Consider the following 57256-nt stretch of genomic DNA (forward strand, 5'->3'; position numbering starts at 1 on the left):
CGGCGCCCCCGCCTGGGCGTACCTCCTGCCGTTCGGCGCGATGCTGAGCCTCGTCGCCGCCACCCTCGTCGAGCGCCGCGCCCGCCCGGCCGTCGGCGTGATGGAGGCGCTGACCGTCCAGGCCGCGGTGAGCGCCGTCCTGTTCTCGGGCCTCGCGGCGGCCGAAGGCGCGCTCGTCCCGCCCGCCGAGCCGGGCTTCTGGGCCGCCATCGCCGTGCTGGTGGTGCTCGCGATGTTCGGCGGCTACGGCCTGTACTGGGTCAACGTCCGCCGGACGGGCGTGGCGCGGGTGTCGGCACTGCTCTACCTGACGCCGCCCACCACGATGATCGGCGGCTGGGCGCTGTTCGGCAGCACGCTGCCGCCGCTCTCGCTGCTCGGCGTCCTGGTGTGCGCCGCCGCCGTGGCGGTGGCGCTCCGCCCGCCCCGGGAGACGGCGGGTCAGGCGCGCAACCGCAGGCCCTTCGGCGTCGGGTGGAAACCCGCCGACTCCAGCGCGGCGGCGAGCGGCGACCCGGCGATCGCGGCGCCGTCCGCCCGCTCCACGGTGAGCTTGCCGAGCGCGCCCTCCCGGACGGCGAGCGCCAGCGCGTCCACCGCCGGTTGCAGGACCGCGGCGTCGTCGTCCCAGGTCAGCAGCGTGCGCCCGCCGCGCTCCACGTAGAGGACCAGCCGGCCCTCGACCAGCACGACCAGCGCCCCGGCCTTGCGGCCCGGCTTGTGCCCGCTGATCGCCTCGTCGTCGCGCGGCGGCCACGGCAGCGCGGCGCCGTACGGGTTGGCGGGATCGGCGGCGGCCAGGACGAGCGCCCGGTCGGCCCGCTCCCGCCGGGCACCCGGAGGCGGGGCGGGCGTCTCCCACAGCGCGGACAGGTCGTCCGGCGCGGCGGGGGCGGCGGGGCGCAGCGCGCGGAGCCGGTCGACGGCGCCCGGCAGCGCGAACTGCGCGGCGCCGAGCCCCTCCACGAAGTAGCCCCGGCGGCACCGCCCGCTCTCCTCGAACGCGCGCAGCACCGGGTAGACGCCGGCGAACCCGCCGGGCGTCCGCTCCGCCGCCACCGCGCCCCGGATGACGATGCCGTACCGCTCCAGCAGCGCCTCCGCCAGCGCGGTCGACCGCAGCGTCGCGGCGCCCTCCCGCTCCGGCAGCGGCCACCAGCGGCCCGCGACCGCCGGCGGGCCGGTCCGCGACGGGAGCACCGGACGGCCCCGCCGCGACGGCCGCGACCGGTGCGTCGGCCGCCCCGACCCGAGCGCGGCGCGCAGCGGGGCCAGCGTGTCGTTGGTGAGGACCCCCGCCCACACGAGGTCCCAGACGGCGGTGACCAGGTCGGCGTCGGCGGCGGTGACGTCCCGGTTCACGCGGTCGGACAGCGTGCGGAAGAACAGCGCGCCGCCGTCGCCGAGCGCCGCCAGCACCGCCTCGTGCACCGGCGTGACGGTGATCTCGGCCGGCTCCGGCATGAGCAGCGGCGCCGTGTCGGCCAGGTACAGCGCGATCCAGCCGTCCCCGCCGGGCAGGCCGCCCTGCCCGGCCCAGACGACCTCGCCCGCCGACGTCAGCTCGTCCAGCATGGCGGGGGAGTAGCCGGGCACCCGCGACGGCAGGACCAGCGTCTCCAGCGCGGACGCCGGGACGGCCGCGCCCTGCAGCTGCTCGATCGCCTGGACGAGCGCGTCGACGCCGCGCAGCCGCGACCCGCCGGTCACGCCGTGCCACGCGGGCAGGAACCTCCCGAGCGCCTCGGGCGGGGACGGCTCGACCTCCGCGCGCAGCCGCGCGAGGGAGCGGCGCCGCAGCGTCCGCAGCACCCCGGCGTCGCACCACTCGTTCGTCAGCGGCCCCGACACCGCCTCGACCGGCAGGAACTCGCCCTCCGCGACGCGGCCGGCGGCGGCGAGCCGCCGCAGCGTCTCCACGACCACGGCCGGGCCGAGCCCGAACCGCGTCGCGGCGTCGGCCGCCCGGAACGGGCCGTGCGTCCGCGCGTACCGGGAGACCAGGTCGCCGAGGGGGTCGTCCACCGGCTCCAGGAACGCCTCCGGGAGCCCGACGGGCAGCGGCGCGCCGAGCGCGTCGCGGAGCCGCCCGGCGTCCTCGATCGCGGCCCAGTGCTCGGCCCCCGCGACGCGCACCCGGATCGCCCGCCGGGTCGCCTCCAGCTCCGCGAGCCAGTGCGCCGACTCCGTCCCGAGGGAGCGGTCGGCGACCTCGGCCGTCGTCAGCGGGCCGAGCGCGCGCAGCAGGTCGGCGACGCCCTCCAGGTCGCGGGCGCGCCGGTCCTCGGCGAGGCGCTGCAGCTCGCGTTCGGTGTCGGCGACGACCTCCGGGTCGAGCAGCTCGCGCAGGTCGGCCTGGCCGAGCAGCTCCGCCAGCAGCGAGGTGTCGAGCGCGAGCGCCTGCGCGCGGCGCTCCGCGAGCGGCGAGTCGCCCTCGTACATGAACGCGCCGACGTAGTGGAAGAGGAGCGAGCGCGCGTACGGGGACGGCTGCGGCGTCTCGACCTCCACGAGCCGGACCCGCCGCCCCGACACGTCCCGCATGAGCTGGACGAACCCCGGGACGTCGAACACGTCCTGCAGGCACTCCCGCATCGTCTCCAGCACGATCGGGAACGACGGGTACTTGCTCGCGACCGACAGCAGCTGCGCCGCCCGCTGCCGCTGCTGCCACAGCGGCATCCGCTTGCCCGGCCGGTTGCGGGGCAGCAGCAGCGAGCGCGCCGCGCACTCCCGGAACCGGGCCGCGAACAGCGCCGACCCGCCCAGCTCGTCGACGACGATCCGCTCGACGTCGTCGGGGTCGAACACGGCGACGTCCAGGCCGGGCGGGTCCTCCATGTCGGGGACGCGGATGACGATGCCGTCGTCGGCGTGCATGGCCTGCGCGTCGACCCCGTACCGCTCGCGCAGCCGCCCCGCGATGGCGAGGGCCCACGGCGCGTGGACGCGCGCGCCCAGCGGCGAGTGCACCACCATCCGCCAGTCGCCCAGCTCGTCGCGGAACCGCTCCACGACCATCGTCCGGTCGTCGGGCACGTGGCCGGTCGACTCCCGCTGCTCCGCGAGGTACGACACGAGGTTCGCGGCGGCGAACCCGTCCAGCCCGGCGGCCGTCACCCGCCCGCGCGCGTCGTCCTCGGCCAGCCCGGACAGCTCGCGGGTGAACGAGCCGAGCGCGCGGCCCAGCTCGGCGGGACGGCCGAGCGCGTCGCCGTGCCAGAACGGCAGCTTGCCCGGCTGCCCCGGCGCGGGCGACACCAGCACCCGGTCGGGCGTGATGTCCTCGATGCGCCACGAGCTGGCGCCGAGCACGAACACGTCGCCGACGCGCGACTCGTACACCATCTCCTCGTCCAGCTCCCCGACCCGCGACGCCTTCTCGCCGACGAGGAACACGCCGAACAGGCCGCGGTCGGGGATCGTCCCGCCGCTGGTCACCGCGAGCCGCTGCGCGCCGGGACGGGCGTTGAGGGTGCCGTTCACCCGGTCCCACACGAGGCGGGGGCGCAGCTCGCCGAACTCGTCGCCCGGGTAGCGGCCCGCGAGCATGTCGAGGGTCGCCTCGAGCGCCGAGCGCGGCAGCGTCGCGTACGGCGCGGCCCGCTTGACCAGCGCCTCCAGGTCGTCGACCGGCCACTCGTCCATCGCCGTCATCGCGACGATCTGCTGCGCCAGGACGTCCAGGGGGTTGCGCGGGTACCGCAGCTCCTCGATCTCGCCGCCGCGCATCCGCTCGGCGACCACGGCCGTCTGCACCAGGTCGCCCCGGTACTTCGGGAAGATCACGCCCTTGGAGACCGCGCCGACCTGGTGCCCGGCCCGCCCGACGCGCTGCAGCCCGTTCGCCACCGACGGCGGCGACTCGACCTGGACGACCAGGTCGACCGCGCCCATGTCGATGCCCAGCTCCAGGCTGGACGTCGCCACGACCGCGGGCAGCCGCCCCTCCTTCAGCGCGTTCTCGATCGCGGCCCGCTCCTCCTTGGACACCGACCCGTGGTGCGCGCGGGCGATCTCGCCGGGCGCGCCCTTCGCGGCCCCGGCCTGCGCCATCGCCTCGGCGGGGGAGTGGTTCTCGGGGAGCGCCTCGCCGGTCGCGCGCTCGTACGCCAGCTCGTTGAGCCGCCCGCAGAGCCGTTCGGCGAGCCGCCGCGAGTTGGCGAAGACGAGCGTCGAGCGGTGCGCCTCGATCAGGTCGAGGAGGCGATCCTCCACGTGCGGCCAGATGCTCCGCTGCCGCGGGTCGGCGGCGCCCGAGTCGTCCACGAACTGCCCGACCTCGCCCATGTCCTCCACGGGGACGACGATGTCGAGGTCGAAGACCTTGTCGGACGGGGGCTGCACGACCCGCGCGGGCCGCGTCCCGCCGAGGAACGCCGCGATCTCGTCGGTGGGGCGGACGGTCGCCGACAGCCCGATCCGCTGCGCGGGCCGCTCCAGCAGCGCGTCCAGGCGTTCCAGGGACAGCGCCAGGTGCGCGCCGCGCTTGGTGCCCGCCACCGCGTGCACCTCGTCCACGATGACCGTCTCGACGCCGCGCAGCGACTCGCGCGCCTGCGAGGTGAGCAGCAGGAACAGCGACTCGGGCGTGGTGATCAGGATGTCGGGCGGCTTGGCGGCCAGCCGCCGCCGCTCGTCGGCCGGGGTGTCTCCCGACCGCATCCCGACCCGGACGTCCGGTTCGGGGAGGCCGAGGCGGCGCGCGGCGTGCCGGATGCCGGTCAGCGGCGCGCGCAGGTTGCGCTCGACGTCCACGGCCAGGGCCTTCAGCGGCGACACGTACAGCACGCGGCAGCGGCGCAGCGGGTCGGCGCCCGGTGGGGGACCGGCGGTGAGCCGGTCGAGCGACCACAGGAACGCGGCGAGCGTCTTGCCGGACCCGGTCGGCGCCACGACGAGCGTGTTGTCGCCGCCGGAGACGGAGTCCCACGCGCCGGCCTGGGCGGCGGTGGGCGCGGCGAACGCCCCCGCGAACCACTCGCGCGTCGCCGGGGAAAAGCGTTCGAGCACGTCACCGCCCATGGCGCCATCTTGCCTCGCGGGTCCGACAGAACGGGACGCGGGTGGCGCGCGTCACATTGTAAGCAAGCGCTTGTCAGGGCAGTCTGGGCGGCGACCGTCCTCAGGGAGCCGCCATGCCCTTCGCCCTTTTGGCCCTCGGGATCCTGTTCGCCCTGCTCGCCGTCAACGCGCACCGGCCCGGCAAGAACCCCGTGCTGCTCGCGCCGAGCTTCTTCGCAGGCTGGTGGACGATCGAGCTCGCGCCCCACCTGCTCGCCGCCGAGGCCGCCGCGCTCGTCCTCGCGGCGTGGAACGGCGGACTGGACGGCTGGGCCGGCTGGACGGGCCTCGCCCTCGGCACCGCCGGGGCCGCCGGCCTCGCCGGGACCATCGCCGCCGCCCGCCGGACCACCGTCACCCTGCGGGAATGCGGCGTCCCGTTCAAGCTCGACCCCGCGCCCGCGCCGCGCTACCCGCGCTCCCACCTGATCGTCCCGCCGCTGTGCCTCGTCCCGCGCAGGGGAGTGCGGGTGCAACGCAACATCACCTTCCACGAGGACGGACGGCTCCGCCTGAAGCTCGACGTGTACCGGCCGGCCGCCGAACCGGCCCGGGGGGAGGCGGGAGACGAGGGGGCATTGCGCCCGGGGCTCATGCAGATCCACGGCGGAGGATGGATCATCGGCGACAAGCGCGAGCAAGGTCTGCCCCTGCTCAACCACATGGCCGTCCAAGGCTGGGTGGGATTCAACGTCAACTACCGGCTCAGCCCCCGCGCCACCTGGCCCGACCACCTCGTCGACCTGAAGCGGTTCCTCGCCTGGTACCGCGAGCACGCGGCGGACTACGGCGCCGATCCCGACTTCCTCTGCGTGACCGGCGGTTCCGCCGGGGGCCACCTCGCCGCGATGGTCGCGCTCACCGCGAACGACCCCGACTTCCAGCCCGGCTTCGAGGACGCGGACACGTCCGTCCAGGGCGCCGTCCCCTTCTACGGCGTGTACGACTTCTGCGAGCCCGGCCCCTGGCCCGTCCCCTTCGGCTCCACCAGGCTCGTGGAACGGTGGATCGTGAAGCTGCCGTTCGCGGAGAACCGCGACGCGTACGCCAAGGCGTCACCGGTCACCCACATACGCGAGGACGCGCCGCCCTTCTTCGTCGTCCACGGCAGCCACGACTCGCTCGTCCCCGTTCCCGAGGCCCGCCGGTTCGTCGAACGGCTCCGCGCCGTCTCCCGCGCGCCCGTCCTGTACGCGGAGATGCGGGGCGGCCAGCACGCGTTCGACGTGTTCCCCTCCTACCGGACCGCCCGCGTCGTCGAAGGCGTCGAGCGGTACCTCACCGGCCTGCACCGCCAGTACCGGCAGGGCACGGGACCGGCCGTCCCCGGCGAGGTCGCCGACTCCCTGGACGGGGCATCACCGGACGGGGCGTCACCGGACGGGGCATCACCGGACGGCGCCGTCGGATAGCGTGGGAGGCGTGCGGCTCACGGTTTTCTGGGAACGGATGAACGAACAGTTCGGCAAGGGCTACGCCGAGAGCGTCGCCAAGGATTACGTCATCGCCGACCTGGGCGGCCGCACCATCGAGCAGGCGCTCGCCGACGGCGAGTCCGCCAAGCGGGTCTGGCAGGCCGTCGTCGCCACGTTCGACGTCCCCTCGCGACTCCGGTAGGCCACGGGTTCGGCACGTCACCTCTTCAGGAGGGACGTCCTCTCCTTCACCGGCGACGTCTTCGCCGGGGCCACGACCCGGTGCGGGACGAACGACGACGTGTCGTCGGTGATGAGCCCCGACGTCTCCCGGATGCCGATCCCGGCCGCCCCGTCGTGCACGACCCACGCGCCCAGCACCGGGTGCTCGCCGTCGAAGTCCGGCAGCGCGCAGAACTCCTGGAACACGAACCCCTCCGCGCCGTACTCGCCCTGCGTGCGCTGCTCGCCGCCGTCCGGCGTCACGATCCGCATGCTCGCGCCCTCCCGGCCCAGCAGCGGCTTCTGCACGTACGACGTCAGGTTCGACGGGGTGTTCAGATACGTCGGCAGCAGGTTCGGGTGATCGGGGAACAGCTCCCACAGCAGCACCAGCAGCGCCTTGTTCGACAGCACCATCTTCCAGATGGGCTCGATCCAGGACGTGGACCCGAACCGGATGTTGCGGCCGAACGGCTCCGCGACGATCCACTCCCACGGGTACAGCTTGCAGAGCGTCCGGATCTCCCGCTCCTCCAGATCGACGAACCGGCGGCGCGCCGCGTCCCAGCCGACGTCCTCCATGGCGATCGCCGTGCCCGCAAGCCCCGCCTCCTCGGCGGTCTCCTGCATGTAGGCGATCGTCATGACCTCCTCGCCGCTCTCGTCGTCCGTCGTCCACGCGAAGTGCGCCAGGTCCCCGTCGAGGCTCGGCGCGATGTCCTTCCAGCGCGCGACGAGACGCTCGTGGATCGAGTTCCACTGGTCGTCGTCCGGATAGACGTCCTGGAGCCAGAACCACTGGACGACCGAGCTCTCGACGAGCGCCGTCGGGGTGTCGGCGTTGTACTCCAGCAGCTTCGCGGGGCCCCGCCCGTCGTAACGCAGGTCGAACCGCCCGTACAGGTGCGGGTCGCCGCGCCGCCACGACGCCTCGATCAGCGGCGCGACCCACTCGGGGATGCCCAGCACGTGGTAGCGGCCGGTGGACACCACGTGGTCCACCACCTGCAGGCACATGCCGTGCAGTTCCTCGACGACCCGCTCCAGCTCGAGGATCTCGTCCAGGTCGAAGACGTAGTGCACCGACTCGTCCCAGTAGGGACGGCTCAGGTGCTCGGGGTGCGCGGTCCGGTGGAAGGCCAGCCCGTGCGACTCGACCTTCTCCGCCCAGCCGTCCCGCGGCGTCGAACGCATGCGGCGCATCGGATCAGCCCCCGCCCCCGCCGCCGCGGCCGCCGAACCCGCCCCGGCTCAGCGTCGTCCCGTTCCTGGACTTGATCGTGCCCTTCGGCCGGACCGTCGAGCCGCCCGACGCGTAGCCGTTCCGGACGCTGCCGCCGTAGTACCAGTAGTACGAGCCGTACGAGCCGCCGTCGTCGATGTCGTCCCGGTCGCAGTACGAGTCGGACACCACCTTGCGGCCGCCCGGATCGTCGCGGTCGACGCAGCGGGCGACCGTCGACTTCGACCCGCAGGCGACCAGGGTCACCGAGAGCGCGCTCACCATCCCGACCTTCACGGCACGGGACCTGAGCCGGCGGGCGGGCTCCTGAGGTGGCATGGAGAGCACATCCCTTCGGCGTGACGGAGGTTTTGAAGGAATGAGACGCGGCGAAACGGAGCCCGGTTCCCGCTGGAACGGAACAAAGGACTAATCGGGCACCGGGAGGTGGGCGAACAGGTCCATCGCGTCCACCGTGGAGGGCAGGTCGCTGACCTGGCCGTCGCCGACCTCCACCACCCGCCACCGGCCGTCCGACCGGCGCGCCAGGTCGGTGGTGATGAACCGGCAGCCGAGCGCCCGCACGGCGGGCGCCACGTCCGCGACGTCCGGGACGGGCTCCACGTCGGGGCTGTCGGGATGCGGCCCCGTCAGCACCGGCTCGCCGTCCACCCACCACACGCGGGCCTCGCCCGCGCCGACGAACTCCTCGAACTCCCGCACGACCAGCCCGCCCGCGAGGAAGTCGCCGCGCAGGGCGATCATCTTCACGGCGACGTCGCGGAGCCGGGCGGCGTTGTGCACGTCGGGCACGAAGCACGCCTCGTCCCACTCGTGCTTGCACGACTTCACGTAGTCCTTCACGATGCCGGGGCCGGGGCCCAGCGGCCGCACCAGCTCCGCCAGCTCGGCCGCCCCGCCCGGGTCGCCGCCCGGCGGCAGCGGCCGCCACACGCTGTGCGGCGTCAGCCCGGCGAACGTGTCGTGCCACCCCGGCAGCTCGTGGGCGCGCCGGTAGTCGTCCGGGTGCGTCAGCAGCGCCGCCCCGCGCGCCTTCAGCGCGGCCGCCAGCGCCGCGTACTCGCCGGCCGACAGCATCCAGCCCCGGTACCAGACGGCGCCCAGGCCCTCCGGCACCCGGCGCACCGCCTCGGCGGCGTCGCCGCGCCGCACGGCGTCGTGGTCGATGAGGGCGATCTCGCCGTAGTGGTCCCGCACGGCCGCGGCCTCGCGGGTGAAGTGGGGGTCAACGCGCCGGGGGTGCAGCGGATCGACGCAGAAGAGGACGGTCAGCGTCATGATGGGATACCCCTCCGTGGACGCAGCCAGCGTACGGGGACGCGGCCCGGACGCGCACGGAGATTCCGACCGAAACGGCGCACCGGACGATGATCGAACGAGTGTTCGGTAAGCTGGTCCCCGCCCGCGCCGTCGTCCACAGTCGCGCCGGGCGGTCGAAAATGTCGGTGGCCCGCCGTAACGTCGCCCTCGACATCGCAAACAGCGGCCAGAGAGCCGACAGTCACGACGAATAAGGACATCTCATGGCAGCGAACGACAGGGAGAAGGCTCTCGAGACCGCCCTCGCGCAGATCGAGCGGCAGTTCGGCAAGGGCTCGGTCATGCGGATGGGCGAGGAGGCCCGGGCGCCGGTCGAGGTGATCCCGACCGGCGCGATCTCCCTCGACATCGCGCTCGGCATCGGCGGGCTGCCCCGCGGCCGCGTCGTCGAGGTCTACGGGCCGGAGGGCTCCGGCAAGACCTCGATCGCGCTGCACGCCGTGGCCAGCGTCCAGAAGAAGGGCGGCATCGCCGCGTTCGTGGACGCCGAGCACGCCCTCGACCCCGAGTACGCCAAGAATCTCGGCGTCGACATCGACGCCCTGCTGGTCTCCCAGCCCGACACCGGCGAGCAGGCCCTCGAGATCACCGACATGCTGATCCGCTCCGGCGCGATCGACATCGTCGTCATCGACTCCGTCGCGGCGCTCGTCCCGCGCGCCGAGATCGAGGGCGAGATGGGCGACAGCCACGTCGGTCTCCAGGCCCGCCTGATGTCGCAGGCGCTGCGCAAGCTCACCGGCGCGATCAACCAGACCAAGACCACCGCGATCTTCATCAACCAGCTCCGCGAGAAGGTCGGCGTCATGTTCGGCTCCCCGGAGACCACGACCGGCGGCCGGGCGCTGAAGTTCTACGCGTCCGTCCGGCTGGACGTGCGCCGCATCGAGACGCTCAAGGACGGCACCGAGGCCGTCGGCAACCGCGTCCGGGTCAAGGTCGTCAAGAACAAGATGGCCCCGCCCTTCCGGGTCGCCGACTTCGACCTGCTGTACGGCCAGGGCATCAGCCGCGAGGGCGGCCTGATCGACCTCGGCGTCGAGCACGGGTTCGTCCGCAAGTCCGGCGCCTGGTACACCTACGACGGCGACCAGCTGGGCCAGGGCAAGGAGAACGCCCGCAACTTCCTCAAGGCCAACCCGGACATGGCCGACGGGATCGAGAAGAAGATCAAGGAGAAGCTCGGCATCGGCCCGAAGGTCGACAAGGAGGCCGAGCCCGTCCCGGCGGACGCCGCCGCGGCGCCCCCGGCCCCCGCCGCCGCGCCCGTCAAGGCGCCGCCCGCCAAGAAGACCGCCAAGGCCAAGGCCGGTGATTCCTGACGGTGAATCCCGCGATATGGGTGACTCCTGACGAAGAGTAGGCGATGATCTCGTATGTAGGGCGGCGGCGCCTGACCCGGCACCGGCGCGCCGGTGCCCGGACCTTCCCCGGTGGCGCCGCCGCTCCCGCGGCATGAACGGCGACCCGAACGACGACGCCCCGTCGCGTCCGGCGGCCGAGGCGCGGGACCCGGAGGCCCGGGCCCGCGACATCTGCCTGCGGCTGCTCACCGGCTCCCCGCGGACCCGCGCGCAACTCGCCGACGCCCTCCGCCGCAAGGACGTCCCGGACGACGTCGCCGAGCGCGTCCTGTCCCGGTTCACCGACGTCGGGCTCATCGACGACGAGGCGTTCGCGCAGGCGTGGGTGCAGTCCCGGCACGCCGGCCGGGGCCTCGCCAAACGCGCCCTCGCCGCCGAACTGCGCCGCCGCGGCGTCGCCGACGAGACCGTCAACGACGCCGTCGAGACCCTCGACCCCGCCCGCGAGGAGGAGACCGCCCGCGCCCTCGTCGCCCGCCGCCTCCCCGCCACCCGCGGCGTCGACCCCGCCAAGCGGATGCGCCGCCTCGTCGGCATGCTCGCCCGCAAGGGCTACCCGCCCGGCCTCGCCTACCGCGTCGTCAAGGAGGCCCTCGCCGCCGAAGGCACCGACCTCGACGACCCCGATGCCCCTCCGGAAGACCTCCCCCTCGACTGACCCCGCCGCCCGCCCCTCGGGTGTTCGGGCGGGGTTTCGGACGTGGGGGAGGGGAGTCGGTGGGACCGTAAAGGTGGGGTGGCGGGGGAATCCGAGGGGCGTTCGGTTTCCGTTGGGGGTGGTCCTCGGGCGGTTGGGCGGCAGGGGTGGGGGCGCTGCCTGCGGTGATGCGGGACACGGGCCGGTAAGGAAGGCATCACGTTCGCGCGCGGTTAGTCCGGAATGCCCTGTGTTTGCTTGCTCATTACCTCCATGCCGCTTACCGTTACGGCAGTGAGGAGTTACTCCGCCTAGTGCGGATTGCCATAGGACCGAACACGTTCGAGCAGCTGAGAGGCATCAGGGACACGTTCGCCGATCTGGACTCGGCCGGATCTCCGGGACGCGCGTGGCGCGGCCCGGTGATGGCGTCGCCGTGTCCCCGGCCGTCCGCAGGGCGCGAGTAAATCCTCGCTAGGCAGGGGTTTCGAACTCCGTACGGGACCCGACGGCGAGGAAGGATCTGCCTCATGGAGAGCGTCCTGCTGGGTGCAGCGCTGCTGGTGACCCTGGTCGCTCTCGTCATCGTGATCCTGTGGCGCCCCGGCGTGTCGGGGAAGGCGGCGGCCGAGCTGGCGCTCGCGCGGAGCGAGGCCGACGAGGTCCGGACGAACGCCGAGCGGCAGGGCCGCGAGCTCCTGGACCGGGCCGAGGGCGAGGCGCGGCGGCTCGAGTCGGAGTCCCGCGCGGCGACCGAGCGGGAGGCCACGGCCGTCCGGGACGAGCTGCGCGCCCTCCGTGAGGACCTCGAGCGCCGGGAGGCGCGGCTGGCCGAGCGGGAGCGGCGGCTGGACGGCGAGGCGCGGCGGCTGGAGACGTGGTCGGGCCGGCTCACCGTCACCGAGCGGGCCCTCGAGGAGCGCGGGCGGGAGCTGGACGGCGTCGAGGAGGCGCGGCGGCTGGTCCTGGAGCGGGCGGCGGGGCTCACCGCCGAGCAGGCGAAGGCCGAGCTGGTCGCGTCCATCGAGAACCAGGCCAAGCGCGAGGCCATCCCCATCACCCGGGAGATCGAGAACACGGCGCGGCAGGAGGGCGAGAAGCGCGCCCGCAAGATCGTCACGCTGGCGATCCAGCGGATCGCGAGCGAGCAGACCGCCGAGTCGGTCGTGTCGGTCCTGCACCTGCCCGGCGACGAGATGAAGGGCCGCATCATCGGCCGCGAGGGCCGCAACATCCGGGCGTTCGAGACGACCACCGGCGTGAACCTCATCATCGACGACACCCCCGAGGCCGTCCTGCTGAGCTGCTTCGACCCCGTGCGCCGCGAGGTCGGGCGGCTGACGCTGGAGAAGCTCGTCCTGGACGGGCGGATCCACCCGCAGCGCATCGAGGAGGTCTACGAGCGCAGCAAGCGGGACGTCGAGCAGCTGTGCGTGCGGGCCGGCGAGGACGCCCTCGTCGACGTGGGCATCGCCGACATGCACCCGGAGCTGATCGCGCTGCTCGGCCGGCTGCGGTACCGGACGTCCTACGGCCAGAACGTCCTCAAGCACCTGATCGAGTCGGCGCACATCGCCGGGATCATGGCGGGCGAGCTGCGGCTGCCGGTGGACATCGCCAAGCGCGGCACGCTGCTGCACGACATCGGCAAGGCGCTCACCCACGAGGTCGAGGGCAGCCACGCGCTGATCGGCGCGGAGATCGCCCGCCGGTACGGCGAGCCCGAGGACGTGGTGCACGCGATCGAGGCGCACCACAACGAGGTCGAGGTGCGGACGGTGGAGGCGGTGCTCACGCAGGCCGCGGACGCCGTCAGCGGCAGCCGTCCGGGCGCGCGGCGGGAGTCGCTGGAGGCGTACGTCAAGCGGCTGGAGCGGCTCGAGGAGATCGCCCGGGACAAGCACGAGGGCGTGGAGAAGGTGTTCGCGATGCAGGCGGGCCGCGAGGTCCGGGTGATGGTGAAGCCGGACTCGGTCGACGACATCCAGGCGCAGGTGATCGCCCGCGACATCGCCAAGCAGGTCGAGGACGAGCTGACCTACCCGGGGCAGATCCGCGTCACCGTGGTGCGGGAGTCGCGTGCCACCGAGTTCGCCCGCTGACCCGGACGGCCGCTTTTTGGGCAAAAGTTCAGACGCAAGACGAACGTCCGAAATCTGGTGCCATGATCATCGCAGGGTCGGCTCACCGGAAGGACATGCGTGAACAGGGTCTCCATGCTCGCGGGCGGCGGCGTGCTCGCCGCCGCGCTCGCCGTCACCGGGATCGCCCAGGCGGCCCCCGACCGCCCCGGCGCCGGCGCGCGGACGGACGCGCTGATCCTCGGCCATCGCGGCTCGCCGGGCCAGGCGCCGGAGGAGACGCTCGCCTCCTACCGCAACGCGCTCCGCGAGGGCACGGACGTCCTGGAGGGCGACGTCCAGCTCACCGCGGACCGCGAGCTCGTGCTCCTGCACGACGACACGCTCGTCCGGACCACGGACGTGGAGGAGGTCTACCCCGACCGGGCGCCGTGGAAGGTGGGCCAGTTCACGCTCGCCGAGATCAAGAGGCTGGACGCCGGGTCGTGGTTCGACCCGCGGTACGCGGGCCAGCGCGTGCCGACCGTCCGGGAACTGCTGGACGTCGCGGACCGGCGGACCGGCCTCACGCTGGAGCTGAAGTCGCCCGCGAACAGCCCGGGTGTGGCGACGCTGCTCGCCCGGGAGCTGACCGCGGCCGGCCTCGCCGACGGCGCGACGCTGCGGTCGGGGGCGTACCGGGTGCACGTCCACTCGCGGGACAAGGCGGCGCTCGCGGAGTTCCACGCGGCCGCGCCCAAGGTGCAGCTCTCCTACCTGACCGGCGGGAAGATGCCGCCGGACGCCGAACTGGCGGAGCTGTCGGGCTGGACCGTCGGGGTCTACGCGCACCCGCGGGCGACCAGCGCGTCCGACGTCGCGCGGGCGCACGACGCGGGGTTGAAGGTGATCAGCGACCCGGTGGACTCCCCGGCCGAGGTGTCCATGGCCGAGAACCAGGGGTACGACTGGGTCACGTCGAACTTCCCCGGCACGGCCCGCCGCGTCCTGGAGGGCGCGAAGCGGACATTCCCCCGGGCGAACGGCGTCGTGGTGGACAGCGTCTTCCCGAACCCGAGCGGCGACGACGTCCAGCCCGGCAACAGTGAGCACGTGGTCCTGCGCAACACCACGTCACGGCCCGTGGACGTCGGCGGCGGCAGCCTGCGCGACCAGGCCGGCAACCTGCTCCGGATCGGCCCCGGGTACGTGATCCCGCCCGGCAGCCTGCTGCGCGTCCACGTCGGCCCGGGCACCGACCGGGCCGACGCCTACTACAACGGCCTGACCACCGGGTTCCTGAACAACACCGGCGGTGACACGGTGTCGTTCTTCGGGCCCGACCACGCGCTACTCGACATCGCCTCCTACATCGTCCCCTGACCCGGCGGCGTCCCCCGGTCCGTCGCCCGGTTCCGCCTGCGTCGCCGGTGCGGCGCCCATCGTCAGCTCGATCGGCGTCACGCCGTGCGGCTCGAAGCCGAGGACCTGGCCGTAGAAGGCCAGCTCCGACTCCAGGCACGTGACGATCGTGGCGCTCCGGCGGAAGCCGTGCGCCTCGCCCTCGAACGTCAGGTACGCGTGCGGCGTCTCGCCGGCGCCCAGCGCCATCGCGAACCGCTCGGACTGGTCCGGCGGGACGATCGGGTCGTCCAGCCCCTGCAGCAGCAGGACGGGGCACGCGGCCTCGTGGGCCCGGTTCAGCGGCGAGCGCTCCTCGTAGGCGCGCTCGAAGCCGGGCAGCGGCCCGATCAGGCCGAACAGGTAGCGCGACTCGAAGTCGTGGGTGCCCTCGGCGAAGCTCTGCAGGTCGGTGACGCCGAAGTAGGACGTGGCGGCGCTGAACACCCGCGTCCGCGTGACGGCCGCGAGCGTCGTCCAGCCGCCCGCGGAGCCGCCGCGGATGGCGAGCCGCTCGGGGTCGGCGACGCCGCGCTCCACGAGCGCCTGGGCGGCCGCCACGGCGTCCTCCACGTCGACGACCCCCCACTGGCGGCTGAGCCGCTCGCGGTAGGTGCGGCCGTACCCGGTGGACCCGCCGTAGTTGACGTCGACGACGCCGATGCCGCGGCTGGTGAAGTACGCCCGCTCCAGGTCGAGCGCCGTGGAGACGCGGCTGGTCGGGCCGCCGTGGACGAACACGACGTACGGGGGCAGCTCGTCCGCGGGCCCGCCCGCCAGCGGGTTCGCGGGCGGGAAGACGTACGCGTGGACGGGCCGCCCGAACGGGCCCTCGAGCCGCTCGGCGCGGGGCGCCGGCAGGTACGCGGCGTCCGGGACGTTCTCCAGTTCGGCCCGCAGTTCCTCGGCGCGGCCCGTCGCGGTGTCGATCCGCACGACGGTGCGGGGGGTGTCGGGGGCGCCGCCGATGCCGACGATCGTGGTGCCGTCCGCGGAGAGCTGCGGCAGCCAGTCCGCGTAGGGGACGTCGAGGTCCTCGAGGTCGAGGGTCTCGGGGTCGTAGATTCCGATGCGCAGGTCGCCCTCGCCGTGCAGGACGGCCAGGCGCCCGTCGCCCAGCAGCGCGTACGGCATGCCGCCCAGCTGCCACAGGGGGCCCGCGAACTCCTCCTCGGCGGGGTAGAGCGCCTGGGCGGACTCTCCGTGCAGGCCGACCTGGTAGATGTTCCACCAGCCGGGCCAGTCCGAGATGACGTACAGGGTCTCGTCGTCCGCCCACAGCGGCGCCAGGACCGACTCCTTGAGCCCGCCCTTGACCGTGCGGGGCGAGACCGCGGCGCCGTCCTCGATCGCCGCGACGCGCAGCTCCGTCCCGTCCCAGGGCATGCGGGGGTGGTTCCACTGGACCCAGGCGAGGTGACCGCCGCCGGGGGACGGTGCGGGCGAGGCGTAGAAGTCCGCGCCGGACACCAGCTCGCGGATCGCGCCGGGGTCGTCCGCGGCGCTCCCGTCGAGCGGGACGGCGACGATGGCGCGCCGGATGCCGGTGCCCGGCTCGTCCGCGCCGTCCCCGTCGCCGCCCTGGCCGGCGATGTGGCCCTCGCAGACGCACCAGACCTCCGCGCCGTCGGGGGACAGCACGTAGTCGGCGTAGCGGAGCCCGCCCGGGACGGCCGGTTCCGGGGTGAGCGGGTACGGCTTGGCGTCGCCCTCGTCGAGCCGGTGCAGCCGCTGGTCCTCGTAGTTGGAGAAGACGATCGCGGTGCCCTCGGCGGTCGGCACCGGCAGGTACGACCGCCCGCCGTACTCGTGGACGCGCGTGCGGGCGTCCCACGGCGCGTGCAGCAGTTCCGTGCGGCGCCCGTCCTTCAGGCGGACGACCGTGTTCCGCCCGCCCTCCTCGGGGCGGGTCTCCTGCCACCACACGTCGTCGCCCGCGACGGAGGGGAAGGCGAGACGCAGCCGAGCGCGGGCGACATCGGCCGCGGAGATGGGAGACGGCCAGGAGCCGTGGGGAAGGGTCGCACGAGCGGTCATACCGGAATCGTCCCGCATACGGGGATGCAGTGGGGCCATGACGGTCGGTTTGACTTCGGAAAGATACGCTCCGTCGACCGGGTAAACACGCCCCGGAATCCCGTCCCACGTGCGAAGAGGCGCCGCCGGACGGGCCGGCGGCGCCCCTTCGGTCCCGCGCGGCGCTTTCGCGGACGCGCGGGGCGACGCTACTTCTTCTCGACGTCCTCCGGTTCCATCCCGGGCGCCGCGGGAACCCCCGCCGTGGGCGCGACCGAGTGGCCGGACGTCCGGCGGTTGCGCCGCAGCCGCGCCTCCAGCCACGTCGCGACCGCGCTCAGCGACATGTTGATCCCGATGTAGATGATCGAGACGACGATCGCGGCGGCGAGCAGGTTCTGGTAGTTCGGGCCGACCACCTTGAAGCCCGCGTGCAGCAGGTCCTCGAAGGCGATGATGAACCCGAGCGCGGTGTCCTTCAGTAGCACCACGAGCTGGCTGACGATCGCGGGCATCATGGCCGTGACCGCCTGGGGGAGCAGCACCAGCCGCATGACCCCGTTCTTGCGCAGCCCGATCGAGTACGCGGCCTCGGACTGCCCCTTGGGGATGGACAGCACGCCGGCGCGGATCACCTCGGCCAGGACGGACCCGTTGTACATCGTCAGCCCGAACACCAGCGCGGCGAACGCCGGGACGGTCACCACGCCGTAGTTGATCTCGACGCCGAAGAGGAACAGGAAGTTGTCCACCACGACCCGCTGCGCCTGCCCGAGCGGCGACTCGGCGATGACCGGGCTGACCAGCGGCGGCGCGAAGAACGCCAGGAAGATCAGGATCAGCAGCGGGATGGCGCGGAAGAACTCCACCACCGCCCCCGCCGGACCGCGGATCCACCAGTGGTCCGACAGCCGGGCGAGCCCGAACACCGCGCCGAACAGCATCGCGAGCACCGAGGCCACCGCGGCGGCCTTCAGCGTGTTCCACAGCCCCGGCAGGATCAGGTTCGTCCAGACGTCGCCCCGCAGGAACGGCTCCCACAGCGCGGACCTGAACTGGTCGCGGTCGTTGAGCTTCCAGACGACCGCCGCGAGGACGCCCAGCAGGGCGACGACCGAGACGATCGTCAGGATCCGGTTGCGCGCCTCGGCCCTCGGGCCGGGCGCGTCGAAGAGGACGTTGGCCTCCCGGCTCATCGCGCCACCGCCATTCGCTTGGCCAGCCAGCCGAAGAAGAACCCGGTCGGCAGGGTGAGGACCATGAAGCCCGCCGCGATCGCGATGAACAGGGGGATCGCGGGCGGCTGGCTGTTCGGGTCGTCGAACAGTTCGTACATCGCCAGTGCGGCCTCGGCGTACCCGGCGGCCATCACCACGGTCGTGTTCTTGATCATGGCGATGAGCGTGCTGCCGAGCGGTGCGATGACCGTCCGGAAGGCCTGCGGCAGGATGATCATCCGCAGCGACTGGATGAAGGTCAGCCCGATCGACCGGGCGGCCTCCGCCTGCCCGAGCGGCACCGTGTTGATCCCCGAGCGGAGCACCTCGCAGACGAACGCCCCGGTGTAGAACGAGAGCCCGATGACCGCCCACCAGTAGGCGTCCACGGTGTTCGTATCGGAGAACTTGAGCTGCAGGGTTGTGGAGATGCCCAGGCTGCACAGCAGCAGGACCAGAGTCAGCGGCGTGTTGCGCACCACGTTGACGTAAACGGTCCCCACCACCCGCAGCAGCGGGATGGGCGCGACCCGGAACGACACGGCGATCGTCCCGATGACCATCGACAGCAGCGCCGACATCAGCGCCAGCCGGATGGTCCCCCAGAAGCCTTCGAGGATGCGGTCGCCGTTCTCGAAGACCGGGCCGAAGTCGAGGAGGCCGAGCAGGTCTTCCATGACACTCCAGCGTGTTCAGGGCCGCGCCGGCGCCCCGAGCGGACGGGACGCCGGCGCGGCGCGGCCGGTCGTTACGGTCAGGCGCAGCCCTCGAACTGCGGAACCGTCGTCGTCGGCTTCAGGCCGGTGCCCGAGAACCACTTGTCCAGCAGCTTGGCGGCGGTGCCGTCCTCGTACATCTTCGTGACGGCGGCGTTGACGGCCTCGCAGGTCTCGGTGTCGCCCTTGCGCATGCCGACGCCGTACTTCTCGTCGGTGAACGGGTCGTTGATGACCGTGAACTCACCCTCCTGCTGCTTCGCGAAGCCCGCGAGGATCAGGTCGTCGGTGGTCACCGCGTCCAGGTCGCCGGCCTTCAGCTTCGCCACGCACTCGGAGTAGCTGGAGGCGGGGACCGGGGTCGCGTCGATGTCGAGCTGGCCGTCCGGCGGCGGGTCGATGACGCGCTTGTAGGAGTTCGAGCCCGCGGCCTGGCAGAGCTTCTTGCCCTTGAGGTCCGTGGTCTTCTTGATCGACTTGTCGTCGGCGCGGATCATCGTGTCCTGGTGCGCGACGTAGTACGGGCCGCCGAAGGTGACCTGCTTCTTGCGGGAGTCCGTGATCGAGTAGGTGGCGAAGATCAGGTCGACCTGGCCGCCGGTGATGAACGTCTCCCGGTTGGCGGACCGGGTCTCCTTGAACGTGATGCCGTCCTCGGGGACGCCCAGCTCCTTGGCGACGTACTTGGCGACGTCGACGTCGAAGCCCTCGACGCCGCCGCTCGGCGTCTTCAGGCCCAGCGCCGGCTGGTCGTACTTGACGCCGATCGTGATCTTCTTGCTCTCCTTGACCCGGTCCACGATGCTCTGCGCATCGGTGGCCTCGGTGTCGCTGCCGCAGGCGCTCAGCACCAGCGAGAGCGCGGCCGCCGCGCCGATGGCGCCGCTGAAACGACGTGCTCGCATGTCTCTTCCTCTGCTTCTTTCGGGGCCGGTGGGCTCGGTGCTTGCTGTTCGCGGAGCCGGACTCAGTGGGTCAGGATCTTGGACAGGAAGTCCTTCGCGCGGTCGGTTCGCGCGTTGGTGAAGAACTCGTCCGGGGTGTTCTCCTCCACGATCTGGCCGTCCGCCATGAACACGACCTTGCGCGCGGCCTTGCGGGCGAACCCCATTTCGTGGGTGACGACGATCATCGTCATGCCCTCGCGGGCCAGGCCCGTCATGACGTCGAGGACCTCGTTGACCATCTCCGGGTCGAGCGCCGAGGTCGGCTCGTCGAAGAGCATCACCTTGGGCTTCATGGCGAGGGAGCGCGCGATCGCCGCGCGCTGCTGCTGCCCGCCGGAGAGCTGCGCCGGGTACTTGTGGGCCTGGTTGGCGATGCCGACCCGGTCCAGCAGTTCCATCGCGTGCTTCTCGGACTCCTGCTTGCCCTGCTTGCGGACCTTGATCGGCCCGAGCGTGACGTTCTCGAGGATGGTCTTGTGGGCGAACAGGTTGAACGACTGGAACACCATGCCGACGTCCGAGCGGAGCTTCGCCAGCTCCTTGCCCTCCTTCGGCAGTTCCTTGCCGTCCACCTTGATCGTGCCGCCGTCGATGGGCTCCAGCCGGTTGATGGACCGGCACAGGGTCGACTTGCCGCCGCCGGACGGGCCGATGACGACGACGACCTCGCCGCGGTCCACGGTGAGGTTGATGTCGCGGAGAACGTGCAGATCGCCGAAGTGCTTGTTGACGTTCTCCATCACGACGAGGGGCCCGCCGCCCTGGGTCTTCCCCTGCGGGGCGGAGTCGTCCGGCCCGTCGCCCTTGGTGAGCTCGGGCCCGCCTTCGCTGTCCGTCATGGGCTCGGACTTTACGACATGGAATTCGCAGAGCAAGTTTCCGCGTGGTACCGATACGATCACGAAAACCCATGTCGGCGCAGGGTTCCGGGCCACTTGGGTGTAACCGGTGGGATGCGCGTGACCACGGCCGCGTCCCGTTCCGTGATGCGACGGTTACCGTCATGAGACCCGGGGCGGCGCGTACCCTTGGGGACGTCATGAGTGCGCCTATGGAGACAGGCCCCCGTACGTACGAGATCCGTACCTATGGGTGCCAGATGAACGTTCACGACTCCGAGCGGCTGTCCGGCCTCCTGGAGGACGCCGGCTACGTCCGCGCCGGCGAGTCCGAGCCCGACGTGGTCGTGTTCAACACCTGCGCCGTCCGGGAGAACGCCGACAACCGCCTGTACGGCAATCTGGGCCATCTGCGCCCGGTGAAGGACGGCCACCCCGGCATGCAGATCGCCGTGGGCGGCTGCCTCGCGCAGAAGGACCGCGACACGATCGTCAAGCGCGCCCCCTGGGTGGACGTCGTGTTCGGCACCCACAACATCGGGTCGCTTCCCGCGCTGCTGGAACGGTCGCGCCTGCAGAGCGAGGCGCAGGTCGAGATCGAAGAGTCCCTGGTGACCTTCCCGTCGACGCTGCCGACCCGCCGGGAGTCCCCCTACGCGGCCTGGGTCTCGATCTCCGTGGGCTGCAACAACACGTGCACGTTCTGCATCGTGCCGTCCCTGCGCGGCAAGGAGCGGGACCGCCGGCCCGGCGAGATCCTCGCCGAGGTCGAGGCGCTGGTCGGCGAGGGCGTCCTGGAGGTCACCCTCCTCGGGCAGAACGTCAACGCCTACGGTTCGGGCTTCGGCGCCCTGGCGGCGGCCGCGGACGGCGTCCGCGACGAGGTGCGCGCGCTGACGTCCGGCGGCGGTTCGGCGTTCGCGGGGCTGCTGCGCGCCGCCGGACGGGTCGAGGGCCTGGAGCGCGTCCGGTTCACCTCGCCGCACCCCAAGGACTTCACCGACGACGTCATCGCCGCGATGGCCGAGACCCCGAACGTGATGCCGTCGCTGCACATGCCCCTGCAGTCCGGGTCGGACGCGGTGCTGCGCGCCATGCGCCGCTCCTACCGGCAGGAGCGCTTCCTGGGGATCATCGACAAGGTCCGGGCGGCGATCCCGGACGCGGCGATCACCACCGACATCATCGTGGGATTCCCCGGCGAGACCGACGCCGACTTCGAGGAGACGCTCCACGTCGTCCGGGAGGCGCGGTTCGCCTCGGCGTTCACGTTCCAGTACTCCAAGCGGCCCGGCACCCCGGCGGCCACCATGGACGGCCAGCTGCCGAAGGAGGTCGTGCAGGAGCGGTACGAGCGGCTCGTCGCGCTTCAGGAGGAGGTCTCCTGGGCGGAGAACAAGAAGCAGCTCGGCCGCACGCTCGAGGTCCTGGTCGCCGAGGGGGAGGGCCGCAAGGACGGCGAGACGCGCCGGCTGTCCGGCCGCGCCCCCGACAACCGCCTCGTGCACTTCCGGGCGCCCGACGAGCGGGTCCGTCCCGGCGACATGGTCACCGTCGAGGTCACCTACGCCGCGCCGCACCACCTCGTCGCCGACGGCGCCGTCGGCTCCGTGCGGCGCACCCGCGCGGGCGACGCGTGGGAGGCGCGGCAGGGCGGCGGCGACGCGCCCAAGGGCGTCGCGCTCGGGATGCCGTCCATCGGCCGCCCCGCCCCGGCGGCCGCGCCGTCCGGACCGGGCTGCACCACCTGCCCCTGAGGAGGCTCGGCGAAGTGATCGTCTCGGCGGCGGTGTGCCCGCACCCGCCCCTCCTGGTGCCCGCCATGGCGGGGGGAGCGGCGCCGGAACTCGACGGCCTCCGCGCGGCCTGCGACGAGGCCGTCGGCCGCCTGGCCGCCGCCCGTCCGGACGTCCTGGTCGTCGTGGGCGGTGCCCCGGACACCGCGGCCTACGGCGACGGCGCCTACGCGACGCTCCGCCCGTACGGGCTGCCGTGGACGAGCCCCGAGGTTCCGGAGGAGGGCGGCGCGCCGCTGCCGCTGTCGCTGACGATCGGGCGGTGGCTGGTCGAGCGCGCCGCGGGGACGGACGCGCGAGGGACGGAGGCGGGGGGCACGGACGCGCGGGTGCGCTACCGCTCGGTGGTGTTCGACGCCCCGCCGGGGGAGTGCCTGGCCCTCGGCCGTGAACTCGCCGGGTCCGCCGAACGCGTCGCGCTGCTGGTGATGGGCGACGGTTCGGCGTGCCGTTCCGAGAAGGCCCCGGGCTATCTGGACGAGCGCGCGGGGCCGTACGACGAGGCCGTGGCGCGCGCGCTGGGGAAGGCAGACGCCGCCGCCTTGGCCGCGCTCGATCCCGGGACGTCCCGTGAACTGCGGGCGGCGGGGCGCGCGGCGTGGCAGGTGCTCGCGGGCGCGGCCGCCGCGGGCCGGTTCACCGGCGAGCTTCTCGCCGACGAGGCCCCCTACGGGGTCGGCTACCTCGTCGCGTCCTGGACGGCGGCCCCCGGCCGGTAGCCGGTCAGGCGCGGTTCAGGCGCGGCCTCCGGGCTCGTTCGGGCCGGGCTCGTCCATGCCGTGGCGCGGCGGCTCGCCCTGCCCCATGCCGGGCCGGCCCATGTCGCTTTGGCCCATGTCGCTTTGGCCCATGTCGCGCTGGCTCATGTCGCGCTGCCCCATGTCGCCCTGGTCACCGGCGGGCCGGTCGGCGCCCTGGCCCTGCCGGTCGACGTAGTCGCCGGCCTTGCTCTGGGCCTTGTCGACCTTGTCGGCGTACTTGCCGCCGGTGCGCTGGTCGACCATGTCCCCGGCCTTCTCCACGCCCCGCTTCACCTTGTCGGGGTTCTGCCCGAGCATCTGCTTGACCTTATCGACGATGGACATTGGAAAATCCCCCCGGATCCCTCGTCTCGGACGGCGCCGCGCGATGTTCCCGCCCGGCACCCGTACAACCCGGCTATACCCGTTCTGTTGCCACAATTAAGCCCGTGACCTCTCCTGATGTGATCGCGGTCGTGGGCGCGACCGCCGCCGGCAAGTCCGACCTCGCCGTGGAACTGGCCCTGCGGCTCGGCGGCGAGGCGGTCAACGCCGACTCGATGCAGCTCTACCGGGGCATGGACATCGGCACCGCCAAGCTCGCCCGCGACGAGATGCGCGGCGTCCCGCACCACCTCCTGGACGTCTGGGACGTGACCGCGACCGCGAGCGTCGCCGAGTACCAGCGGCTCAGCGCCGAGGCGATCGGCGACATCCGGGGGCGCGGCCGCGTGCCGATCCTGGTCGGCGGGTCCGGGCTGTACGTGCGCGCCGCGGTCGACGAGATGGAGTTCCCGGGGACGGATCCGGCCGTCCGGGCGCGCCTCGAGGACGAGCTCGCGCGCGAGGGCTCCGCCGTCCTGCACGAACGCCTCCGCGAGGTCGACCCGGCGGCGGCGGAGGCGATCCTGCCGAGCAACGGGCGCCGCATCGTCCGGGCCCTGGAGGTCATCGAGATCACGGGGCGCCCGTTCACCGCGACCCTGCCGGAGCACCGGTACCGCTACGGCACGGTCGTGCAGATCGGCCTGGGCGTGCCCAGGGACGAGCTGGACGAGCGCATCGCCGTGCGGGTGCAGCGGATGTGGGACGCGGGCCTGGTCGACGAGGTGCGGGCCCTGGAGAAGCGGGGCCTGCGCGACGGCCTGACCGCCGGGCGCGCGCTCGGCTACGCGCAGGTGCTGCGTTACCTGGCGGGGGAGTGGAGCGAGGAGCAGGCCAAGGAGGACACGATCCGCACCACGCGACGCTTCGCGCGCAGGCAGGAGTCGTGGTTCCGCCGCGACCCGCGCGTCCAGTGGCTCCCGTACGACGCGCCGGACCTCGTGCCGCGCGCGCTTGCGCTCGTCCAAGGCTGAGCACCCGCGTCTCGTCCCGGATCGATCGGGACAACTGTCCCTCTGCACCGGGACCGGTTCCGGCGTAATTTCTTTCTTGCACACCCTCTGGTGAATGGCCCGTACGGACCGAGATGGGAGCCTCGGTCCAATGCGGTGCCAGAGGGCCGGTGGCGACCTTCTTGGCGGGGGGCGGTCACCGGCCCTCCCACCGGGTGCGACACCCCGCCGGACGGACGTCCGGGCGACCGCGAGCCGGGGTCAGGCCGCGTCGAGGGGCTGGACCCCGTTGACGGGGAGGCGGGCGCGGACGAGCGTGCCGCCCTTCGGGCCGGGGCCCACGGTGCAGGAGCCGCCGAGTTCCGTCGCGCGCTCGCGCATCGACGCCATGCCGATCCCCGCCCGCATCCGCTCGGGCAGCCCGACGCCGTCGTCGTTCACCGTGACGTGCAGATCCCCGTTCAGGCACAGCCTCACTTCGGCCGACCGCGCGTTGGCGTGCCGGTGCACGTTGGTGAGGGCCTCCTGGACGATCCGGTACGCGGCGACCTCGGCGGCGGCGGGCAGGCACTCGACCTTCCCCTCCACGTGCACGTCCACCTTGGGGCCGTCTCCGGAGGCGACGACGCCGCCGAGCGCGCGGATCGCCCCGGCCAGGCCCAGGTCGTCCAGTGCGGGCGGCCGCAGGCCCTGCACGAGCTCGCGGATGTCGCCGATCGTGCGGCCCATGGTCGTCCGCAGGTTCTCCAGCAGCGCGTCCGCGGCCTCCGGGTCGGTCCTGAGCGTGATGCGGGCGGCGTCCACGGTCATCGCGAGGCTGGCCAGCGTCGGCCCGAGCCCGTCGTGCAGGTCGCGGCGCAGCCGCCGCCGCTCGTCCTCCCGGGCCCGCAGGATGCGCTCCTTGGAGCGCTGCACGTCGGCGGCCAGCCGCGCCGCGTTCGCCAGCTCCGCGAGGTTGCGCGCCAGGATGCCGGACAGGCGGGCGTCCGGCGGGCGGGTGACGCCGAACCGCAGCCGGCCGACCGGCTCCCCGTGCCACACCAGCGGGATCAGGTGCGGGCGCTCGCCGGGCGCGCCGTCCTCCGCCGAGATCGTCCGGCCGTCGCGGTCCAGGACCTCGATGACCACGCCCGTCGCGTGCAGCGCGGACCGCGCCACCTCGGCGCCGACGGCCAGCGCCGCGCCGGGGTCGGCGGCGGTCTGCAGCCGGCGGTTGAGCCGGTCGGCGATCCGGTACGGGTCGCGCTCGCCGTGCACCACGCGGTCCACCGTCCGCTGGAGGCGCCGCCGCGCCGGCTCGAACAGCGCGCCCGCGGCGATCGCGCCCACCAGCCCGGCCAGGGTGCCGTGCCCCGCGACGAGCATGCTCGTCATGCCGAGCAGCGCGAAGTACACGCCCGTGATGACCACGGCGAGCCCCGAGTACACCAGCGTCCGGCTGACCACGAGGTCGATGTCGTACAGGCGGTACCGGGTGATGGCGATCGCGATGCAGATCGGGACGGCCACGATCGTCAGGCTGCGCAGCGGGTCGCCGATCGCGGTGTTCTCCCCGGCGTAGATGACCGCCTCGGCCAGCACGCCCGGGTACACCACCCAGCCGATCTGCCGCCGCACGTCCGGCGCCGACCGGGCGAACCGGACCACCACCGACAGCACCGCCCCCGCCAGCGTCGCGAGGATCAGCACGGCGATGGCCGGCGGTATCTCCGTGAACGGGTAGATCGACACCCCGTTGTGGAACCGGCGCGCGTCCGGATCGATCGTCAGGTGCGCGCAGACGACGGCCGGGACCAGGCACGCCATGGCCAGGACCGGCCGGAACCGCGCCGAGACCAGCCGCCCGTCCGGGAAGATCAGCGGCAGCACCAGCGTGAGGACGAACGTGTCGACCGCCCACAGCCAGGTGCCGAGCCACAGGAAGAACCCGGCGAGCGCCCATCCCCGCAGCTCCAGCCACGGCCCCAGGTTCAGCGCGAGCACGTACACGGCGGCGCTGACCCCCGCGCCCATCATCAGCCAGCCGACCCGCAGGCGCGGCCGGTGCTGCAGCAGGAGCGCGGCCACGGCCGTCCAGCACAGCGCCACGAGGATCTCCGGGTGCCACCAGACCATCCGCGCGTCGGCGGGCAGCAGGCCGCCCACGGCGAGCGACGCGGCGACCAGCAGGACCGCCCCGCAGGCGAGCAGGCCCGCCGCGCGCCCCGCACCGCGGCCCGTCCCGCGCCTCTGGGCCACCGTCACCATCCTGGGCTCCCGGGTGAGAAAAGTAATGGAATGTTAAAGCGTCCGGGTCTCGGTCCTGCACTCATCGGGGCGTCCGCGGGCGGACGGCGTGGCCGGAACCGGCCGTGACCGGCCGCGGGGCGCCGGGTGTGCCGAGATATTAACCAGGCAAAACGGAAACTAGCCAAGAAAAGGCATGTCAGGGACTCATACGGAACCTGGCGAACACCCGCCGGGACCCGCCGCCGGGCGGGGACGGCGGGTCGTGCGCGGGGCGCAGAGGCGGGGCGGGCGCGGGGCGGGGAGGGTCAGACTCCGGCGCCCGGGACGGGCGCGGGCATGAGGTGGGCCAGCAGGACGCGCGTGCCGCGGCCGAGTTCGGCCGGCTCGACGTCGTCGAGCACGAGGCGCTGCAGCAGGAAGCTGGGGACCAGGCCGAACATGGCCTTGCCGACGGCCACGACATCGGTGTCGGCGGGCAGGCGACCGGCCTCGACCAGCCGGCCCGCGTAGCGGATCCAGGTGTCGCGGAGCCTGATCATGGTGGCGGCGACGTAGGTGCGGATCTCCGGGTCGTACATCGCGAGGGCCCAGCCCTGCGGGGCGAGGCGGAGGATGCCGTCGGCCCCGGACATGTCCATGGCGCGCTCGGCGATCCGCTCGATCAGCTCCTCCGGGGCCGGGAGGGGGTCGGCCTCCACGAGTTCGTCCAGGTACGTGTGGAGGTCGCCGACGACGGTCGACAGGATCGCCTCGATGATCTCGTTCTTGCTCTTGAAGTAGCGGTAGACGGCGCCGGCCGAGAGCCCGGCCTCCGCGAAGATGTCCTGCATCGACGTCGCGTGGACGCCCTGGCGGATGAAGCACGCGCGGGCCGCGTCCAGGATCTGGCGGCGCCGCCGCTCCAGGTGCTCTTCGCTCACTCTCGGCATGCCCCCAATCTAAAACGAACGTCCGTTCTTGACAACGCGGCGCGGCCGGTGTGAGGCTCTAAAGAGAACGGACATCCGATTTTTTTGGAGCAAGGTCGTGCAGTCCTCACTCGCCAAGCGCACCGCCGGGATCGCCCTCGGCGCCGCGCTCCTGCAGCTCTTGATGATCGTCGCCTTCACCTGGCCGGTCACCCGGACGGCCCCGCACGACGTCCCGATCGTCGTGGCGGGTCCGGGCGCGGCCGCGACGGCCGAACGGCTCGAGCGGACGCGGCCCGGCGCGTTCGACATCGAGGTGATGCCCGGCGCGGACGACGCCCGCGCCGCGATCGCCGACCGGGAGGCGTACGGCGCGATCGTCGCGACCCCGTCGGGCCCGCGCGTGCTCACCGCCTCCGCCGCGTCGCCCATGGTGGCGCAGCAGCTCACCGCGCTCGCCGGGAGCCTCGCGGGCGCCCCGCGGGCCGCGCCCGTCCAGGACGTCGTCGCCGCCGACCCGGACGACCCGCGCGGCTCCGGCCTCGCGGCGATCGTCCTGCCGCTGATCATGTCGTCGCTCGCCGCCGCGGTGCTGCTGACGTTCGCGGTCCCGAGCGCGGCGTGGCGGGCCGCGGGCGCGCTGCTGTTCGCCGTGCTCGGCGGCCTGGGCGTCGCGGGCCTCGCCTACGGGTGGCTGTCGCTCGTCCCCGGCCCCTACCTCGTGGTCGCCGGCGTCACCGCGCTCACCATCCTGGCGGTGACCGGGGCCGTCGCGGGCCTGGGCGCCGTGGTCGGACGGGCGGGCATCGGCATCGGCGCGCTCACGTTCCTGCTGCTCGGCAACCCGCTGTCCGGCGTCACCGCGGCACCGGAGATGCTGCCGGAGCCCTGGGGCGCGATCGGGCAGTTCCTCCCGCCCGGCGCGGCGGGCACGCTCATCCGGTCGGCGACCTTCTTCGACGGCGCCGGCGCGGGCGCCCCGCTCGCGGTGCTGCTGACCTGGGCCGCCGTCGGGCTCGCCCTGATGGGCGCGGCGGCGCTGCGGACGCCCCGCGAGGAGCCCGCCCGCGAGAAGGAGCCGGTTCCCGCCTGAACGGGAGACGGAAGTCGCCGTTCGCCCGTCCCGGTGCGTAGTCGGTCAGTAGCCTTATGTGACCTCATCGCATCGGAAGGGCGGACATGGCGGCGTTCCTGCTGCGCCGGACGGGACGGGCCGCGCTGCAGGCCGCGCTCGGCGCGAGCCTCGTCTACCTGCTGGCCGCCGCCGCGCTCGACCCCCGCGCCCACCTGGCGGGCCGCGCCCCGCGCCCGCCGGACGCCGTCGTCGACGCCCGCCTCGCCCGGCTCAACCTCGACCCCCGCGTCCCGCCGTCCGCCCGCTACCGGGTCTGGGCGGCGGGCGTCCTGCGCGGCGACCTCGGCCGCACGCTGGACGGCCGGCCCGTCGGTCCCGAACTGCACCGCCGCCTCGCCGTCGGCGTCCGGCTCGTCCTCCCCGGCGCGGTGCTCGGCTCGGCCCTCGGCATCGCCCTCGGCGTCTGGGCCGCGGCACGGCGGGGGCGGGCCGCGGACCTGCTCGTCACCCCGCTCACGTACGTGCTCGCCGCCGTCCCGGTGTTCGTCCTCGCCGTCCTCGCGCAGACCGCCGCGGGCGCCGTCAACGACGCCGCGGGCGTCCGGGCCGTCACCTGGACGGACGACACGGCGTCCGGGCTGCTGCTCCCGACCCTCGTGATCGCGCTCGCCCAGGCGGCCCTCGTCGCCCGCTACCAGCGCGGTTCGACGCTGGACGTGGCGGACGCCGCGTTCGTCCGCGCGGCCCGCGCCAAGGGGCTGCGGCGCCGCGCCGCCCTGCTCCGGCACGCCCTGCGGCCCGCGCTGGTCCCGCAGGGCGCCCGCCTCCCGCACACCGCCGCGATGCTGCTCCTCGGCGGCATGCTCGTCGAGCAGGTCTTCGGACGGCACGGGCTCGGCGCGTGGCTGGCCGCCTCGGTCGCGCGCGGCGACGTCAACGCGGTCGCGGCCGTCGGCGGCCTCGCCGCCTGCGCGGTCCCGGCGGCCGCGCTCGCCGCGGACGTCCTGCACGGGCTCCTCGACCCGCGCGTCCGGCCCGCGTGACGCGCGTCGCCGCCGGCCTGGTCCTGCTCGCCGCGCTCGCGCTGCTCGCCGCCGCCGGACCCGCCCTCGCGCCGTGGGCCTGGGACGAGATCGACTTCACCGCGTTCGGCGAGGGACCGTCGCGGCGGCACTGGCTCGGCACCACGCAGCACGGGCGCGACGTGTTCGCCGTGACCGTGCACGCCCTCCGCAGGTCCCTCCTGATCGGCGCCGCCGTCGCCGCGCTCGCGACGTTCCTGGCGGCCCTCGTCGGCACCGTCGCGGGATACGCGGGGGGACGCGCCGACCGGGCGCTGATGTGGTGCGCCGACCTCCTGTTCGTCCTGCCGCCGTTCCTCCTCGCGGCCGTCCTCGCGCCGGGCGCGGGCACGCTCGCGCTCGTCGCCGTCCTCGCCGGGCTGATGTGGACGTCGACGGCCCGGATGGTCCGGGCCGCGGTCCGCTCGCTGCGCGACCGCGAGCACGTCCTGGCCGCCCGGCTCGCCGGGGTGAGCGCCCCGCGCACGATCGTCCGGCACGTCCTCCCGGCGCTCGCGTCGCTGCTCGCGGTGGACGCGGGCCTGAACGTCGGCGCGGCGATCGTCGCCGAGAGCGGGCTCGCCCACCTCGGGTTCGGCGTGCGCCCGCCCGGCGTCTCGCTCGGCGCCCTGGTCGCCGACGGCGGCCCGGCCGTGCTCGCGTTCCCCTGGCGGTTCGCCTTCCCCGCCGCGCTCCTGGTCCTGACCGCCGTCGCCGCGAACCTGCTCGCCGACGGCCTCCGCGACGCCCTCGACCCGCGGTGACGGCGCTGGCGGTCGCGGACCTGCGGGTCCGCTGGGCGACCGGCGCCCCGGCCGTGCGGGGCGTGACCTTCGACCTGCGCGCGGGGGAGACGCTGGGCGTCGTCGGCGCGTCGGGCTCCGGCAAGACCGCCCTCGCCCTCGCCGTGCTCGGCCTGCTCCCGGACGGCGCGCGCGCCGGCGGATCGGTCCGGCTGCGCGGCGAGGAACTCCTCGGACGCTCCGACGCCGAACTCTCGCGGATACGCGGCAAGGACCTGGCGATGGTGTTCCAGGACCTCTCGTCCCTCAACCCCGTCCGCACCGTGGGCGCCCAGATCGCCGAAGCCGTCCGCGTCCATCGGCGCACCACCCGTGCGGCGGCGCGCGCGCAGGCCGTCGAACTGCTCGACCTGGTGGGCATCCCGCATGCACCCCAGCGCGCGCGGGCCTATCCCCACGAACTCTCGGGCGGGATGCAGCGGCGCGTGCTGATCGCGATGGCGATGGCGCACGACCCGTCCGTCCTCATCGCGGACGAGCCGACCGCGGGCCTCGACGTCACCGTGCAGGCGCAGATCCTCGACGTGCTGCGCACCGCGCGGGCGTCCGGGACCGCGACCGTCCTCATCGCGCACGACCTCGGCGTCGTCGCGGGCCTCGCCGACCGCGTCCTGGTGATGCACGACGGGCGCGCGGTCGAGCAGGGCCCGGCCGAGCAGGTCTACCGGCGCCCCCGGACGCCCCGCACGATCGCCCTCCTGCGTTCGGCGCCCCGCATCGCCCCGCGGCCCGCCCGCGCCCGGCCGCCCGGACCCGCGGTGCTCGCCGTCGACGCGCTCGTCCGCCACCACGGCGCCGTGCGGGCCGTCGACGGCATCACCTTCGACGTCCGGCGGGGTGAGACCCTCGCCCTGGTGGGCGAGTCGGGCTGCGGCAAGACGACCGCCCTCATGGAGATCGTCCGCCTGGCCCGTCCCCGGCGCGGCCGGATCACCGTCCTCGGCGAGGACACCGCGACGCTCCGCCGCGCCCGCCGCAGGGAACTCCGCCGCGACGTCCAGCTCGTCTTCCAGGACCCCTACGCGTCCCTCAACCCCCGGATGCGCGTCCGCGCCATCGTCGCCGAGCCGCTCACCGCCCACCGCCTGCCCGCACGCGAGCGCGTCCGGGAACTCCTCGATCTCGTGGGCCTGGACCCCTCCCACGCGGACCGCCGCCCACACGAACTGTCGGGCGGCCAGAGGCAACGAGTCGGCATCGCCCGGGCACTCGCTCTGGAACCACGCCTACTACTACTGGACGAGCCCGTCGCGTCCCTGGACGCGACCACGCAGGCCGGCGTGCTGAACCTCCTGCAAGCACTCCAGTCCCGTCTCGGCCTCGCGTTCGTGTTCGTCGCCCACGACCTCGCGGTCGTGCACCAGATCGCCGACCGCGTCGCCGTCATGCACGCGGGCCGCATCGTCGAACTGGGCCCGGCCGACGAACTCTACGCGGCCCCTGCACACCCGTACACGCGCGCGCTTCTGGACGCGATCCCGATCCCCGATCCCGTCCTCGAGCGCGCGCGCCCCCGCGTCGTCCTGCACGGCGAGGCACCCGACCCCGCGAACCCGCCCGACGGCTGCCGCTTCCGCACCCGATGCCCGATCCATCCCGCACTCCCGCCCGCCGCGCGCGCCCGGTGCGCCGCGTCGGACCCCGAGCCCCGCCCCACCGGCCGTCCGGACCACCAGGTCGCCTGCCACCACCCGCTCCCCGAGCCCGCACCCCCGACCCTTAGGAGGACCACATGAACCCGCCTCACCACCACAACCAGCCCACGCCCCCACCTGGCATCGACAACGCCGCCGCCGTAGGTGAGATGGGAGGCGGCGTTCGGGCTCGTGCGTCAGTGGTTCGGGGACCGGGGCGGGGGTGGCGGGCGGTTGTCGCGGGGCTTCTCGTGGTGCCTGTGGCTCTGGGTGGGGCGGGGTGTACCGGGGGCGCGGCACAGGGAACCGGGACGAGTGCCGTGTTGCCTCGGTCGGACGTCAACGCGATGCCGCGCGATCGTGTGCGGGACGGGGGCACTTTGCATTGGGCCCTCCCGGAATTCCCCGCGCAGTGGAACTTTCACCACGTGAACGGAAAAACCGGCTCGGTCGATCGGGTGATCCAGGGCGCATTGCCTCGCCTCATGCGGTCGGACGAGAAAGGTGTGGTCCATCGCGTTCCGGAGTTCCTGCGTTCGGCCGAGGTAAAGCGCACTGGACGTGGGCAGACGGTCGTCTACCGGCTCAACCCCGAGGCGCGATGGTCGGACGGGCGGGCCATCGGATACCGGGACTTCGCAGTGCAGGCGCGCGCGCTGTCCGGGCGGAATTCGCGTTACGAGATCGCCGACGACACGGGCTACCGGCGCATCGCACGCGTCGAGCGGGGCGCGGACGAGCGCGAGGTGAAGGTCGTGTTCGAGCGGCCGTACGCGGACTGGCGCAGCCTGTTCAGCCCTCTGTACCCGGCGGCGGCGTACGGCGATCCTCGGGCGTTCAACACCGGGTGGCTCGAGCGGCCGCCCGTGACGGCGGGGCCGTTCGCGGTCGGGGGCGTCGACCGGACGGCGAAGACGATCACGCTCGTGCGGGACCCGGACTGGTGGGGCAGGCCCGCGAAGCTCGACCGGATCGTCTACCGGGCGATGGATCCGGTGGCGATGCCGGGGGCGTTCGCCAACGGGGAGATCGGACTGATGGAGGTCGGGCTGGACGCGGGCGCGCTGCGGCGGGTGCAGGCGGCCGACGGCGGCGAGGTTCGGCGCGCGGGCGGTCCGGACTCGCGGGTGTTCACGCTCAACGCGGCGGGGGCGGTCCTGTCGGACGTGCGGGTGCGGCGTGCGGTGATGCTCGGCCTGGATCGGGACGCGATCGCCCGGTCCGACCTCGTGGGGCTCGGCGTCCCCGCGCGAACGCTCGGCAATCACTTCTTCGTCGGCACCCAGCCGGGCTATCGCGACAATTCGGGAGTCCTCGGACGGTACGACCCCGCGGCGGCCGCGCGGCTCCTCGACGCTGCGGGCTGGACGAAACGGGGCCGTCATCGCACGAAGGACGGGCGGACGCTCGCGCTCCGGTTCGTCGTCGCGGCCGGGCAGCCGATCGGCGAACGGGAAGGGGAACTGGCGCGCGCGCTGCTCGAACGCATCGGCGTTCGGGTGGACATCGAACCCGTTCCGGCCGACGACCTGTTCGGGCGCATCACCCGGGGAGACTTCGACATCGCCCCGTTCTCCTGGTTCGGGACACCGTTCCCCGTCTCGTCGATGCGGGCGGTTTACGCACGCCCACGGGACGGGGAGGTCCGGCAGAACTACTCAGGAGGCGGGACTGCAACGATCGATGCGACGCTCGAACAAGCCGTGACGGCGGGGAACTCGGCGGAGGTTCACGCCCTTGTGAACCGGGCCGATCGACTCGTCTGGCAGGAGGCGCTCGTCCTGCCGCTGTACCAGCGTCCCCAGCTGGTGGCCGCGCGCGTGGACCTGGCCAACATCGGCGCCTGCGGTTTCCACCAGCCCGCTTACGAGGACATCGGTTTCGCTCAGGACGCCTCGGACGACGGGTAGGGGAGTTCGATCCCTTTACGGTCGCTGGTGTAGCGGGCGTTCCACACGTAAAGCTTCAGGTCGTCCGCGGACACGCCGTCCTCGACGGGGAGCTCGGACGCGATCCGCACCAGGTAGGACGCGCCCGCGGGCATCATCCGGGTGCCGGCCTCCTCGAACGGGGGCTCGGCCCGGTCGACGCGGGCGATGATCTCGCTGTGGTTGGGCAGCGTGCACATGTCCTCGGGGATGCCGGCCTGCGGCATGCACCGCTCCTGCGCGTCCTCCGGCACCTGCGCCTTGGGCATGAACAGGTCGGCGGGGAAGTCCAGCATGACCGGACGGCGCTGCGTGTTCGTCAGGACGTAGTCGGCGTAGGCGTACGTCGTTCCCGACGGGGGCGCCTGCGTGGCGCCGAGCGGCTTGGCGTCCGTGCCGGAACGGACGGCCGCGAGGCTGTAGCCGTACCCCTCGGGCGTGGTGAAGGGGACGGGGGTGCCGGTGCGGGGCGCGGGCTGCGAGCTCATCGACGGTGCGGCGGCGCCCGCCCCGCTCGCCCGGGACGGCGGTGCCCCGGCGCTCCCGGCGTCCGACCCCGGCCGCAGGACGACGATCCCCGCGGCGATCGCGGCGATGCCGACGGCTCCCGTGAGGGCGCCGGCGAGGCCGAGCCGGCCGGCGCCGGTGCGCCGGGGCTTGCGCCGCCGGCCCCCGGCGGACCGCGGCTGGTTGCTGTACGACATGGTCTCCGTGCTCCCCTCAGCCCGTTGCGTCCGGATCGGTAAGCGCGTGCTGCCGGTGGGTGGCAGGTCACGATACCGGACACCCGGATCAACGTCGGACACGCCACCCTTGACGCCAGAAACACCGAACCACTAGGGCGAACGCCTACGAACCGCGTTCCAGGAGGGCGTCGCGGCCGAGGCCGCGCAGGGACGCGTCGAGCACCTGCGCGGTGTGCGCGATCGCGATTCCGGCGCCCCGGCGGCGCAGCGCGCCCGCGATCTGCATCGTGCATCCCGGGTTGGCGGCGACCAGCAGCTCGGCGCCGGTCGCGGCCACGTTCGCCGCCTTGCGGTCGCCCAGCTCGCCGGCCGCCTCCGGCTGCAGCAGGTTGTAGGTGCCGGCCGAGCCGCAGCAGATGTCGGGGTCGGCGATCTCCCGGACGGTCAGCTCGGGGATCTGCGCGAGCAGCGCCCGCGGCTGCGCCCGCACGCCCTGCGCGTGGGACAGGTGGCAGGCGTCGTGGTAGGCGACGGTGACCGGAAGCGGCCCGCGCTCCGCGCGGGGCCCCAGCTCGGCGAGGAACTCCGCGAGGTCGCGGGTGCGCTCCGCCAGCGCCTCCGCCCGGCGCGCCCACGCGGGGTCGTCCGCCAGCAGCGCCCCGTACTCCTTCATCGACGACCCGCAGCCCGCCGAGTTCACCACGATGACGTCCACGCGCTCGAACGCCTCGATCGTCCGGCGGGCGAACGCGCGCGCCTCGTCCGCGCGTCCCGCGTGCATCGACAGGGCGCCGCAGCAGCCCTGGCCGCGCGGGATGACGACGTCGCACCCCTCCATCGCCAGCACGCGGGCCGTCGCCGCGTTGACGTCCGGGAAGAACTCGCCCTGCACGCAGCCGACCAGCATGCCGGCCGTGGCGCGCCGGTCGCCGCGCGCGGCGACCCGCTCCGGCAGCCGCGGCGCCCGGCCGAGCGGCGGCGCGAGCCGCTCCATCGCCGCCAGCGACGGCGACACCCGCTCCAGCAGGCCCGAGCGGCGGACGACCCGGTCCAGGCCCGACCGCTGGTAGGCGCGCAGCGGCCCGCGCAGCGCCCGCAGCCGCCGCCGGTACGGGAACAGCCGGAACACCAGCTCGCGGACGGCCCGCTCCCGCAGCGGCCGCGGATGCTCGCGCTCGACCTCGGCCCGCGTCAGCTCGATCAGCCGGTCGTACCGGACGCCCGACGGGCACGACGTGACGCACGCCATGCAGCCGAGGCAGCGGTCGAAATGCTCGACCATCGGCCCGCCGAGCGGCTCGCCCTTCGCGTGCTGGTCCATCAGGTGGATGCGGCCGCGCGGCGAGTCCATCTCCTCGCCCCACAGCACGTACGTCGGGCACGTGGGCAGGCAGAACCCGCAGTGCACGCAGTCGCCGAGCAGGTTCGCGACCTCGTCCTCCGCGCCGGGCCGTGCCGGCCCGTGCGGCGATCCGGGCTGCGGCGGTCCGGGCTGCGGCGGTCCGGCCGGTGGGGCGCTCATCAGATACCTCCCGTGAATCGGCCGGGGGACAGCCGGTGGTCGGGGTCGAACTGGTCCTTGACGCGCCGCATCAGCTCCAGGGCCGGGACCGGGCCCCACACGTCGACGGCGCCGCGCACGTCCTGCGGCGCGTACCGGACGACCGCGCCGCCCTTGTGCCGGGCCAGCGCGGCCCGGACGCCGGCGAGGACGTCCGCGACGCTCCCGGACGGCACATCGCCGGGGGAGCCGCCGGGGACATCGCCGGGGGTCAGGCCCACGTACCCGTGCCCGTCGCCGCTCCACGTCACGGCCGCCCCGGTCTCGGGGAGCGCGGCGAGCAGGTCGCGGAGCGCGGGCGGGGGCGCGGCGACGTCGAGCAGGACGGTGCCGTCCGGGTAGCGGCCCCAACCGTCGGGTGCGTCGTCCGAGACCCGCGCGTCTGGGCCCAGGAGGCCGACCGTCTGCTCTGCGCGCGCGCCGACACCGTCGGGGACACCCTCCAGCAGGACGGCCACGACCCCCGGAGAGAGGTATTCGACGGCGCTCGGCACCACCGGCGAATGGAGGACGGCCTGCACCGCCTCGTGCGCCTCCTCCGGCCCGTCCACGGGACGTGCGACGTACGCGCGGGCGGCCGGTGTCGGGTGCAGGCGGAACGTCGCCTCGACGATGAGCCCCAGCGTTCCGTACGAGCCGCAGAACAGCCGTCCCAGGTCGTACCCGGCGACGTTCTTGACGACCTTGCCGCCCGACTTCGCCACCTGACCGTCCGCCCGGACGATCGTGAGCCCGATGACCAGGTTCCGTGGGGTTCCGTAAAGGGTCCGGAGCGGACCGGACGCCCCCGTAGCGATCGTCCCGCCGACCGTCGAGCCGGGGAGGGGCACGTCCAGGGCGAGGCGCTGCCCCTCGCCCGCGAGTTCCGCGCCCAGCCGCTCCAGCGGCAGCCCCGCCTGCGCGGTGGCCACGAGGTCGCCGGCGGCGTGCTCGACCAGGCGGTCCAGCCGCCGGGTGTCCACGATCAGGTCGCAGCGGTCCGGGGGCGTCCCCCAGTCCAGCCGCGTCTCGCCGCCGCGCGGGACGACCGCCAGCCCGTGCTCGGCGGCGACCCGCATCACCTCCGCGGCCTCGCCGACCGTGCCGGGCGCGGCGACGGCGGCGGGCTCGACGCCCAGCACGCCCTCCTCCGGTTCGCCGGGACGGACGTCGCCGCACACCTTCGCGAGGGCGCCGAGCGCGTCGCCGGGCGCCGTGCCGCCGAGTGCATCGCGGGGCCGCATCAGAACAGGTCCGCCTTTCCCTCGAACGGGTGGGGTCCCTTGCGCACGCCCGGAACCTCCCCGCACAGGCGCGGCGTCGGGAACACCTTCCCGGGGTTGCAGAGGCCCGCCGGGTCGAACCCGCACCGCACCATCTGCATGGTGTCAAGATCGGCCTCGGTGAACATGCGCGGCATGTACCGGGACTTGTCCACGCCCACACCGTGCTCACCCGTGATGGAGCCGCCGTGCTCGATGCAAAGATCCAGGATCGCGCCCGACACTTCCTCTGCGCGCGCGCCCGCACCTTCTTCGGCGTCGTCGAACAGCACCAGCGGATGCAGGTTGCCGTCCCCCGCGTGGAAGACGTTCGCGACCCGCACCCCCGACTCGGCCGACAGCTCGTCGATGCGCGCGAGCACCCGCGGCAGCGCCGTCCGCGGAATGACGCCGTCCTGGACGATGTAGGCGGGGCTGATCCGCCCCACCGCGGCGAACGCCGACTTGCGGCCCGTCCAGATCAGCGCCCGCTCCGCGTCGTCGGTCGCGACCCGGATCTCGAACGCGCCCGCGTCCCAGCACATCCGCTCGACCTGCGCGAACTGCGCCGCGACCTCCGCCTCCGGGCCGTCCAGCTCCACGATCAGCACGGCGCCCGCGCCCGGCGGGTACGCGCACCGCACCGCCGCCTCGGCCGCCTCGATCGACAGCGCGTCCATCATCTCGATCGCCGCCGGGACGACCCCCGCGCCGATGATCGCCGACACCGCCGTGCCGCCCGCCTCGATCGACCCGAACGCCGCGAGCAGCGTCTGCACGGTCTCCGGCACCCGCGTCAGCCGCACGGTGATCTTGGTGGCGATGCCGAGGGTGCCCTCCGCGCCGACGAACACCCCGAGCAGGTCGTAGCCCGGGCCGTCCGCCGACAGCTCCACCAGCTCGCCGTCCGGCGTGACGACCTCGCAGGCCAGCACGTGGTGCGCGGTGAACCCGTACTTGAGGCAGTGCGCGCCGCCGGAGTTCTCCGCGACGTTCCCGCCGACCGAGCAGATCTGCTGGCTGGACGGGTCGGGCGCGAAGTAGTACCCGTACGGCCGCACGGCCCGCGTCACGTCCAGGTTGATCACCCCGGGCTCCACCACCGCCCGCTGCCCCGGGACGTCGATCTCCAGGATCCGCCGCATCCGCGACGTCACGATCAGGACGCCGTCCGCGCGGGGGAGCGCCCCGCCCGACAGGCCCGTCCCCGACCCGCGCGCCACGTACGGGACGCCCGCCGCCGCGCACTCCCGGACGATCGCCGCGACCTGCTCGGCGGTGTCCGGCAGGACGACGACGGCGGGCGTGCACCGATGGTTCGTCAGCCCGTCGCACTCGTACGTCCGCAGCCGCACGGGGTCGGTGACCACGCGTTCCGGTCCCAGCAGCGCTTCCAGGCGCCCCGCGAGCGCCTCCAGCTCCGGCTCCATCCCTCGAACGATCCTCCCTGCCCCCGTCCGCGCGCAATGCATGGACGGCCGCGACGGCCCGGGGACGCGCCCCAGGCCGTCACGGCCGGACCGGCCGGTCGGCTCGATGCGGTTCGGCTCGGCCCACCGGCTCGGCTCGTCCGCTCAGCCCATCCGCTCGTAGGCGGGCGTGGTGAGGAACTCGGAGTAGTCGTCGGCGAGCGTGACCTCCTTGAACAGGGCCACGGCCTCGTTGTAGCGGGGCTCGTTGAACGCGTCGCCCAGCTCGGCGCGGATCTTGCCGAGCTCCTCGTCCAGCAGCCGCTCCACCCACTCCTTGGTGATCTTCTGGCCCTCGGCGGTGGAGACGCCGTTGTAGATCCACTGCCACACCTGCGAGCGGGAGATCTCCGCGGTGGCCGCGTCCTCCATCAGGTTGTGGATGGCGACCGCGCCCGCGCCGTCCAGCCAGGTGGCCAGGTAGCGCAGCGCCACGTCGATGTTGTTCCGCAGCCCCGCCTCGGTGATGTCGCCCGGGGTCGCCTTGACGTTGAGCAGGTCGGCCGCGGTGACGTTCACGTCCTCGCGCAGCCGGTCGCGCTGGTTCGGCTTGTCGCCCAGCACGCCGTCGAAGACCTCGCGGCAGACCGGGACGAGGTCGGGGTGCGCGACCCACGAACCGTCGAAGCCGTCGCCGGACTCGCGCGTCTTGTCCGCCCGCACCTTCTCCAGCGCGACCTTGTTGACCTCCTCGTCCCGGCGGGACGGGATGAACGCGGCCATGCCGCCGATCGCGTGCGCGCCGCGCTTGTGGCAGCTGCGCACCAGCAGCTCGGTGTAGGCGCGCATGAACGGCGCGGTCATCGTGATCGCGTTGCGCTCGGGCAGGACGAACTCGGCGCCGCGGTCCCGGAACTTCTTGATCACCGAGAACAGATAGTCCCAGCGGCCCGCGTTCAGCCCGGCGGAGTGGTCGCGCAGCTCGTAGAGGATCTCCTCCATCTCGAACGCGGCCGGGATCGTCTCGATCAGGACGGTCGCGCGGATCGTCCCGCGCGGAATGTTCAGGCGGTCCTGGGCCAGGTTGAACGCGTCGTTCCAGAGCCGCGCCTCCTGGTGGGCCTCCATCTTCGGCAGGTAGAAGTACGGGCCCCGGCCCTTGTCGATCTGCCGCTGCGCGCAGTGGAAGAAGTAGAGGCCGAAGTCGAACAGCGACCCGGACATGGGCTCGCCGTCGACCAGCAGGTGCTTCTCCAGCATGTGCCAGCCGCGCGGCCGGACGACGATGGTCGCCAGCTCGCCGTCGTCCTTGAGCGCGTACGACTTGCCGCTCTTGGGGTCGGTGAAGTCGATCGTGCGGTCGAGGGCGTCCCGCAGGTTGAGCTGGCCCTCGATCATGTTGTTCCATAGCGGGGTGTTGGCGTCCTCGAAGTCGGCCAGCCACACCTTCGCGCCCGAGTTCAGCGCGTTGATCGTCATCTTCCGGTCCGTCGGGCCGGTGATCTCGACGCGGCGGTCCTCGAGCCCCGGCGCGGGGTCGGCGACGCGCCACGAGTCGTCCGTCCGGATCCGCTCGGTCTCGGGAAGGAAGTCGAGCGTGCCGCCCTCCGACAGCCGCCGCTGCCGCTCCGCGCGGGCCGCGAGGAGCTCCTCGCGGCGCCCGCCCAGCTCGCGCTGGAGTGCGGCGAGCAGGCCGAGCGCCTCCGGCGTCAGGATCTCCTCGTACCGGTCGCCGAGCGGCCCGGTGATCTCGATGCCGTCCTGGTTGCCCATCTGCCTGCCCTTTCGTCTAGCGAAATTCTGTTTCTGTTACGCGGAGAACGTTACTCGGCGGTTCGCGCGCCGGTCAAAGCGGGCGCGCCCCCGGCCGCCCTCCTCCCGATCTCCCCGCGGTCGCCCGCGGCAACCGCCGTACGGAAACGGCGCATAAGCAGGTGACGCGGGGGACGCCCCGTGAGACGATCGTCGGGAAGACACAGCCGCGCCGCGGCGTTCTACCGAGGACATATGACTCAACCTTTCACTGCAGACCAGACCACCGACGAGCTCGAGCCGATGACCGGCGAGCTCGACCTCGAGGACCGGCGGGCACTGCGCCGCGTCGCCGGACTGTCCACCGAGCTGACCGACGTCACCGAGGTCGAATACCGTTCCCTGCGACTGGAACGGGTCGTCCTGGTGGGCGTCTGGACCGAGGGCACCGCCGAGGCCGCCGAGAACTCGCTGCGCGAGCTCGCGCTGCTCGCCGAGACGGCCGGCTCCGAAGTGCTCGAGGGCCTCGTGCAGCGGCGCTCCCGTCCCGACCCGGCCACCTACATCGGATCCGGCAAGGCCGCCGAGCTGCGCGACGTCGTCATCGCGACCGGCGCCGACACCGTCATCTGCGACGGCGAGCTCGCCCCGAGCCAGCTCCGCCACCTGGAGGAGACCGTCCAGGTCAAGGTCATCGACCGGACGGCCCTGATCCTCGACATCTTCGCCCAGCACGCCAAGAGCCGCGAGGGCAAGGCGCAGGTCGAGCTGGCGCAGCTCGACTACCTGCTGCCCCGCCTGCGCGGCTGGGGCGGCAACCTGTCCCGGCAGGTCGGCGGCCGCGCCGCCGGCGGCGTCGGGATCGGCGGCCGCGGCCCCGGCGAGACCAAGATCGAGCTGGACCGGCGGCGGATCCGCACCCGGATGGCCAAGCTGCGCCGGCAGATCGCCGAGATGTCCAAGTCGCGCGACACCAAGCGCGGCGGCCGCCGCCGCCACGAGGTGCCGGCGGTCGCCATCGCCGGCTACACCAACGCGGGCAAGTCGTCCCTGCTCAACCGGCTCACCGGCGCCGGGGTGCTGGTGGAGAACGCGCTGTTCGCCACCCTCGACCCCACGGTCCGGCGCGCCGAGACCCCCGGCGGCCGCGCCTACACGCTGGCCGACACCGTCGGGTTCGTCCGGCACCTGCCGCACCAGCTCGTCGAGGCGTTCCGCTCGACGCTGGAGGAGGTCTCCGACGCGGGACTGGTCCTGCACGTCGTGGACGGCTCCGACCCCGACCCCGAGGCGCAGATCGACGCCGTCCGGGAGGTCCTGCGCGAGATCGACGCCCAGGACATCCCCGAGATCATCGTGATCAACAAGGCGGACGCCGCCGACGAGCTCGCGCTCGCCCGGCTGCAGCGCCGCGAGCCGAACAGCGTCGTCGTCTCCGCCCGCACCGGGTTCGGCATCGACGAGCTGCGCGCCGCGATCGAGGCCGGGCTGCCCGGGCTCGAGGCCGAACTGCACGTGCTCGTCCCGTACGAGCGGGGCGACCTGGTCGCGCAGGTGCACGAGCGCGGCGAGGTCCTCAAGCAGGAGCACGTCGCCGAGGGCACAATGCTGCACGCGCGGGTCCCCGACGACCTCGCCGCCGACCTCGCCCGGTTCGAGGTCGCGCCCGCCTGACCGTCCGCCCGACTCGCCCGTCGAACGCCCGCGAACCCCGCCGGACACCCGTCCGGCGGGGTTTTCGGTCGAGAATCCCCCGAATTCCGGCCATTCCAAAATGGACGCACGGTCGCCGTACGGTGACAGCTTCGCCAATCGGCTTGACGGTGCGGTCGAATTCCGTACGGTCATAGGGCTATGGGCGAGGCGACGGGCCGTCGATGAAAGGTTGTCGGACGGGCCTTCGGTGCACTACCGTGACGGAACCGATATCTCCGGTCTCGTTGCCTGTGGTGGTCGCACGACCACCCGACCCTCCAATGGTGAATCGCCGGCACCCAGTCGGCGTTTCGGATCGAGAGCAGGTGGACCACTTCATGGCGTCCGGTACGTCGTCTCATCAAGGCCGGTGAACCAATGACGGTACGGCTGTTGACGAACATCGGCAGGCTCTGGACGGGCACCGACGTCTGCAGCAACGCCGCCGTGCTCATCCACGACGACCGGATCGTCTGGGCCGGCCCGGCGTCCGACCTCCCGCAGAGCGTCCCCGGCGTCATCGACGACATCGTCGACGTCGACCACGTGGAGAACCTCGGCGGCGGCCTCGTCACCCCCGGGCTCATCGACGCCCACGCCCACCCCGTCTACGCGGGCAACCGCTGGGCCGAACTCGCCATGCGCACCAGCGGCTCGTCCCACTCGGCCATCGCGGCCGCCGGCGGCGGCGTCAACTCGACCGTCACCGTCACCCGCGGCACCGACCCCTGGACCCTGTGCAACGGAGTCCGCGAACGCCTCCGCCAGTGGATCATCGCCGGGACCACCACCGTCGAGGCCAAGACCGGCTACCACCTCACCCGCGACGGCGAACTCGCCGACATCCGGATGCTGCGCTCCCTCGAGTCCGAGCCCTCGATGCCCCGCATCCACGCGACGTTCCTCGCCGCCCACATCCTCCCGCCCGAGTTCTTCGGCCGCCGCCGCGACTACATCGAGGCCGTCCGCCTCTGGGCCGGCGACGCCGCCGTCGCGGGCGCCGACAGCATCGACGTCTACTGCGACGAGGGGCACTTCACCGCCGAGGAGGCCCGCGCCCTCCTGCTCACCGGCAAGCGCGCCGGCCTGAAGGCCCGCATGCACGCCTGCGCCAACGAGCGCGTCGGCGCCGCCCAGGTCGCCGCCGAGGTCGGCTGCGCCTCCGCCGACCTGCTCACCCAGGCCAACGACGACGACATCAAGGCCCTCGCCCACGCCGGCGTCACCGCCACCGTCTGCCCCGGCAGCGCGCTCAACAACAACCGCGCGCCCGCGCCCGTCCGGCAGATGCTCGACCGCGGCGTCACCGTCGCCCTCGGCACCGACCACAACCCCGGCCAGTGCGGCATCACCTCCATGCCGCTGGTCATCGGCCTCGCCGTCGCCATGTTCGGCCTCAGCGTCACCGAGGCGCTCCGCGCCGCCACCCTCGGCGGCGCCGCCGCCCTCCGCTACGGCGACCGCGGCTCCCTCGCCCCCGGCATGCTCGCCGACATCGTGCTCTGGGACGCCGACCACGAGGGCGCCTTCGCCTGGGCGTTCGGCCTCCGCGCCCAGCGCGTGTGGCGCGGCGGCGTCCCCGTCCAGCCCTGACCCCCGCCGGAGTTATCCACAGCTCCTGATTTCCGGACGGTCCCCGGCCGCGGGCTCCTAACGTCGGCCCCATGAAAGCCTCCGACCGCCTGCAGGCACTCGTCGACCGCGTGCGGGACGCGCCCCCGCACGACCCGCCCGCCGCCCGCTTACGCGCGGCGCCCGACCGCCCCGGCGTCCGCGCGCTCGTCCTCCTCGCCGTGATCGCCGCCGTGGTCGCCGCGGGCTACCTGTGGGCGTCCCGCCCCCGCCCCCACGCCGCCCCCGCCCCCGACGCGAGCGTCGCGACCCTCGCCGCCGGACCGTCCGCCCCGGAGGCGTCCGCCGGCCCGGAGCCGCCCGCGACCCCCGCCGGCACCGTCGTCGTCCACGTCCTCGGCAAGGTGCGGAACCCGGGCGTGATCACCCTCCCGGCCGACGCCCGCGTCGCCGAAGCGATCAAGGCGGCCGGAGGGGTGCGCCGCGGCGCGAAGACCGGCCCGCTCAACCTCGCCCGCAAGGTGGTGGACGGCGAGCAGATCCCGGTGGGCGTCCCCGCCCCCACCCCACCGCCCGGCGCCCCGGCCACGGCCGCACCGTCGCCCGGCGGTGGCGGCACCCCGGTGGACCTCAACACCGCCACCGTCGACCAGCTCGACGAACTGCCCGGCGTGGGCCCCGTCCTCGCGGCCCGCATCATCGAGTACCGCACCCAGAACGGCGGCTTCCGCTCCGTCGACCAGCTCCAGGACGTCAACGGCATAGGCGCGAGCCGCTTCGCCGACCTCAAATCCAAGGTCCGCGTATGACCGTCCACGCGGCGGCTTGGGGGATGAGGTGTCGGGACGGAACCGGCGGGGGTGGGTCGTGCCGTGGCCGGGGGTGGGCGTTCGGGGCTTGTCGGGAGGCAGCGAGGGCGGGGGAGCGGGATGAAGCATGACGTGCGGCTCGTCGTTCCCGCCCTGGCGGCGTGGCTCACGGCCGCGGTGGCCATCGGGTTCGCGCCGGCGGTGTCCTACGCGCTGGCGGCCGGGGCGGCGGTCGCCGCCGTCGCGGTGCTCGTCCCGCGCCGGTCCGGGACGCGCCCGCTCATCGCCGGAGCGGTGCTCGCCTGCGCCGCGGCGGCCGCGGCCGGCGTCGCGCTGCGCGCCACCGCGGTCGGCACCGGACCGGTGCCCGACCTGGCCCGCGCCGGACGCACCGCGACCGCCGAGGCCGTCGTCACCGGGGACCCGCAGGCCACCGGCGGGACACGGCGGACGATCACGCTCCGGGCGCGCGTGGAGAGCGTGCGGCGCACGGATGTCCGCGTCCCGGTCCTGCTCATCGTGCACGACCGCCGCTGGCTCGACCTCGTCCCCAGCCAGCGGGTGCGGTTCACCGGCAGGTTCCGCGAGCCCCGCGACGACCGCCTGCTGGCCGCCGTCGTGCTCGTCCGCGGGGCGCCGTCCGCGCTGTCGCCGCCGTCCGGTGTGCAGCGGGCCGCCGAGGCCGTCCGGGCCGAGCTGCGCGCGGCCACGGACGTCCTCCCGCCGGACCAGCGCGGGGTGCTGCCCGCGATGGTCGTCGGCGACACGTCCCGGATCCCGCCGGACCTCGCCGACGACTTCCGCACGGCCGGACTCGCCCACCTCCTCGTGGTGTCCGGCGCGAACCTCGCGATCGTGATCGGCGCGGTCGTCGGCCTGTGCCGCCTGGTAGGGCTCGGCCGCCGCGCGCCGCCCCTCGCCGTCGTCGCCGTCTGCGCGTTCGTCGTCGTGGCCCGGCCGGAGCCGAGCGTGCTGCGCGCGGCCGTCATGGGCGTCGTGGGGCTGCTCGCCCTGCTCGCCGGCCGCCGCCGGCAGGGGCTGCCCGCCCTCGGCGCCGCGGTGCTCCTGCTCGTCCTGATCGACCCCGCGCTGGCGCGCTCGTACGGGTTCGCGCTGTCGGTCGCGGCGACCGCCGGGCTGCTCGTTCTCGCGCCGCCCTGGCGGGAGCGGCTCGCCCGCCGCCTGCCCGGGCCGCTGGCGGACGCCCTCGCCGTCGCCGCGGCGGCGCAGACGGCCGTCGCCCCGATCCTCGTCATGCTGTCCGGAGAGGTCGGTGTCGTCTCCGTGCTCGCGAACCTGCTCGCCGCGCCCGCCGTGGCGCCCGCCACGCTGCTCGGCGCGCTCGCCGCCGTGGTCGCGCCGGTGTCGTCACCGCTCGCCCGGCTGGTCGTCCGCCCCGCGGGGCTCGCCGTCGGCTGGATCATCGGGGTCGCGCGGGTCACCGCCGACCTCCCGTACGCCACGGTGCCCTGGTTCGCGGGCGGGCTCGGCGCCGCGAGCCTGCTGGCGGCGGCGGCCGCGGTCCTGCTCGTCCTGCGCAGCTCCCGCGTGCGGCTGGTCGTGGCCGCACTCCTGACCGGGATCCTGGTCGCGGTGATCGCCCTGCGGGTCACGGCACCCGGATGGCCCCCGCCCGGCTGGCGGATGGTCGCCTGCGACGTCGGCCAGGGCGACGCGATCGTCCTCGCGGCCGGACCCGGCCGCGCGGTCGTGGTCGACGCGGGCCCCGAACCGGGCCCGGTCGACGCCTGCCTCGACCGCCTGCGGATCTCGGCCGTCCCGCTGCTGGTCATCACCCACCCGCACGCCGACCACGTGGACGGGACGCCCGGCGTCCGCGACGGCCGCGCCGTCGGGCGGGTCCTGACGACCCCGCGCACGTCCGGCCGCGCCGCCCGCACGGCCCGCGGCGTCCCCGCCCGTCCCGCCCTCCCCGGCCAGACATGGCGCATCGGCGACCTCGCCCTCACGGTCATCGCGCCCCTCGCCACCGGCCCGCCGCTGTCCCGCGGCGACGACGGCAGCACCATCAACAACGCCAGCGTCGTGCTGGTGGCGCGCAGCCCCGGGTTCAGCGCCCTGCTCGCGGGCGACATCGAGGCCGACGCCCAGCGCGTCCTCGCGGGCGCCGTGCCGCCCGTCCAGGTCCTCAAGGTCCCGCACCACGGTTCCCGCAGCCAGGACCGCGGCTTCCTGGCGGCGGCGCGGGCGTCCGTCGCCCTCATCTCCGCCGGCCGCGACAACGACTACGGCCACCCGTCGCCCGCGACCCTCGCCCTCCTGCGCGACCTGCGCCTCCGCATCCACCGCACCGACCGCGAAGGAGACATCGCCGTCGTCCCCACGACCACCGGCATCGCCACCGTCTCCCGAAGATGACCCGCCGCACCCCCCCGGCGTTCCGCTGGCCGCCCGCGTGTGGTCGTCCGCAAGGAGGCACCGGCATTGCCACCGTCTCCCGCCGCTGACCCGCCGCACCCGGCGGCCGCGCCCCCGCGCACCCGGCGGCCCTACGTGACCGTCCTGATGACGCACGGAACGCACGCCGCCGCGGGGAAGATGTGAGGGCGGGGGCTCGGTCGTGGCATGCTGCAGGGTGTGTCGGTAGAGCCCATCATCCTGGTCGTCGGTGACGAAGAGCTGCTGGTCGAGCGCGCGGTCGGCGACATCGTCGCTTCCGTGCGGGCGGGGGATCCGGACACCGAGGTGATCGATCTGGCGCCCGGGGGGCTGGAGCCCGGGCGGATCTCGGAGCTGACGTCGCCGTCGCTGTTCGGCGGCGGCAAGGTGCTCGTCATCCGGTCGGCGCAGGACCTCGGCAAGGACCTCACCGCGGAGGTGCTGAAGTACGCCAAGACGCCCGCGGACGACGTGGTGCTCGTCGCCCTGCATCCCGGGGGCGCCAAGGGCAAGGCGCTGGTGGACGGGCTGACGAAGCTCAAGGCGCGCAAGATCACGTGCCCGAAGGTCACCAAGGTCGGCGAACGGGTCGACTTCGTCCGCACCGAGATCCGCAACGCGGGCGGCAAGATCTCGGCGGACGGCGCACGCGGGCTGATCGACGCCGTCGGGAACGACCTGCGGGAGCTGGCGGCGGCGTGCAGCCAGCTGGTCGCCGACACGGGCGGGAAGATCGACGACGCCGCGGTGGCCCGGTACTACCGGGGACGGGCCGAGGTCAGCGGGTTCACGGTGGCGGACAAGGCCATCGAGGGGCAGCTGGCCGACGCCCTCGAGCAGCTGCGGTGGGCGCTCGCGACGGGCGTCCCGCCGGTGCTGATCGTGAGCGCGCTGGCGCAGGGCGTCCGCGGGCTCGCCAAGGTGGGCGGAGCGCCGCGGGGCGCGCGGGGCGCGGCCCTCGCCAAGGACCTGGGCATGCCGCCGTGGAAGATCGAGCGCGTGCAGAAGCAGCTGCGGGCCTGGTCGGCGGACGGCGTCGCGCGGGCGATGACGGTCGTCGCCGAGGCCGACGCGGCCGTCAAGGGCGCCGCCGCCGACCCCGCGTACGCGCTGGAGCGGACGGTCGCGGAGATCGTCGCCGCCCGCGGCTGACGGGACGCGGGCGGTGGCCGCGTGACCGCCCGGGACGTCCGGACGGGGCTAGGCCGTCTCGGCGGCCTTCTTCACGCCGTTCGCCTCCATCGTGACGTAGGCGCGGGCGCGGCGGCCGAACAGCAGGCCGATCACGGGGGCGAGCGGGCCCGACTGGACGAGCGTGAGCTGCAGCGTCGCGCCGTCCGCGGCGGGCCGGACCAGGTGCCCGCCGGTGGTGGCGACGCCCGGGGTGCGCGACTCCCAGGTGAACGACTCGCCGTCGGTGAACTCGGTGACCGTCCAGACGGCCTGGGCGAGGCGCGGCTGCCGGATGCGGGCGCGCGCGCCGACCCGGAGCGGGCCGTCGAGCAGTTCGACGCTCTCCATCGACGGGGTCAGGGCGGGGAGCCGTTCGACGTCGGCGAGGAGGCCCCAGACCCGTTCGGGCGGGGCGGCGACGTCGACGGTGATCTCGAAGCGCATCAGGGACTCCGGAGGCTGGTGCGGATCGCCGACAGCAGGTCCGTGACGAGCGGGTCGTCGGCGCGGGACGGCAGGTGCAGGGCGTGGTAGCGGACGGGTGGGAGGTCGATGATCTCGCGGGTGACCAGTCCGGCGGAAGGGGCGACGCAGCCGTTCACGACGGCGAGGCCGACGCCGAGGGAGACGAAGTGCAGCATCAGCGGCCATCCCTCGGCCTCGACGGCGACCGACCAGGGGACGTCCGCGGCGCGCAGCGCGCGTTCGAGGGCGACCCGGTGCGGGCCGGCGGGCGGCGGGACGATCAGCGCCGTGCCGGCGAGGTCGGCGAGGGACAGGGCGGGCGCGGCGGCGAGGGGATGGCCCTCGGGCATGACCAGGACCTGCGGGTACGTGGCGAGCACGGTGGCGGTGAGGTCGGCGGGCAGGACGTCCAGGACGGCGACGCCCACGTCGGCGCGGCCGGTGCGGACGGCGGCGAGGGTGCGGGGCCGGTCCCCGTTGATCAGCCGGACGCCGGGACGGACGACGCCGCCCAGCAGGTACAGGTAGGCGCCCTCCCCGGCGGCCAGGGTGGGTGCGCGGACGGTGCCGTGGAGGTCCGCGAGGAAGGACGCGACGCGGGCGTCGAGGTCGCGGGCGAACCGGGCGGCGGCCTCGCCCGCCGGGGTCAGCGCGAGCCGCCGCCCGTGCCGCGTGTAGAGCGGACGGCCGAGCGTCTCGGCGAGTTTCCGCACCTTGACGTGCAGCGCCGGCTGCGAGATGTGCAGCTCCTCGGCGGCGCGGGTGAAGTTGAGGTGGTCGGCGAACACGGCGAACGAGGCGAGCGCGTCGGTGGACACCCGGTCCAGGTCCATAGTCGTGGACTATAGCCGCGCGGGAGATCCATAGTTCTGTTGGAGCGCCGGATGCCGGATCGTCGAGGCATGAACAACGAACCTCGGCTCGGCATCGACTTCGGCAGGGTGATCCAGGGCGGCTCGCGGGCGCCGGGGAACGCGGACACCGCCTTCCTCGGCGGCTCGCTCGAGGAGGCGTTGGCGTCCCCGGCGACGGACGGCGCGTTCGACGTCCTGCCGGAGCTGGTCGCGCTCGTCGGCGGGCGCGCCTGGATCATCTCCAAGGCGGGCGACCGGGTGCGGGCGCGGACGCTCGCCTGGCTCGACCACCACGACTTCTACCGCCGGACGGGCCTCGCGCGGGAGAACGTGCGCTTCTGCAGGAAGCGCGCGGACAAGGCCCTGCACTGCGCGGAACTCGGGATCACCCACATGATCGACGATCGTCTCGACGTGCACCGGGCGCTGCGCGGGACCGTCCCGCACCTCTACCTGTTCGGCCCGCAGGAGACCGTGCCGGAGTGGGTGCGGCACGTCCCGACCTGGGCGGACGCGCGGCGGCTCAGCGGAGATATCGGGGCGGGACGGACGCCGTCAGCCACACGCCGTTCGAGGTGACGCGGAACTCGTGCCCGTCGGCGGCCATCCGGCCGGCCCGCACGACGAGGACGACCGGGACGCCGCGGCGCGCGCCCACCCGCGCCGCCGTCTCGCGGTCGGGGGACAGGTGGACGGCGTGGCGCCCCATCGGCCAGAGGCCCTCGCGCATGATCGCGGCGACGGACCGGCGGACGGTGCCGTGGTACAGCAGCTCCGGCGGGGGAGTGACCGGAAGGTTCAGCTCGACGGGCACCGAGTGGCCCTGCACGGCGCGGATCCGGTTCCCGTCGAGGGCGTAGCGGCCCTTGCCGTCGGACGCCACGACCCGTTCGAGTTCGCCGCGCCCGATGGGGAAGCCGTGCCGTGCGGCGGCCGCGAGCAGTTCGCCGACGTCGGCCCAGCCCTCCCGGTCGAGCGCGAGGCCGATGTCCCCGGGACGGTGCCGCAGGTGGCGGGCGAGGTACTTCGAGACCCGCACGGCGCGACGCTCGTCCGGCCGACCGCTCTCGAGCCGCCCGCCCTCGCTCGGCCCGCCCTCGCTCGGCCCGTCCTCGCTCGGCCCGCCCTCGCCCGGCCCGTCTTCGGCCGGTTTGCGGTCGCCCGGCTCCCGCTCGTCCATCGTCCCGTCCCCGGACATGCTTCGGGGCCGGTCCGTGCGGACCGGCCCCGGACGCGTGGTGCGGCCTTACTTGGCCTGCAGCTCGGCGGTGCGCTTGGCGATCGCCGACTTGCGGTTCGCGGCCTGGTTCTTGTGGATGACGCCCTTGCTCGCGGCCTTGTCGAGCTTGCGGGCGGCGCTGCGCTGCGCGGCGACGGCGTCCTCGACGTTGCCGGCGTCGGCGGCCTCGCGGAACTTGCGGATCGCCGTCTTCAGCTCCGACTTGACGGCCTTGTTGCGCAGGCGGGCCTTCTCGTTCTGCTTGTTGCGCTTGATCTGGGACTTGATGTTAGCCACGTCGTAGTGCCTCGGTTTGGGTCGCGATCCTCGCCTGCGCGCCGGCAGGCTCTGACGAATGTCCAACGGGGGCGGTCGGTGTCGGTGCCCCCGGGGCACGACGGTACGCCACACGCAGTCGCACAGCTTAGCAATCACCGGGCCCGCCCCCAAACCGGGCCGTGCACGGAGCATCGCGCGCGGCATGGGACCATGGGAAGTACAGAACCCATGTCCACACCCCGAGTGAGTTTGCGAACGGACCCCGGTGGCAGCGCCTGAGCCCAACAAGACCGATCCCGCGATCATCCGCAACTTCTGCATCATCGCGCACATCGACCATGGAAAGTCGACGCTCGCGGACCGGATGCTGCAGTTGACCGGCGTCGTCGAGGAGCGCCAGATGCGCGCCCAGTACCTCGACCGCATGGACATCGAGCGCGAGCGCGGCATCACGATCAAGAGCCAGGCGGTCCGGCTGCCGTGGACGCGCGACGGCGTCGAGCACATCCTGAACCTGATCGACACCCCCGGCCACGTCGACTTCTCCTACGAGGTGTCGCGGTCGCTGGCGGCGTGCGAGGGCGCGGTCCTGCTGGTGGACGCGGCGCAGGGCATCGAGGCGCAGACGCTCGCGAACCTGTACCTGGCGATCGAGGCCGACCTGCACCTGATCCCGGTCCTCAACAAGATCGACCTGCCCGCGGCGCAGCCCGACAAGTACGCCGAGGAGATCGCGGGCATCATCGGCTGCGACCCGTCCGACGTCCTGCGGGTGTCCGGCAAGACGGGCGAGGGCGTCGCCGAGCTGCTGGACCGGATCGTCGAGACGGTCCCGGCGCCGGTCGGCGACCCGGACGGCCCGGCCCGCGCGCTGATCTTCGACTCGGTGTACGACACCTACCGGGGCGTCGTCACGTACGTCCGGATCGTGGACGGGCACCTGTCGCGCCGCGAGAAGAGCCTGATGATGTCGACGGGCGCCGCGCACGAGACCCTCGAGGTCGGCGTGATCGCGCCGGAGCCCAAGCCGGTCGGCGGGCTCGGCGTCGGCGAGGTCGGCTACCTGATCACCGGGGTGAAGGACGTCCGGCAGGCGCGCGTCGGCGACACCGTGACGACCGCGTCGAAGGCGGCGCCCGAGCCGCTCGGCGGCTACCAGGACCCCAAGCCGATGGTGTTCTCCGGCCTGTACCCGGTGGACGGCGACCAGTACCCCGATCTGCGGGAGGCGCTGGAGAAGCTGCGGCTGAACGACGCCGCGCTGGTGTACGAGCCGGAGACGTCGGCGGCGCTCGGGTTCGGGTTCCGCTGCGGGTTCCTCGGGCTCCTGCACATGGAGATCGTCCGGGAACGGCTGGAGCGCGAGTTCAACCTGTCGCTGATCTCCACCGCGCCGAACGTCGTGTACCGCGCGGTGATGGAGGACGGCACCGAGCACGTCGTCACGAACCCGAGCGAGTTCCCCGAGGGCAAGGTCGGCGCGGTGTACGAGCCGATCGTGAAGGCGACGCTGCTGTCGCCGTCCGAGCACATCGGCGCGATCATGGAGCTGTGCCAGGGGCGGCGCGGCGAGCTGCTCGGCATGGACTACCTGTCGCCCGACCGGGTCGAGATCCGCTACACGCTGCCGCTCGCCGAGATCATCTTCGACTTCTACGACCAGCTCAAGACGCGGACCCGCGGGTACGCGTCGCTGGACTACGAGCCCAGCGGGGAGAAGGAGTCCGACCTGGTGAAGGTCGACATCCTGCTGCAGGGCGAGTCCGTCGACGCGTTCAGCCAGATCGTCCACCGGGACAAGTCCCGCGAGTACGGGCTGATGATGACGGCGAAGCTCAAGGAGCTGATCCCGCGGCAGCAGTACGAGGTGCCGATCCAGGCCGCGGTGGGCGCCCGCATCATCGCCCGGGAGAACATCCGCGCCATCCGCAAGGACGTCCTCGCCAAGTGCTACGGCGGCGACATCTCCCGCAAGCGGAAGCTGCTGGAGAAGCAGAAGGAGGGCAAGAAGCGGATGAAGACCATCGGGCGGGTGGACGTCCCGCAGGAGGCCTTCGTCGCTGCGCTGTCCACCGGCGGCGGAGGCGAGTCCGGCGAGAAGGGCAAGAAGTAGGCGCGCGCGCCGCGCGGCGGCCCCGGCCCGGCGGGACCGGGGCCCGGCCCGCCGCTACTTCTTGATCAGCGGCCAGGCCACCGGCGCCGGCACCCGCCGGAACTCGCCGCGGTTGGCGGCCCGTCCCGCGTACACCAGGAAGAACATCACGACCGCGGTGAAGACCAGCGGCACCCAGATGAGCACGTCCACGGCCAGCGCCAGCAGCCCGCCGACGATCCAGACGGCGAGGGCCGCCAGCCCCATGTTGAGGCCCTGCACGGCGTGCCGCCGGGCGAACGCCGAGCGCGGCTTGCCCAGGTAGACGACCGCCGGCGCGATCACGCCGACGATGAACTGCCCGACGTAGGCCATCAGCGACCAGGTCCGCTCGTCGTCGGCGACCGGGCCGTAGTGGCCGGGCATCGGCCGCGTCCGCGGCGGCTGCTGCGGGCCGGGACCGGGTGCGGGCCCGGGCGGCGGTGCGCCGGGCGGCTGCTGCTGCCACAGGTTGCCGGGCTGCTGCCAGGGTGCCTGCCCGGGCTGTCCCTGGCCCTGCGAGGGGGGAGGCCCGTAGGCCATGGCGGGCTCCTCTCCGACGTCGCGCCTTCGCCGTCCGTGGTTCGGTGGTGAACTCTACGACTCCTTGGACGCGCGCGAAGTTCGCCCCGGTTCCGGATTTGCGGCGGGGATCACCCGCGCCACAGCACGGCGGACGGCTCCCCGGGCGTGAGCGTGACCGTCCCGTCCCAGGTGAGCGCGGACGGGCCCGGCAGGAACGAGTCGTCCAGCATGAAGGCCCGGTGGATCGCGGTGACCGCGATCGGGGCGCGGTCGTCGCCGAGCCCGGTCGGCCGCCGCACGGCCTCGACGCTCGCGATGTCGGACGTCCGGGTGCCCGGCGGCAGCTCGACGGCGGTGGCGACGGCACCGTCGCGCCCGATCGTCCGGTCGGCCCGCCCGTGGTCGGACCGGTACAGGACGGACGGGTCGTCCTTCAGCCGCACGCCGAGCGCGAGGCCCGGCGCGGACCCGATCGTCGTGCCGTCCCCGACGTCCATGGCGAACTCGACGAACAGGTAGGCGCGCGGGTCGCCGGCGGCGGGCGTCGCGGGGTCGGACGGCTGCTCGACCTTCCCCTCCCGCACGAGTTCCTGCGCCATCACCCGGTACGTCCACGGCTCGCGGTCCATGACGGCCTCGCGGGCGCGCCCGTCCGGTCGGGTGCGGGACGCGTCCGGCAGGAACCGCAGCGGGGCGTCCGGGGAGATCACGTCGCACAGGTTGTTGTTCTGCGTGCACGTCTGCAGGACCGGATGGTCCTGCTCGTACCGGCCCGCGAAGTTCAGGGTGATGTGGAACGGCCCGTGGTAGACGGCCGTCCCCGGCACCCGGGCGCCCGACGCGTCCACCTCGACCCGGTACGTCCACTCGATGTCGCTCGTCCGGCCCCACCGCGCGAGCAGGCCGGGCGTGTCGGTGCCGCCGTCCTCGTTGCTCCACACGAGCGAGTACTCGATGATCCGGTGCCCGGCCGTCGCCGCGGGCCGCGTCTCGTGCCACGCGACGAGCGGCGCGTCGGTCGCCGCGTTCTGGTGCGGGTCGCCGAACGGCCAGCCCGTCCGCCCGACGATCACGGGGGCGTGCCGCAGCGCGAGCTGCCCGGCCTCCGGCACGGTGACGCGCGGGCCCGCGAGCGTCACGCTCCCGGCCGCGTCGGCGCTCGCCTCCGCGAACCGCAGCGTGACCTCGTGCGGGCCCTGCGCGACGTGCCCGATCCCGAGGCTGCGCGGCACCGGATCGGACGACGGGACGACGACGTCGGTGACGTGCCGCCCGTCCACCGAGACCGCCACCACGGCGGACTCGGCGCCCGCCCGCCCCCAGGAGACGCCCGGCGCCGACGCGGTGAAGCCGAGCACGGCCTCCCCGGCCCGGTCGGCGGTGAACGCGATCGTCCGCGCGCCGCCGTCCCGCTCCAGGACGATCGTGCCCGGTGCGGCGGCGCGCGCGGCCGTCCCGGGGACGAGCGCGAGGGGCGCGGCCGCGAGGGCGGCGGTCAGAAACGAGGCGGCGTGACGCGCGCGGCTTCCCATGATCGGGAACGTAGGGCCGCCGGGTTGCGGCACGGTGACGGATCGGTCCCTCGCGGGTGACGGATCCGCCGTGCGCGCGCCCGTCCGCAGGTCGGCGCGGGGAGGCCCGGGCGGCGTGGCCGGATCCGGACGTCCGGGGCGTCAGCGTCCGCGGTGCCCGGGAGCGGACGGGAAGTGCAGGGAGACCGTCGTGAAACGGCCGGACCGCGGCGCCGGCGGGTCTGGTTCGTGCAGGTTGAGGCCCATCGCGGGGATCCGCGCCGTCCGGCCGCGCTCGACGACCTCGTGGCCGAGGTCCCGGAAGAGGGTGACGACGTCGGCGGCGGGATCGTCGAGCAGGTCGACGCCGTCCAGGCGCAGCCGCAGCTCCGGGTTGCCGCCCCAGCCGGACCGGCGGGCGCCGACGATCTCGGCGAGCCGCTCGACGCCGTCCGCGCCCTCCTCCGTCGACAGCGCCAGCGACCCGCGGCCGACCCGCACGCTGCGATGCCCGGCGAAGCCGCACACGAACGCGTCCCGCGGCGGCGGCGTCCCGCAGTGCTCGGCGACGGCGTCGAGCGTGGTCCACGCGTCGGCGGCGCGGGTCGAGAACAGCAGGTGGGCGTCCGGGAGCACCGCGCCGCGCCCCGGTTCGAGCGTGACGACGAACGGCGGCACCTTCCCGGGGAACCGCGCCGGGTCCGGCTCCGCGAGGGTGACGAGCCCCTCCCACGCGACCGGGTCGTCGACGGCGAACCAGCTGATCGCGGCCTCGGCGCCGAACGCGCCGAACGTCGCGTCCGTCAGCCCCTCGTCGACGAGCCGGCGCAGGCCGTCCGCCGTGTCCGCGAGACGGCCGCGCCACCACGGGGGCTCCGGGTCGTTCCGCCGCCCGGCCGGGTTCCAGCGCGTCCCGGACGCCGGCAGCTCCGTGCGGCTTTCGCCGCCCGCGTCGTCCACGACCGTGCAGTGCCAGCCGTCCGGGCCGCCGCGCAGCAGCACCCGCGCCGGCGGCCGTCCGGTCCCCGCCTCGATGCGCATCCGACGAGCCTAGCCGGGGCGCGCCCGGCCCGGCGCCCGGCTCGTCCAAGATCGTCCGTGCGGCTCGCGGACGTTCGCGCGCGACACGCCGCAGGCCGTTCGTCCCGGGCGCCGATGTCGGTACGGTCGGAGGGCAGTGGCCGCGACGGGTAGCGGAGGTTCGAGGGTGGCCCACTCCGAGCAGGTTCTGCGTTCCCCCAAGGAGCGGGACACGGTGAACGGCGCCGTCCGCGCGCTGCGGTCGGCGGCCCCCGCCGGCTGGGAGCGGCTCGGGCTGGACTTCCGCGCCATCGTCGGGATCGACTGCGCGTCCTTCGAGATCGTCGACGCCGCCGGCGGGCGCCGCACCGCCATGCCGCCCGGCCACGCCGTCGGCAAGATGGACGAGCTGCGCCGCGTCATGTACCGGCGGGGGAAGGGCGCATGGTTCACCGCCCGGCTGCGCGTCGAACGGTCCGGGCGGTTCAGCGCCGAGTTCGACTACGACGGCGAACCCGACTTCGTCCCCCCGCTGCCGCCGTCCGCCTACGCGCAGGACCTCGACCGGTTCCCGCGCGCCGAGGAGTACATCCCCGGCTGGCTGCGGGAGAAGCTCCGCCTGGCCTGACCACGCCCCCGCGCGCGGCAGACTGGGAGCATGCCCGCGACCCTGCCCGACGGCGACCCCGTACCGGCCGACGGCGCCCTGCCGTCCGGCGCCCTCGACGGCCTGGGCACGCGGCCCTTCGCGTTCTACGTGCACGTCCCGTTCTGCGTGACCCGCTGCGGCTACTGCGACTTCAACACCTACACGGCCACCGAGCTGGGCCCGGGCGCGAGCCGCGACTCCTACGCCGACACCGCCGTCGCCGAGGTCCGGATGGCGCGGCGCGTCCTCGGCGACGCCGACCTGCCCGTCCAGACGGTCTTCGTCGGCGGCGGCACCCCCACCCTCCTCGCCCCGGACGACCTGGGCCGCGTC

At 73.9% G+C, this 57256-nt stretch carries 47 protein-coding genes and 1 pseudogene (2 of these 48 cut by a window edge); 24 read left to right on the forward strand and 24 right to left on the reverse strand.

What is annotated here, in order from left to right; genetic code table 11:
• Positions 1 to 355 (forward strand): annotated as a pseudogene (locus AB0L25_RS06960) (DMT family transporter) (its annotated part extends 431 nt beyond the left edge of the window); the annotation flags it as partial.
• A gap of 86 nt (positions 356 to 441) precedes the next feature.
• Here AB0L25_RS06960 and AB0L25_RS06965 read toward each other — a convergent pair.
• Positions 442 to 5025, reverse strand: a complete 4584-nt coding sequence (locus AB0L25_RS06965; RefSeq protein ID WP_500169442.1) for an ATP-dependent helicase — start codon at positions 5023 to 5025, stop codon at positions 442 to 444.
• A gap of 113 nt (positions 5026 to 5138) precedes the next feature.
• On the opposite strand from AB0L25_RS06965, the gene AB0L25_RS06970 reads away from it, so the two are divergent.
• On the forward strand, positions 5139 to 6476 hold the full coding sequence (locus tag AB0L25_RS06970; protein WP_500169444.1) for an alpha/beta hydrolase fold domain-containing protein: 1338 nt from the start codon (positions 5139 to 5141) through the stop codon (positions 6474 to 6476).
• Positions 6477 to 6486: 10 nt separating this feature from the next.
• The gene (locus AB0L25_RS06975; protein ID WP_500169446.1) at positions 6487 to 6681 is read left to right on the forward strand and encodes a DUF3046 domain-containing protein; all 195 of its coding nucleotides are present in this window, start codon (positions 6487 to 6489) and stop codon (positions 6679 to 6681) included.
• 17 nt (positions 6682 to 6698) lie between these two features.
• Here the strand turns inward: AB0L25_RS06975 and AB0L25_RS06980 are convergent, their stop codons facing one another.
• The 3 genes from AB0L25_RS06980 to AB0L25_RS06990 all read right to left on the reverse strand — a co-directional run bounded on the left by AB0L25_RS06980 (position 6699) and on the right by AB0L25_RS06990 (position 9222).
• Positions 6699 to 7904 carry a glutathionylspermidine synthase family protein gene (locus tag AB0L25_RS06980; protein ID WP_500169448.1) on the reverse strand — a complete coding sequence of 402 codons (1206 nt, stop codon included), beginning with the start codon at positions 7902 to 7904 and terminating at the stop codon, positions 6699 to 6701.
• A gap of 4 nt (positions 7905 to 7908) precedes the next feature.
• Positions 7909 to 8262, reverse strand: a complete 354-nt coding sequence (locus AB0L25_RS06985) for a hypothetical protein (protein ID WP_500169450.1) — start codon at positions 8260 to 8262, stop codon at positions 7909 to 7911.
• Positions 8263 to 8352: 90 nt separating this feature from the next.
• Positions 8353 to 9222 (reverse strand): ATP-grasp domain-containing protein, encoded by an 870-nt coding sequence (locus tag AB0L25_RS06990; protein WP_500169452.1) that lies wholly within the window; start codon positions 9220 to 9222, stop codon positions 8353 to 8355.
• Between the two features lie 245 nt (positions 9223 to 9467).
• On the opposite strand from AB0L25_RS06990, the gene recA reads away from it, so the two are divergent.
• The 4 genes from recA to AB0L25_RS07010 all read left to right on the forward strand — a co-directional run bounded on the left by recA (position 9468) and on the right by AB0L25_RS07010 (position 14708).
• Positions 9468 to 10586 carry a recombinase RecA gene (recA, locus tag AB0L25_RS06995; RefSeq protein ID WP_500169454.1) on the forward strand — a complete coding sequence of 373 codons (1119 nt, stop codon included), beginning with the start codon at positions 9468 to 9470 and terminating at the stop codon, positions 10584 to 10586.
• Positions 10587 to 10719: 133 nt separating this feature from the next.
• The gene (gene recX / locus AB0L25_RS07000) at positions 10720 to 11286 is read left to right on the forward strand and encodes a recombination regulator RecX (RefSeq protein ID WP_500169456.1); all 567 of its coding nucleotides are present in this window, start codon (positions 10720 to 10722) and stop codon (positions 11284 to 11286) included.
• A 521-nt stretch (positions 11287 to 11807) separates the two neighbouring features.
• Entirely contained in the window at positions 11808 to 13367 is a 1560-nt protein-coding gene (gene rny / locus AB0L25_RS07005) for a ribonuclease Y (protein WP_500169593.1), read from the forward strand.
• 99 nt (positions 13368 to 13466) lie between these two features.
• Positions 13467 to 14708 carry a glycerophosphodiester phosphodiesterase family protein gene (locus AB0L25_RS07010; RefSeq protein WP_500169458.1) on the forward strand — a complete coding sequence of 414 codons (1242 nt, stop codon included), beginning with the start codon at positions 13467 to 13469 and terminating at the stop codon, positions 14706 to 14708.
• Here the strand turns inward: AB0L25_RS07010 and AB0L25_RS07015 are convergent.
• The 5 genes from AB0L25_RS07015 to AB0L25_RS07035 form a co-directional block, all read right to left on the reverse strand.
• Positions 14676 to 16763: a S9 family peptidase gene (locus AB0L25_RS07015; protein ID WP_500169459.1), complete on the reverse strand. Its 2088-nt coding sequence runs from the start codon at positions 16761 to 16763 to the stop codon at positions 14676 to 14678. The two genes, AB0L25_RS07010 and AB0L25_RS07015, sit on opposite strands and share 33 nt — an antisense overlap.
• Before the next feature lie 188 nt (positions 16764 to 16951).
• Entirely contained in the window at positions 16952 to 17938 is a 987-nt protein-coding gene (locus AB0L25_RS07020) for an amino acid ABC transporter permease (protein WP_500169461.1), read from the reverse strand.
• Positions 17935 to 18636 (reverse strand): amino acid ABC transporter permease, encoded by a 702-nt coding sequence (locus AB0L25_RS07025; protein ID WP_500169463.1) that lies wholly within the window; start codon positions 18634 to 18636, stop codon positions 17935 to 17937. The genes AB0L25_RS07020 and AB0L25_RS07025 overlap by 4 nt, the downstream gene beginning before the upstream one ends.
• 77 nt (positions 18637 to 18713) lie before the next feature.
• Positions 18714 to 19580 carry a glutamate ABC transporter substrate-binding protein gene (locus AB0L25_RS07030; protein ID WP_500169464.1) on the reverse strand — a complete coding sequence of 289 codons (867 nt, stop codon included), beginning with the start codon at positions 19578 to 19580 and terminating at the stop codon, positions 18714 to 18716.
• Between the two features lie 62 nt (positions 19581 to 19642).
• Entirely contained in the window at positions 19643 to 20362 is a 720-nt protein-coding gene (locus tag AB0L25_RS07035) for an amino acid ABC transporter ATP-binding protein (RefSeq protein WP_500169595.1), read from the reverse strand.
• 311 nt (positions 20363 to 20673) lie between these two features.
• On the opposite strand from AB0L25_RS07035, the gene miaB reads away from it, so the two are divergent.
• Both miaB and AB0L25_RS07045 read left to right on the forward strand, forming a co-directional pair.
• The gene (miaB, locus tag AB0L25_RS07040; RefSeq protein WP_500169466.1) at positions 20674 to 22218 is read left to right on the forward strand and encodes a tRNA (N6-isopentenyl adenosine(37)-C2)-methylthiotransferase MiaB; all 1545 of its coding nucleotides are present in this window, start codon (positions 20674 to 20676) and stop codon (positions 22216 to 22218) included.
• 14 nt (positions 22219 to 22232) lie between these two features.
• Positions 22233 to 22976 (forward strand): class III extradiol dioxygenase subunit B-like domain-containing protein, encoded by a 744-nt coding sequence (locus AB0L25_RS07045; RefSeq protein ID WP_500169467.1) that lies wholly within the window; start codon positions 22233 to 22235, stop codon positions 22974 to 22976.
• 15 nt (positions 22977 to 22991) lie between these two features.
• Here the strand turns inward: AB0L25_RS07045 and AB0L25_RS07050 are convergent, their stop codons facing one another.
• The gene (locus AB0L25_RS07050) at positions 22992 to 23342 is read right to left on the reverse strand and encodes an antitoxin (protein WP_500169469.1); all 351 of its coding nucleotides are present in this window, start codon (positions 23340 to 23342) and stop codon (positions 22992 to 22994) included.
• A gap of 119 nt (positions 23343 to 23461) precedes the next feature.
• On the opposite strand from AB0L25_RS07050, the gene miaA reads away from it, so the two are divergent.
• Positions 23462 to 24355: a tRNA (adenosine(37)-N6)-dimethylallyltransferase MiaA gene (miaA, locus tag AB0L25_RS07055; protein ID WP_500169597.1), complete on the forward strand. Its 894-nt coding sequence runs from the start codon at positions 23462 to 23464 to the stop codon at positions 24353 to 24355.
• Between the two features lie 240 nt (positions 24356 to 24595).
• Here miaA and AB0L25_RS07060 read toward each other — a convergent pair whose 3' ends face one another.
• Positions 24596 to 26572, reverse strand: a complete 1977-nt coding sequence (locus AB0L25_RS07060; protein WP_500169471.1) for a sensor histidine kinase — start codon at positions 26570 to 26572, stop codon at positions 24596 to 24598.
• 296 nt (positions 26573 to 26868) lie between these two features.
• Positions 26869 to 27492: a TetR/AcrR family transcriptional regulator gene (locus tag AB0L25_RS07065; RefSeq protein WP_500169473.1), complete on the reverse strand. Its 624-nt coding sequence runs from the start codon at positions 27490 to 27492 to the stop codon at positions 26869 to 26871.
• A 97-nt stretch (positions 27493 to 27589) separates the two neighbouring features.
• Here AB0L25_RS07065 and AB0L25_RS07070 point away from each other — a divergent pair, with 97 nt between their 5' ends.
• From AB0L25_RS07070 to AB0L25_RS07090, 5 genes are all read left to right on the forward strand, one after another.
• Positions 27590 to 28564 carry a hypothetical protein gene (locus AB0L25_RS07070; protein WP_500169475.1) on the forward strand — a complete coding sequence of 325 codons (975 nt, stop codon included), beginning with the start codon at positions 27590 to 27592 and terminating at the stop codon, positions 28562 to 28564.
• An 86-nt stretch (positions 28565 to 28650) separates the two neighbouring features.
• The gene (locus AB0L25_RS07075) at positions 28651 to 29589 is read left to right on the forward strand and encodes an ABC transporter permease (protein ID WP_500169477.1); all 939 of its coding nucleotides are present in this window, start codon (positions 28651 to 28653) and stop codon (positions 29587 to 29589) included.
• Positions 29586 to 30371 carry an ABC transporter permease gene (locus AB0L25_RS07080; RefSeq protein ID WP_500169478.1) on the forward strand — a complete coding sequence of 262 codons (786 nt, stop codon included), beginning with the start codon at positions 29586 to 29588 and terminating at the stop codon, positions 30369 to 30371. Before AB0L25_RS07075 ends, AB0L25_RS07080 begins: the two co-directional genes overlap by 4 nt.
• The gene (locus AB0L25_RS07085) at positions 30368 to 32146 is read left to right on the forward strand and encodes a dipeptide ABC transporter ATP-binding protein (RefSeq protein WP_500169480.1); all 1779 of its coding nucleotides are present in this window, start codon (positions 30368 to 30370) and stop codon (positions 32144 to 32146) included. The genes AB0L25_RS07080 and AB0L25_RS07085 overlap by 4 nt, the downstream gene beginning before the upstream one ends.
• Positions 32147 to 32295: 149 nt before the next feature.
• Positions 32296 to 33954: an ABC transporter family substrate-binding protein gene (locus tag AB0L25_RS07090; RefSeq protein ID WP_500169481.1), complete on the forward strand. Its 1659-nt coding sequence runs from the start codon at positions 32296 to 32298 to the stop codon at positions 33952 to 33954.
• Here AB0L25_RS07090 and AB0L25_RS07095 read toward each other — a convergent pair.
• From AB0L25_RS07095 to aceB, 5 genes are all read right to left on the reverse strand, one after another.
• Positions 33930 to 34676 (reverse strand): hypothetical protein, encoded by a 747-nt coding sequence (locus AB0L25_RS07095; protein WP_500169483.1) that lies wholly within the window; start codon positions 34674 to 34676, stop codon positions 33930 to 33932. The genes AB0L25_RS07090 and AB0L25_RS07095 overlap by 25 nt on opposite strands.
• Positions 34677 to 34821: 145 nt before the next feature.
• The gene (locus AB0L25_RS07100; RefSeq protein ID WP_500169485.1) at positions 34822 to 36180 is read right to left on the reverse strand and encodes a (Fe-S)-binding protein; all 1359 of its coding nucleotides are present in this window, start codon (positions 36178 to 36180) and stop codon (positions 34822 to 34824) included.
• Entirely contained in the window at positions 36180 to 37442 is a 1263-nt protein-coding gene (locus AB0L25_RS07105) for an FAD-binding oxidoreductase (RefSeq protein WP_500169487.1), read from the reverse strand. The genes AB0L25_RS07100 and AB0L25_RS07105 overlap by 1 nt, the downstream gene beginning before the upstream one ends.
• Positions 37442 to 38890 carry an FAD-linked oxidase C-terminal domain-containing protein gene (locus AB0L25_RS07110; protein ID WP_500169489.1) on the reverse strand — a complete coding sequence of 483 codons (1449 nt, stop codon included), beginning with the start codon at positions 38888 to 38890 and terminating at the stop codon, positions 37442 to 37444. Before AB0L25_RS07110 ends, AB0L25_RS07105 begins: the two co-directional genes overlap by 1 nt.
• Before the next feature lie 144 nt (positions 38891 to 39034).
• Complete coding sequence (aceB, locus tag AB0L25_RS07115; RefSeq protein WP_500169491.1) at positions 39035 to 40642, reverse strand: malate synthase A; 1608 nt, start codon at positions 40640 to 40642, stop codon at positions 39035 to 39037.
• A 234-nt stretch (positions 40643 to 40876) separates the two neighbouring features.
• On the opposite strand from aceB, the gene hflX reads away from it, so the two are divergent.
• The 5 genes from hflX to holA all read left to right on the forward strand — a co-directional run bounded on the left by hflX (position 40877) and on the right by holA (position 48249).
• A complete protein-coding gene (hflX, locus tag AB0L25_RS07120) occupies positions 40877 to 42295 on the forward strand; it encodes a GTPase HflX (RefSeq protein WP_500169492.1) in 1419 nt (472 codons plus the stop codon).
• A gap of 399 nt (positions 42296 to 42694) precedes the next feature.
• A complete protein-coding gene (gene hutI / locus AB0L25_RS07125; RefSeq protein ID WP_500169494.1) occupies positions 42695 to 43909 on the forward strand; it encodes an imidazolonepropionase in 1215 nt (404 codons plus the stop codon).
• Between the two features lie 71 nt (positions 43910 to 43980).
• Positions 43981 to 44697 (forward strand): ComEA family DNA-binding protein, encoded by a 717-nt coding sequence (locus tag AB0L25_RS07130; RefSeq protein WP_500169496.1) that lies wholly within the window; start codon positions 43981 to 43983, stop codon positions 44695 to 44697.
• 120 nt (positions 44698 to 44817) lie between these two features.
• A complete protein-coding gene (locus AB0L25_RS07135; protein WP_500169498.1) occupies positions 44818 to 47076 on the forward strand; it encodes a ComEC/Rec2 family competence protein in 2259 nt (752 codons plus the stop codon).
• Between the two features lie 207 nt (positions 47077 to 47283).
• On the forward strand, positions 47284 to 48249 hold the full coding sequence (holA, locus tag AB0L25_RS07140) for a DNA polymerase III subunit delta (protein WP_500169500.1): 966 nt from the start codon (positions 47284 to 47286) through the stop codon (positions 48247 to 48249).
• A 48-nt stretch (positions 48250 to 48297) separates the two neighbouring features.
• Here holA and AB0L25_RS07145 read toward each other — a convergent pair whose 3' ends face one another.
• Positions 48298 to 48714: an SRPBCC family protein gene (locus AB0L25_RS07145; protein WP_500169502.1), complete on the reverse strand. Its 417-nt coding sequence runs from the start codon at positions 48712 to 48714 to the stop codon at positions 48298 to 48300.
• Positions 48714 to 49568: a LysR family transcriptional regulator gene (locus tag AB0L25_RS07150; protein ID WP_500169503.1), complete on the reverse strand. Its 855-nt coding sequence runs from the start codon at positions 49566 to 49568 to the stop codon at positions 48714 to 48716. The genes AB0L25_RS07145 and AB0L25_RS07150 overlap by 1 nt, the downstream gene beginning before the upstream one ends.
• Before the next feature lie 69 nt (positions 49569 to 49637).
• Between AB0L25_RS07150 and AB0L25_RS07155 the strand changes: the two genes are divergently transcribed.
• Positions 49638 to 50168 carry a hypothetical protein gene (locus AB0L25_RS07155; protein WP_500169505.1) on the forward strand — a complete coding sequence of 177 codons (531 nt, stop codon included), beginning with the start codon at positions 49638 to 49640 and terminating at the stop codon, positions 50166 to 50168.
• Here AB0L25_RS07155 and AB0L25_RS07160 read toward each other — a convergent pair.
• Positions 50113 to 50787, reverse strand: coding sequence for an RNA 2'-phosphotransferase (locus AB0L25_RS07160; protein WP_500169507.1), 675 nt, complete (start codon positions 50785 to 50787; stop codon positions 50113 to 50115). The genes AB0L25_RS07155 and AB0L25_RS07160 overlap by 56 nt on opposite strands.
• 48 nt (positions 50788 to 50835) lie before the next feature.
• The gene (gene rpsT, locus AB0L25_RS07165) at positions 50836 to 51105 is read right to left on the reverse strand and encodes a 30S ribosomal protein S20 (RefSeq protein ID WP_500169509.1); all 270 of its coding nucleotides are present in this window, start codon (positions 51103 to 51105) and stop codon (positions 50836 to 50838) included.
• Positions 51106 to 51352: 247 nt separating this feature from the next.
• On the opposite strand from rpsT, the gene lepA reads away from it, so the two are divergent.
• Positions 51353 to 53200, forward strand: coding sequence for a translation elongation factor 4 (gene lepA, locus AB0L25_RS07170; RefSeq protein ID WP_500169511.1), 1848 nt, complete (start codon positions 51353 to 51355; stop codon positions 53198 to 53200).
• A gap of 54 nt (positions 53201 to 53254) precedes the next feature.
• On the opposite strand, the gene AB0L25_RS07175 is transcribed toward lepA, so the two are convergent.
• The 3 genes from AB0L25_RS07175 to AB0L25_RS07185 form a co-directional block, all read right to left on the reverse strand.
• On the reverse strand, positions 53255 to 53761 hold the full coding sequence (locus AB0L25_RS07175) for a magnetosome magnetite crystal formation protein family (RefSeq protein ID WP_500169513.1): 507 nt from the start codon (positions 53759 to 53761) through the stop codon (positions 53255 to 53257).
• Positions 53762 to 53871: 110 nt separating this feature from the next.
• Positions 53872 to 55275: a hypothetical protein gene (locus AB0L25_RS07180; protein ID WP_500169515.1), complete on the reverse strand. Its 1404-nt coding sequence runs from the start codon at positions 55273 to 55275 to the stop codon at positions 53872 to 53874.
• Between the two features lie 141 nt (positions 55276 to 55416).
• Positions 55417 to 56295: a hypothetical protein gene (locus tag AB0L25_RS07185; RefSeq protein WP_500169517.1), complete on the reverse strand. Its 879-nt coding sequence runs from the start codon at positions 56293 to 56295 to the stop codon at positions 55417 to 55419.
• Between the two features lie 166 nt (positions 56296 to 56461).
• Here AB0L25_RS07185 and AB0L25_RS07190 point away from each other — a divergent pair, with 166 nt between their 5' ends.
• Both AB0L25_RS07190 and hemW read left to right on the forward strand, forming a co-directional pair.
• Complete coding sequence (locus AB0L25_RS07190; protein ID WP_500169519.1) at positions 56462 to 56902, forward strand: hypothetical protein; 441 nt, start codon at positions 56462 to 56464, stop codon at positions 56900 to 56902.
• Positions 56903 to 56932: 30 nt separating this feature from the next.
• Positions 56933 to 57256, forward strand: the 5' end (the start) of a protein-coding gene (gene hemW, locus AB0L25_RS07195) for a radical SAM family heme chaperone HemW (protein WP_500169521.1). Its footprint extends 885 nt past the window's final position; only the first 324 of its 1209 coding nucleotides appear in the window; its start codon is at positions 56933 to 56935; the stop codon falls past the right edge of the window.

The sequence above is a fragment of the Spirillospora sp. NPDC052242 genome, assembly GCF_040679555.1.
Taxonomy (GTDB): Bacteria; Actinomycetota; Actinomycetes; order Streptosporangiales; family Streptosporangiaceae; genus Spirillospora.

Coding starts and splice junctions, on each gene's coding strand:
- AB0L25_RS07110 (WP_500169489.1), bottom strand. CDS start 38,890: ATGGAGCCGGAGCTGGAGGCGCTCGCGGGGCGCCTGGAAGCGCTGCTG.
- AB0L25_RS07185 (WP_500169517.1), bottom strand. CDS start 56,295: ATGCGCATCGAGGCGGGGACCGGACGGCCGCCGGCGCGGGTGCTGCTG.
- AB0L25_RS07145 (WP_500169502.1), bottom strand. CDS start 48,714: ATGCGCTTCGAGATCACCGTCGACGTCGCCGCCCCGCCCGAACGGGTC.
- AB0L25_RS07160 (WP_500169507.1), bottom strand. CDS start 50,787: ATGTCCGGGGACGGGACGATGGACGAGCGGGAGCCGGGCGACCGCAAA.
- AB0L25_RS07035 (WP_500169595.1), bottom strand. CDS start 20,362: ATGGAGAACGTCAACAAGCACTTCGGCGATCTGCACGTTCTCCGCGAC.
- AB0L25_RS07030 (WP_500169464.1), bottom strand. CDS start 19,580: ATGCGAGCACGTCGTTTCAGCGGCGCCATCGGCGCGGCGGCCGCGCTC.
- AB0L25_RS07020 (WP_500169461.1), bottom strand. CDS start 17,938: ATGAGCCGGGAGGCCAACGTCCTCTTCGACGCGCCCGGCCCGAGGGCC.
- recA (WP_500169454.1), top strand. CDS start 9,468: ATGGCAGCGAACGACAGGGAGAAGGCTCTCGAGACCGCCCTCGCGCAG.
- recX (WP_500169456.1), top strand. CDS start 10,720: ATGAACGGCGACCCGAACGACGACGCCCCGTCGCGTCCGGCGGCCGAG.
- AB0L25_RS07135 (WP_500169498.1), top strand. CDS start 44,818: ATGAAGCATGACGTGCGGCTCGTCGTTCCCGCCCTGGCGGCGTGGCTC.
- AB0L25_RS07150 (WP_500169503.1), bottom strand. CDS start 49,568: ATGGACCTGGACCGGGTGTCCACCGACGCGCTCGCCTCGTTCGCCGTG.
- AB0L25_RS07155 (WP_500169505.1), top strand. CDS start 49,638: ATGAACAACGAACCTCGGCTCGGCATCGACTTCGGCAGGGTGATCCAG.
- aceB (WP_500169491.1), bottom strand. CDS start 40,642: ATGGGCAACCAGGACGGCATCGAGATCACCGGGCCGCTCGGCGACCGG.
- AB0L25_RS06990 (WP_500169452.1), bottom strand. CDS start 9,222: ATGACGCTGACCGTCCTCTTCTGCGTCGATCCGCTGCACCCCCGGCGC.
- AB0L25_RS06965 (WP_500169442.1), bottom strand. CDS start 5,025: ATGGGCGGTGACGTGCTCGAACGCTTTTCCCCGGCGACGCGCGAGTGG.
- AB0L25_RS07075 (WP_500169477.1), top strand. CDS start 28,651: ATGGCGGCGTTCCTGCTGCGCCGGACGGGACGGGCCGCGCTGCAGGCC.
- hutI (WP_500169494.1), top strand. CDS start 42,695: ATGACGGTACGGCTGTTGACGAACATCGGCAGGCTCTGGACGGGCACC.
- AB0L25_RS07015 (WP_500169459.1), bottom strand. CDS start 16,763: ATGACCGCTCGTGCGACCCTTCCCCACGGCTCCTGGCCGTCTCCCATC.
- AB0L25_RS07180 (WP_500169515.1), bottom strand. CDS start 55,275: ATGGGAAGCCGCGCGCGTCACGCCGCCTCGTTTCTGACCGCCGCCCTC.
- miaB (WP_500169466.1), top strand. CDS start 20,674: ATGGAGACAGGCCCCCGTACGTACGAGATCCGTACCTATGGGTGCCAG.
- AB0L25_RS07050 (WP_500169469.1), bottom strand. CDS start 23,342: ATGTCCATCGTCGATAAGGTCAAGCAGATGCTCGGGCAGAACCCCGAC.
- AB0L25_RS06980 (WP_500169448.1), bottom strand. CDS start 7,904: ATGCGCCGCATGCGTTCGACGCCGCGGGACGGCTGGGCGGAGAAGGTC.
- AB0L25_RS07130 (WP_500169496.1), top strand. CDS start 43,981: ATGAAAGCCTCCGACCGCCTGCAGGCACTCGTCGACCGCGTGCGGGAC.
- AB0L25_RS07175 (WP_500169513.1), bottom strand. CDS start 53,761: ATGGCCTACGGGCCTCCCCCCTCGCAGGGCCAGGGACAGCCCGGGCAG.
- AB0L25_RS07095 (WP_500169483.1), bottom strand. CDS start 34,676: ATGTCGTACAGCAACCAGCCGCGGTCCGCCGGGGGCCGGCGGCGCAAG.
- holA (WP_500169500.1), top strand. CDS start 47,284: ATGCTGCAGGGTGTGTCGGTAGAGCCCATCATCCTGGTCGTCGGTGAC.
- AB0L25_RS06970 (WP_500169444.1), top strand. CDS start 5,139: ATGCCCTTCGCCCTTTTGGCCCTCGGGATCCTGTTCGCCCTGCTCGCC.
- hflX (WP_500169492.1), top strand. CDS start 40,877: ATGACTCAACCTTTCACTGCAGACCAGACCACCGACGAGCTCGAGCCG.
- AB0L25_RS07065 (WP_500169473.1), bottom strand. CDS start 27,492: ATGCCGAGAGTGAGCGAAGAGCACCTGGAGCGGCGGCGCCGCCAGATC.
- AB0L25_RS07025 (WP_500169463.1), bottom strand. CDS start 18,636: ATGGAAGACCTGCTCGGCCTCCTCGACTTCGGCCCGGTCTTCGAGAAC.
- AB0L25_RS06985 (WP_500169450.1), bottom strand. CDS start 8,262: ATGCCACCTCAGGAGCCCGCCCGCCGGCTCAGGTCCCGTGCCGTGAAG.
- AB0L25_RS07105 (WP_500169487.1), bottom strand. CDS start 37,442: ATGCGGCCCCGCGATGCACTCGGCGGCACGGCGCCCGGCGACGCGCTC.
- AB0L25_RS07100 (WP_500169485.1), bottom strand. CDS start 36,180: ATGAGCGCCCCACCGGCCGGACCGCCGCAGCCCGGACCGCCGCAGCCC.